This is a genomic window from Streptomyces sp. CA-210063 (assembly GCF_024612015.1).
Classification (GTDB): domain Bacteria; phylum Actinomycetota; class Actinomycetes; order Streptomycetales; family Streptomycetaceae; genus Streptomyces.
This window is the reverse complement of the sequence record NZ_CP102512.1, coordinates 2529521-2587028: the sequence shown is the minus strand read 5'-3', so window position 1 is coordinate 2587028 and position 57508 is coordinate 2529521. Positions and strand designations below refer to the sequence as shown.

At 70.4% G+C, this 57508-nt stretch carries 51 protein-coding genes, 1 pseudogene and 1 riboswitch (2 of these 53 cut by a window edge); of the genes and pseudogenes, 33 read left to right on the top strand and 19 right to left on the bottom strand.

Annotated features, from left to right (window positions below):
- A protein-coding gene (locus tag JIX56_RS11190; protein WP_257539761.1) for a S1 family peptidase crosses the window boundary here: on the top strand, positions 1-121 show its 3' portion. It extends 695 nt beyond the left edge of the window; 121 of the gene's 816 nt are visible here — the last part of the coding sequence; its start codon lies off the left edge, out of view; its stop codon occupies positions 119-121.
- A 133-nt stretch (positions 122-254) separates the two neighbouring features.
- On the opposite strand, the gene JIX56_RS11185 is transcribed toward JIX56_RS11190, so the two are convergent.
- Complete coding sequence (locus JIX56_RS11185; RefSeq protein ID WP_013000244.1) at positions 255-485, bottom strand: DUF7455 domain-containing protein; 231 nt, start codon at positions 483-485, stop codon at positions 255-257.
- Between the two features lie 479 nt (positions 486-964).
- Here JIX56_RS11185 and JIX56_RS11180 point away from each other — a divergent pair, with 479 nt between their 5' ends.
- The 3 genes from JIX56_RS11180 to JIX56_RS11170 all read left to right on the top strand — a co-directional run bounded on the left by JIX56_RS11180 (position 965) and on the right by JIX56_RS11170 (position 5408).
- A complete protein-coding gene (locus JIX56_RS11180) occupies positions 965-3085 on the top strand; it encodes a DNA gyrase/topoisomerase IV subunit B (protein ID WP_257539760.1) in 2121 nt (706 codons plus the stop codon).
- Between the two features lie 194 nt (positions 3086-3279).
- Positions 3280-3819, top strand: coding sequence for a DUF485 domain-containing protein (locus tag JIX56_RS11175; protein WP_257539758.1), 540 nt, complete (start codon positions 3280-3282; stop codon positions 3817-3819).
- The gene (locus JIX56_RS11170; RefSeq protein ID WP_257539756.1) at positions 3816-5408 is read left to right on the top strand and encodes a solute symporter family protein; all 1593 of its coding nucleotides are present in this window, start codon (positions 3816-3818) and stop codon (positions 5406-5408) included. The genes JIX56_RS11175 and JIX56_RS11170 overlap by 4 nt, the downstream gene beginning before the upstream one ends.
- Positions 5409-5473: 65 nt before the next feature.
- Here JIX56_RS11170 and JIX56_RS11165 read toward each other — a convergent pair whose 3' ends face one another.
- The 4 genes from JIX56_RS11165 to JIX56_RS11150 form a co-directional block, all read right to left on the bottom strand.
- The gene (locus JIX56_RS11165) at positions 5474-6154 is read right to left on the bottom strand and encodes a response regulator (RefSeq protein WP_257539754.1); all 681 of its coding nucleotides are present in this window, start codon (positions 6152-6154) and stop codon (positions 5474-5476) included.
- Complete coding sequence (locus JIX56_RS11160) at positions 6151-7920, bottom strand: ATP-binding protein (RefSeq protein WP_257539752.1); 1770 nt, start codon at positions 7918-7920, stop codon at positions 6151-6153. Before JIX56_RS11160 ends, JIX56_RS11165 begins: the two co-directional genes overlap by 4 nt.
- Before the next feature lie 134 nt (positions 7921-8054).
- The gene (locus JIX56_RS11155) at positions 8055-8993 is read right to left on the bottom strand and encodes a sucrase ferredoxin (protein ID WP_257539751.1); all 939 of its coding nucleotides are present in this window, start codon (positions 8991-8993) and stop codon (positions 8055-8057) included.
- Between the two features lie 130 nt (positions 8994-9123).
- Complete coding sequence (locus JIX56_RS11150; RefSeq protein WP_257539749.1) at positions 9124-10410, bottom strand: citrate synthase; 1287 nt, start codon at positions 10408-10410, stop codon at positions 9124-9126.
- 98 nt (positions 10411-10508) lie between these two features.
- Here JIX56_RS11150 and JIX56_RS11145 point away from each other — a divergent pair, with 98 nt between their 5' ends.
- Entirely contained in the window at positions 10509-11675 is a 1167-nt protein-coding gene (locus tag JIX56_RS11145) for a citrate synthase/methylcitrate synthase (RefSeq protein WP_257539747.1), read from the top strand.
- A gap of 104 nt (positions 11676-11779) precedes the next feature.
- On the opposite strand, the gene JIX56_RS11140 is transcribed toward JIX56_RS11145, so the two are convergent.
- Positions 11780-12016: a hypothetical protein gene (locus JIX56_RS11140; RefSeq protein ID WP_257550812.1), complete on the bottom strand. Its 237-nt coding sequence runs from the start codon at positions 12014-12016 to the stop codon at positions 11780-11782.
- 614 nt (positions 12017-12630) lie between these two features.
- Positions 12631-13134 carry a DUF6082 family protein gene (locus JIX56_RS11130; protein ID WP_306819842.1) on the bottom strand — a complete coding sequence of 168 codons (504 nt, stop codon included), beginning with the start codon at positions 13132-13134 and terminating at the stop codon, positions 12631-12633.
- Positions 13135-13557: 423 nt separating this feature from the next.
- Between JIX56_RS11130 and JIX56_RS11125 the strand changes: the two genes are divergently transcribed.
- Entirely contained in the window at positions 13558-14694 is a 1137-nt protein-coding gene (locus JIX56_RS11125) for a CobW family GTP-binding protein (RefSeq protein ID WP_257539743.1), read from the top strand.
- 10 nt (positions 14695-14704) lie between these two features.
- On the opposite strand, the gene JIX56_RS11120 is transcribed toward JIX56_RS11125, so the two are convergent.
- A complete protein-coding gene (locus JIX56_RS11120; RefSeq protein WP_257539741.1) occupies positions 14705-17161 on the bottom strand; it encodes a DNA gyrase/topoisomerase IV subunit A in 2457 nt (818 codons plus the stop codon).
- A gap of 292 nt (positions 17162-17453) precedes the next feature.
- Here JIX56_RS11120 and JIX56_RS11115 point away from each other — a divergent pair, with 292 nt between their 5' ends.
- The 4 genes from JIX56_RS11115 (at position 17454) to JIX56_RS11100 (ending at position 22302) form a co-directional block, all read left to right on the top strand.
- A complete protein-coding gene (locus JIX56_RS11115) occupies positions 17454-18836 on the top strand; it encodes a M16 family metallopeptidase (RefSeq protein ID WP_257539739.1) in 1383 nt (460 codons plus the stop codon).
- Entirely contained in the window at positions 18833-20221 is a 1389-nt protein-coding gene (locus tag JIX56_RS11110; protein WP_257539738.1) for a M16 family metallopeptidase, read from the top strand. Before JIX56_RS11115 ends, JIX56_RS11110 begins: the two co-directional genes overlap by 4 nt.
- 215 nt (positions 20222-20436) lie before the next feature.
- A riboswitch (cyclic di-AMP (ydaO/yuaA leader) is annotated at positions 20437-20610 on the top strand.
- A gap of 12 nt (positions 20611-20622) precedes the next feature.
- A complete protein-coding gene (locus JIX56_RS11105) occupies positions 20623-21411 on the top strand; it encodes a M23 family metallopeptidase (RefSeq protein ID WP_257539736.1) in 789 nt (262 codons plus the stop codon).
- A 186-nt stretch (positions 21412-21597) separates the two neighbouring features.
- Positions 21598-22302 (top strand): GntR family transcriptional regulator, encoded by a 705-nt coding sequence (locus JIX56_RS11100; RefSeq protein ID WP_257539734.1) that lies wholly within the window; start codon positions 21598-21600, stop codon positions 22300-22302.
- Positions 22303-22472: 170 nt separating this feature from the next.
- Here JIX56_RS11100 and JIX56_RS11095 read toward each other — a convergent pair whose 3' ends face one another.
- A complete protein-coding gene (locus JIX56_RS11095) occupies positions 22473-22754 on the bottom strand; it encodes an HPr family phosphocarrier protein (protein WP_257539733.1) in 282 nt (93 codons plus the stop codon).
- A gap of 200 nt (positions 22755-22954) precedes the next feature.
- On the opposite strand from JIX56_RS11095, the gene JIX56_RS11090 reads away from it, so the two are divergent.
- The 4 genes from JIX56_RS11090 (at position 22955) to JIX56_RS11075 (ending at position 28490) form a co-directional block, all read left to right on the top strand.
- On the top strand, positions 22955-25861 hold the full coding sequence (locus JIX56_RS11090; RefSeq protein ID WP_257539731.1) for a bifunctional acetate--CoA ligase family protein/GNAT family N-acetyltransferase: 2907 nt from the start codon (positions 22955-22957) through the stop codon (positions 25859-25861).
- Between the two features lie 141 nt (positions 25862-26002).
- Complete coding sequence (locus JIX56_RS11085; protein ID WP_257539729.1) at positions 26003-26590, top strand: DUF5998 family protein; 588 nt, start codon at positions 26003-26005, stop codon at positions 26588-26590.
- A complete protein-coding gene (locus JIX56_RS11080) occupies positions 26590-27777 on the top strand; it encodes an alkaline phosphatase family protein (RefSeq protein WP_257539727.1) in 1188 nt (395 codons plus the stop codon). Before JIX56_RS11085 ends, JIX56_RS11080 begins: the two co-directional genes overlap by 1 nt.
- 65 nt (positions 27778-27842) lie before the next feature.
- Positions 27843-28490 carry a thymidine kinase gene (locus tag JIX56_RS11075; protein ID WP_257539725.1) on the top strand — a complete coding sequence of 216 codons (648 nt, stop codon included), beginning with the start codon at positions 27843-27845 and terminating at the stop codon, positions 28488-28490.
- A gap of 49 nt (positions 28491-28539) precedes the next feature.
- On the opposite strand, the gene JIX56_RS11070 is transcribed toward JIX56_RS11075, so the two are convergent.
- Positions 28540-29334 (bottom strand): VOC family protein, encoded by a 795-nt coding sequence (locus tag JIX56_RS11070; protein WP_257539723.1) that lies wholly within the window; start codon positions 29332-29334, stop codon positions 28540-28542.
- Between the two features lie 330 nt (positions 29335-29664).
- Between JIX56_RS11070 and JIX56_RS11065 the strand changes: the two genes are divergently transcribed.
- Positions 29665-30492: a sulfurtransferase gene (locus JIX56_RS11065; protein ID WP_257539721.1), complete on the top strand. Its 828-nt coding sequence runs from the start codon at positions 29665-29667 to the stop codon at positions 30490-30492.
- 136 nt (positions 30493-30628) lie between these two features.
- On the opposite strand, the gene sepH is transcribed toward JIX56_RS11065, so the two are convergent.
- The 3 genes from sepH to JIX56_RS11050 all read right to left on the bottom strand — a co-directional run bounded on the left by sepH (position 30629) and on the right by JIX56_RS11050 (position 34576).
- Positions 30629-31654: a septation protein SepH gene (sepH, locus tag JIX56_RS11060; RefSeq protein WP_257539719.1), complete on the bottom strand. Its 1026-nt coding sequence runs from the start codon at positions 31652-31654 to the stop codon at positions 30629-30631.
- Positions 31655-32055: 401 nt separating this feature from the next.
- Complete coding sequence (locus JIX56_RS11055; RefSeq protein ID WP_257539717.1) at positions 32056-33375, bottom strand: D-arabinono-1,4-lactone oxidase; 1320 nt, start codon at positions 33373-33375, stop codon at positions 32056-32058.
- Positions 33335-34576, bottom strand: coding sequence for an MFS transporter (locus JIX56_RS11050; protein WP_257539715.1), 1242 nt, complete (start codon positions 34574-34576; stop codon positions 33335-33337). The genes JIX56_RS11055 and JIX56_RS11050 overlap by 41 nt, the downstream gene beginning before the upstream one ends.
- Positions 34577-34726: 150 nt before the next feature.
- Here JIX56_RS11050 and JIX56_RS11045 point away from each other — a divergent pair, with 150 nt between their 5' ends.
- Together JIX56_RS11045 and JIX56_RS11040 are read left to right on the top strand one after the other, a co-directional pair.
- Positions 34727-35854 carry a ferrochelatase gene (locus JIX56_RS11045; protein ID WP_257539713.1) on the top strand — a complete coding sequence of 376 codons (1128 nt, stop codon included), beginning with the start codon at positions 34727-34729 and terminating at the stop codon, positions 35852-35854.
- Positions 35855-35862: 8 nt separating this feature from the next.
- A complete protein-coding gene (locus tag JIX56_RS11040; protein WP_257539712.1) occupies positions 35863-36681 on the top strand; it encodes an inositol monophosphatase family protein in 819 nt (272 codons plus the stop codon).
- A gap of 86 nt (positions 36682-36767) precedes the next feature.
- On the opposite strand, the gene JIX56_RS11035 is transcribed toward JIX56_RS11040, so the two are convergent.
- Positions 36768-36941 (bottom strand): hypothetical protein, encoded by a 174-nt coding sequence (locus tag JIX56_RS11035; RefSeq protein WP_192829560.1) that lies wholly within the window; start codon positions 36939-36941, stop codon positions 36768-36770.
- Between the two features lie 415 nt (positions 36942-37356).
- Here JIX56_RS11035 and JIX56_RS11030 point away from each other — a divergent pair, with 415 nt between their 5' ends.
- From JIX56_RS11030 to JIX56_RS11015, 4 genes are all read left to right on the top strand, one after another.
- Positions 37357-38010 (top strand): response regulator transcription factor, encoded by a 654-nt coding sequence (locus JIX56_RS11030; protein WP_009340866.1) that lies wholly within the window; start codon positions 37357-37359, stop codon positions 38008-38010.
- 6 nt (positions 38011-38016) lie between these two features.
- On the top strand, positions 38017-39273 hold the full coding sequence (locus JIX56_RS11025; protein ID WP_257539710.1) for a sensor histidine kinase: 1257 nt from the start codon (positions 38017-38019) through the stop codon (positions 39271-39273).
- Positions 39274-39678: 405 nt separating this feature from the next.
- The gene (locus tag JIX56_RS11020; RefSeq protein ID WP_005481602.1) at positions 39679-39975 is read left to right on the top strand and encodes a DUF4193 domain-containing protein; all 297 of its coding nucleotides are present in this window, start codon (positions 39679-39681) and stop codon (positions 39973-39975) included.
- A 13-nt stretch (positions 39976-39988) separates the two neighbouring features.
- Positions 39989-40939, top strand: coding sequence for an EcsC family protein (locus JIX56_RS11015; RefSeq protein WP_257539708.1), 951 nt, complete (start codon positions 39989-39991; stop codon positions 40937-40939).
- Positions 40940-40982: 43 nt separating this feature from the next.
- Here JIX56_RS11015 and JIX56_RS11010 read toward each other — a convergent pair whose 3' ends face one another.
- On the bottom strand, positions 40983-41444 hold the full coding sequence (locus JIX56_RS11010) for a DUF3093 domain-containing protein (protein ID WP_257539706.1): 462 nt from the start codon (positions 41442-41444) through the stop codon (positions 40983-40985).
- Between the two features lie 113 nt (positions 41445-41557).
- On the opposite strand from JIX56_RS11010, the gene JIX56_RS11005 reads away from it, so the two are divergent.
- The 7 genes from JIX56_RS11005 (at position 41558) to JIX56_RS10975 (ending at position 48209) form a co-directional block, all read left to right on the top strand.
- Positions 41558-42142: a PaaI family thioesterase gene (locus tag JIX56_RS11005; protein ID WP_257539704.1), complete on the top strand. Its 585-nt coding sequence runs from the start codon at positions 41558-41560 to the stop codon at positions 42140-42142.
- Positions 42139-42669, top strand: a complete 531-nt coding sequence (gene dut / locus JIX56_RS11000) for a dUTP diphosphatase (protein WP_257539702.1) — start codon at positions 42139-42141, stop codon at positions 42667-42669. The genes JIX56_RS11005 and dut overlap by 4 nt, the downstream gene beginning before the upstream one ends.
- 1 nt (position 42670) lies before the next feature.
- Positions 42671-43450, top strand: a complete 780-nt coding sequence (locus tag JIX56_RS10995; protein WP_257539700.1) for a DUF3710 domain-containing protein — start codon at positions 42671-42673, stop codon at positions 43448-43450.
- A gap of 198 nt (positions 43451-43648) precedes the next feature.
- Positions 43649-46309: a sensor histidine kinase gene (locus JIX56_RS10990; RefSeq protein WP_257539698.1), complete on the top strand. Its 2661-nt coding sequence runs from the start codon at positions 43649-43651 to the stop codon at positions 46307-46309.
- Positions 46306-46989, top strand: coding sequence for a response regulator (locus JIX56_RS10985; protein ID WP_257539696.1), 684 nt, complete (start codon positions 46306-46308; stop codon positions 46987-46989). Before JIX56_RS10990 ends, JIX56_RS10985 begins: the two co-directional genes overlap by 4 nt.
- 59 nt (positions 46990-47048) lie before the next feature.
- Entirely contained in the window at positions 47049-47447 is a 399-nt protein-coding gene (locus JIX56_RS10980) for an OB-fold nucleic acid binding domain-containing protein (protein ID WP_005481623.1), read from the top strand.
- 3 nt (positions 47448-47450) lie between these two features.
- Positions 47451-48209 carry a DUF3159 domain-containing protein gene (locus JIX56_RS10975; RefSeq protein ID WP_257539695.1) on the top strand — a complete coding sequence of 253 codons (759 nt, stop codon included), beginning with the start codon at positions 47451-47453 and terminating at the stop codon, positions 48207-48209.
- Between the two features lie 280 nt (positions 48210-48489).
- Here the strand turns inward: JIX56_RS10975 and JIX56_RS10970 are convergent, their stop codons facing one another.
- Entirely contained in the window at positions 48490-49167 is a 678-nt protein-coding gene (locus JIX56_RS10970) for a potassium channel family protein (protein WP_037700769.1), read from the bottom strand.
- Entirely contained in the window at positions 49167-49838 is a 672-nt protein-coding gene (locus JIX56_RS10965; protein WP_257539693.1) for a potassium channel family protein, read from the bottom strand. Before JIX56_RS10965 ends, JIX56_RS10970 begins: the two co-directional genes overlap by 1 nt.
- Before the next feature lie 412 nt (positions 49839-50250).
- On the opposite strand from JIX56_RS10965, the gene JIX56_RS10960 reads away from it, so the two are divergent.
- The 5 genes and pseudogenes from JIX56_RS10960 to JIX56_RS10940 form a co-directional block, all read left to right on the top strand.
- A complete protein-coding gene (locus JIX56_RS10960) occupies positions 50251-52314 on the top strand; it encodes an APC family permease (protein ID WP_257539691.1) in 2064 nt (687 codons plus the stop codon).
- Positions 52315-52406: 92 nt separating this feature from the next.
- Positions 52407-53735, top strand: a complete 1329-nt coding sequence (locus JIX56_RS10955) for a class I SAM-dependent RNA methyltransferase (protein WP_257539689.1) — start codon at positions 52407-52409, stop codon at positions 53733-53735.
- Positions 53736-53959: 224 nt separating this feature from the next.
- On the top strand, positions 53960-54205 hold the full coding sequence (locus tag JIX56_RS10950; protein ID WP_257539687.1) for a hypothetical protein: 246 nt from the start codon (positions 53960-53962) through the stop codon (positions 54203-54205).
- Entirely contained in the window at positions 54202-55098 is an 897-nt protein-coding gene (locus JIX56_RS10945) for a KAP family NTPase (protein WP_257539686.1), read from the top strand. The genes JIX56_RS10950 and JIX56_RS10945 overlap by 4 nt, the downstream gene beginning before the upstream one ends.
- A 50-nt stretch (positions 55099-55148) precedes the next feature.
- Positions 55149-55997 (top strand): annotated as a pseudogene (locus tag JIX56_RS10940) (IS630 family transposase); the annotation flags it as partial.
- A gap of 35 nt (positions 55998-56032) precedes the next feature.
- Here the strand turns inward: JIX56_RS10940 and JIX56_RS10935 are convergent.
- Together JIX56_RS10935 and JIX56_RS10930 are read right to left on the bottom strand one after the other, a co-directional pair.
- Positions 56033-56884 (bottom strand): ABC transporter permease, encoded by an 852-nt coding sequence (locus JIX56_RS10935; protein ID WP_257539684.1) that lies wholly within the window; start codon positions 56882-56884, stop codon positions 56033-56035.
- On the bottom strand, positions 56884-57508 hold the 3' portion of the coding sequence (locus tag JIX56_RS10930) for an ABC transporter ATP-binding protein (protein ID WP_257539682.1). It continues 344 nt past the right edge of the window; the window shows 625 of its 969 coding nt (coding positions 345-969); the start codon falls outside the window, past its right edge; its stop codon occupies positions 56884-56886. Before JIX56_RS10930 ends, JIX56_RS10935 begins: the two co-directional genes overlap by 1 nt.

Below are 57508 nucleotides of genomic sequence, written 5' to 3'. Positions count from 1 at the left end.
GGTCGCCCAGGGGAAGCTGATCGGGCTCGTGTCATGGGGCAGCGGCTGCGGGCTCGCCGGCAGCCCCGGCGTCTATACCAAGGGCTCGTACGTGGCCGGGGTGCTGGCGGGGAGCCGCTGAGGCGACGTGCGCCCATGCGGCCGGGTGTCACGTCGGGTGCGGTACGAGAGCGGGCGGCCACTCCCTGTGTGCGGGGGTGGCCGCCCGATCACCGGCCTTGAGCCGGTGGCGGCTCGTCGTCAGGTGCGAAGCGTCAGCGCTCGTCCTCTTCTGCGGTCGCGGGGGCGGCCGTGAGCCGCTCCGTCTCGTCCTGTATCTCCGCGGCGATCTTCTTGAGCTCCGGCTCGAACTTGCGGCCGTGGTGGGCGCAGAACAGCAGCTCTCCACCGCTCAGCAGGACGACGCGCAGGTAGGCCTGGGCGCCGCAGCGGTCGCATCGGTCAGCGGCCGTCAGCGGGGTCGCGGGGGTCAGAACAGTAGTCACGTCGCCTCTTCTCTAGCTCGACGAGCTGTCGTACCAGGGTCAACATCCAACCAGGCCGAAAACGTTCCCGCTCGCGGCTTTAACTCGAAAAAATCTTTCCGGGCCGGCTGTCTGCTGCCGGTTGGCGGCGAATGAGCCGTAGTGCGTGTCTTCGTGTCGTACGGGTTCGCGCTGTCTGTCGGGTGGTCGCTCGGTGGTTCTGGTGGTTGGTCTTTCGGTTGTACGGTCCTCCCGGCTGGGTTGCCGGTTGTTCATGAGGACGTGCCCGGAGCCTAAATGGTTCATGCCTCGAAGGGAACGTGATATGTACTTCACCCCATCGAGGGATCGAACATGCATACGACCCTGGACTACTCTGAGTTTCCGGCGAGGGTAGCGGTACAACGGCTCTACCAGGCCTCGGTACCCTCGGACCGGCAACAGAGCCCGGCCCCTTACCCAAAAGGGCCTCACCTGAAATTCAGCGAGGAGCGAACCGCGTGACCGCCGATACGTCCGTGCCGTCCACAGCGCTGCTGACCGGAGCAGACCGGGACGGTTCCAACTACACCGCGCGGCACCTGCTCGTCCTCGAGGGGCTCGAGGCCGTGCGGAAGCGCCCTGGCATGTACATCGGCTCGACCGACAGTCGAGGCCTGATGCACTGCCTGTGGGAGATCATCGACAACTCCGTGGATGAGGCCCTCGGGGGCTACTGCGACCACATCGAGGTGATCCTCCACGACGACGCCTCCGTCGAGGTGCGGGACAACGGCCGCGGCATCCCGGTCGACGTCGAGCCCAAGACCGGCCTGTCCGGCGTCGAGGTCGTCATGACCAAGCTGCACGCCGGCGGCAAGTTCGGCGGCGGCTCGTATGCGGCCTCCGGCGGTCTGCACGGCGTGGGTGCCTCCGTGGTGAACGCGCTCTCCGCCCGCCTGGACGTCGAGGTCGACCGCAGCGGCAGCACCCACGCCATCAGCTTCCGGCGTGGCGTCCCCGGCGCCTTCGCGGGGGACGGCCCGGACGCCAAGTTCGAGACCGGCAGCCTGCGCAAGGGCAAGCGGGTCCCCAAGACGCGGACCGGCACGCGGGTGCGCTACTGGGCCGACCGCCAGATCTTCCTCAAGGACGCCAAGCTCTCGCTGGAGCATCTGCATCAGCGCGCCCGGCAGACCGCCTTCCTCGTGCCCGGCCTGACGATCGTCGTCCGTGACGAGTTCGGCCTCGGCGAGGGCGGCAGCAAGGGCGAGGAGTCGTTCCGCTTCGACGGCGGCATCAGCGAGTTCTGCGAGTACCTGGCTTCCGACAAGCCCGTCTGCGACGTCCTCCGCTTCTCCGGGCAGGGCACCTTCAAGGAGACCGTGCCCGTCCTGGACGAGCACGGCCAGATGACGCCCACCCAGGTCACCCGCGAGCTCGGTGTCGACGTCGCCATGCGCTGGGGCACCGGCTACGACACGACCCTCAAGTCGTTCGTGAACATCATCGCCACCCCCAAGGGCGGCACCCACGTCGCGGGCTTCGAGCAGGCCGTGGCGGGCACCATGAACGAGGTGCTGCGCGCCAAGAAGATGCTGCGCGTCGCCGAGGACGACATCGTCAAGGACGACGCCCTCGAAGGCCTCACCGCCGTCGTCACCGTGCGTCTGGCCGAGCCGCAGTTCGAGGGTCAGACCAAGGAGGTCCTCGGTACCTCCGCGGCGCGGCGCATCGTGGCGCAGGTGATCTCCAAGGAGCTCAAGGCGTTCCTGACGTCCACGAAGCGGGACGCCGCGGCTCAGGCGCGGGTCGTCATGGAGAAGGCCGTCGCGGCCGCCCGTACGCGTATCGCCGCACGTCAGCACAAGGACGCGCAGCGCCGCAAGACGGCCCTGGAGTCCTCGACCCTGCCCGCCAAGCTCGCCGACTGCCGCAGCGACGACGTCGAGCGCAGCGAGCTGTTCATCGTCGAGGGTGACTCCGCGCTCGGCACGGCGAAGCTCGCGCGGAACTCCGAGTTCCAGGCGCTGCTGCCGATCCGGGGCAAGATCCTCAACGTCCAGAAGTCGTCCGTGACGGACATGCTCAAGAACGCCGAGTGCGGCGCGATCATCCAGGTCATAGGGGCTGGATCCGGGCGTACGTTCGATATCGACGCGGCCCGGTACGGCAAGATCATCATGATGACCGACGCGGATGTGGACGGCTCCCACATCCGCTGTCTGCTGCTCACGCTCTTGCAGCGCTACATGCGGCCCATGGTCGAGGCGGGACGTGTTTTCGCCGCCGTGCCGCCGCTGCACCGGATCGAGCTGGTCCAGCCCAAGAAGGGGCAGGACAAGTACGTCTACACGTACTCGGACCGTGAGCTGCGCGACAAGCTGCTGGAGTTCCAGAGCAAGGGTGTCCGCTACAAGGACTCCATCCAGCGCTACAAGGGTCTCGGCGAGATGGACGCGGACCAGCTGGCGGAGACGACGATGGATCCGAGGCACCGCACGCTGCGGCGGATCAACCTCTCGGACCTGGAGGCGGCTGAGCAGGTGTTCGACCTCCTGATGGGGAACGACGTCGCGCCGCGCAAGGAGTTCATCTCCAGCTCGGCGGCCACGTTGGACCGGTCACGCATCGACGCGTAGCCGCTGCGCTGGGCTGGGCCGGGGCGCCTTCGGTTGTTGTGGGTCGGGGGCACGCCACGCCCCCTTCTCGCCGTACGCGGGTGCATCACCGTCGGGCCGCTCAGGTGCGGGAGGCCGGCCGGTTCTTCACCTGATGGGGTGAAGAATGGTGAAGAGGTGAGTCGGGGGTCTTTCCGTTCTGACCATGCTTGGGCATGCAGTCAAGCACCGGCCGTCCTCGCCGACGCGAGGGCGGTTCTGAGAGCCCGGTTGAGCGACACGAGGGGCCTGGCCCCGCCAGCGCGGACACGCGGTTCGACGATCCCTGGTACGACGCGCTGGCGTCCGGCTGGGGGGAGTCGGACGGGGCGGGCGGGCCGGTCCCGGTCGTGGCCGATGAGCGGGAGAACCGGGGCGGGGACGCGGCGGACGTCTATCTGGAGGTCCGGCGGAGCGCGGCCTTCCAGGAGGTGCGCAGGCGGTATCGCAGGTTCGTGATCCCCGGCGTCGCCCTCTTCTTCAGCTGGTATGTGGGATACGTCGTGACGGCGACCACCGCACCGGGGCTGATGGCACGGCCGGTGGCGGGCGCGGTGAACGTGGCGATGCTGGCGGGACTCGGGCAGTTCCTCACGACGTTCCTGTTCACCTGGGCGTACGCACGGCACGCGAGGCTGCGCCGGGACCGGGCCGCGCTCGATCTGCGCTGGGACACCCAGGAGTTGACGCGCGGCGCCAGAGGGTGCGAGCGGTGACCGGCGACCATCAGACGCCGGCGCTGCTGCTGTTCAGCGGGTTCGTGGCGGTCACGTTGGGGATCACGACGTGGGTGAGCCGCAACCGGCGTGGCTCGGCGGAGGAGTTCTACGCAGGCGGGCGGCTGTTCTCGCCCATGGAGAATGGTTTTGCCATCGCGGGCGACTACATGTCCGCGGCTTCCTTCCTCGGTATCTCCGGCCTCATCGCGCTCTTCGGGTACGACGGGCTGCTCTACTCGGTGGGTTTCCTGGTGGCCTGGCTCGTTGTGCTGTTCCTGGTGGCCGAACTGGTGCGCAACTGCGGGCGGTTCACGCTCGCCGACGTGGTCGCGGCGCGCATGAGCGAGCGGCCGGTGCGGATCGCGACGGGAACCTCCTCGGTGACCGTGTCCGTTCTGTATCTGGTGGCGCAGATGGTGGGAGCGGGCACCCTCGTCGCGCTGCTGCTGGGAGGCGACGGCGAGGCGGCGCAGGCCTGGACGGTCATCGGCGTCGGCGCGCTCATGGTCGTCTATGTGTCGTTGGGAGGGATGCGGGCCACCACCTGGATTCAGATCGTGAAGGCGGTCCTGCTGATGGGCGGGGCGATCGCGCTGACCGTGCTCGTACTGGTGCGGTTCCACGGCGACTTCGACCAGTTGCTGCGGGCGGCGGCCGATCGCAGTGGACACGGGGGCGCGTTCCTCGCGCCCGGACTGAAGTACGGCGGGGACTGGAGCGCGCGCTTCGACTTCATCAGCCTCGGACTCGCCCTGGTGCTGGGCACGGCCGGGCTGCCGCACATCCTGTCGCGCTTCTACACGGTGCCCACCGCGCTGGCCGCACGCCGCTCGGTGGTCTGGGCGATCGGCCTCATCGGCGGCTTCTACCTGATGACGATCGTGCTGGGCTTCGGCGCGGCCGCGATCGTCGGCCCCGAGGCCGTACGGGGCTCCAACGCGGCCGGGAACACCGCGGTGCCGCTGCTGGCCCTCGATCTGGGCGGTGGCGCGGACTCCACAGGAGGAACGGTTCTGTTCGCGATCGTCGCCGCCATCGCCTTCGCCACGATCCTCGCGGTCGTCGCCGGCATCACCCTCGCGTCGTCGGCTTCCGTCGCCCATGACCTGTACGCGTCGCTGCGGCGCAAGCGGTCGAAGCCGCGCTGCGAGGTGGCCGTCGCGCGGACCGCCGCGGTCGGGATCGGCATGGTCGCGATCGCGCTCGGGCTGCTCGCCCGGGACCTGAACGTGGCCTTCCTCGTGGGACTGGCCTTCGCGGTCGCCGCCTCCGCCAACCTGCCCGTGCTGCTGTACTCGCTGTTCTGGCGGAACTTCACCACCCGGGGCGCGGTGTGGTCCGTGTACGGCGGCCTGGTCCCCTCCGTGGTCCTCGTGCTGCTGTCGCCGGTGGTCTCGGGGAGCGCCGACTCGCTGTTTCCCGGCGTCGACTTCCAGTTCTTCCCCTTGCAGAACCCGGGCCTCGTCTCCATCCCCCTGGGCTTCCTCGCGGGCTGGCTCGGCTCGGTCACCTCGGCCGAGCCGCCGGACGAGGCGAAGTACGCGGAGACCGAGGTGCGGTCGCTGACGGGCGCCGGGGCGGTGTGACGGCCCGGGGCGCATTCAGGGGCGCACAGGATTCAAGAGGGCGTATCGGAGGCGCGTCCGGGCCTTCAGGGGCGGGTCGCCCACTCGTAGCGGTGCTCCGGGCGGCCCGCGTCGCCGTACTTGAGGGTCAGCCGGGCCCGTCCCGTGCGCTCCAGGAGCTTCAGATAGCGCTGGGCGGTCTGGCGGCTGAGGCCGGTCCGTTCGGCGATCTCCTGGGCGGACAGCGCGCCCTCGGCGGTCATCAGGGCACGGCGTACGAGCTCGGTGGTGGTGGGGGAGTGGCCCTTGGGCAGGTCCGGCTCGCCGCCCGCCGAGAGCGCGCCGAAGATCCGGTCCACCTCCGCCTGTTCGGCCTCGCCGCCGCCGTCCAGCGTGCGCCGCAGCTCCGCGTACGCCTCCAGCTTGGCCCGCAGCCCGGCGAACGCGAACGGCTTGACCAGGTACTGGAGCGCGCCCTGACGCATCGCGGCCTGCACGGTCGAGACGTCGCGGGCCGCCGTCACCATGATCACATCGGTCTGGTGGCCGCGGCGACGCATCTCCTGGACGACCACGAGGCCCGTGTCGTCCGGCAGGTAGTGGTCCAGGAGGACCAGGTCCACATGGGGCAGCGCCTCCAGTTGCTGAAGCGCCTCGGCCGCGTTGTGGGCCACGCCGGCGACGTGGAAACCGGCGACCTTCTCCACGTAGGCGGCGTTGACGCGGGCGACTCTGATGTCGTCGTCCACGATCAGGACCTCGATCATCGCGACTCCTTCTCGGCGGCTGTGATGGCGGCTTCGGGCGCCTGCTCGGGGCCCGGCCGCCCGTCACTGCCGGCCGTCGGCCCGTCGTGTCGAGCCGGCCCGTCGTCGGGTGCCGTAGAGGTAAGCGTCGGCAGGGGTGGTTGCGTCACCAGCCCCGGCTCCGCGAGTGCGTCGGGCAGTACGACGGTGAACTCCGCCCCGCCTCCCTCCGCCTCCGTGACCCGGGCGCTGCCGCCCTGCCGTTCGGCGAGGCGGCGTACCAGCGAGAGCCCGATGCCGCGCTCGCGGTGGGCCGGCGGCGTCTTGGTGGACCAGCCGTCCGTGAAGATCAACTCCCGCTTGTCGGGCGGGACTCCGGGGCCGGTGTCGCGCACCCGGAGGATCGCGGTACGTCCCTGGGCGCGCAGATCGACCTCCACGCGCGCGTGCGGTGTGCCCGCGACGGCGTCCAGGGCGTTGTCGACGAGGTTGCCGACGATGGTGACGAGTCCACGCGGGTCGATCAGCCGGTCCGGCAGCATCGTGCCGCGCGCGACCGAGAGGGCCACGCCGCGCTCGGCCGCGACGGTCGCCTTGCCGACCAGCACCGCGGCGAGCAGCGGGTCGTGGATCTTCTCGGTGACCTGCTCGGCGGTCGCCCGGTCGTCGCCGACCACCTCGCCGACGAAGTCCACGGCCTCGTCGTACATCTCCAGTTCGAGCAGACCCAGGAGCGTGTGCATCCGGTTGGCGTGCTCGTGGTCCTGGGCGCGCAGGGCGTCTATCAGGCCGCGCGTGGAGTCGAGTTCGCGGCCGAGCTGCTCCAGTTCGGTACGGTCGCGCAGGGTGGCGACGGCGCCCCCGTCGTCGGTGGGCATGCGGTTGGTGACCAGCACGCGCTGACCGCGTACGGTCAGCAGATCGGTGCCCGTGACCCGGCCGGCCAGCACATCGGTCGTGCGGCCGGGGCCGAGCGCGTCGTCGAGCGACCTGCCGACCACCTCGTCGCCTATCCCCAGCAGCCGCTGCGCCTCGTCGTTCAGGAGGCGTACGCGGCCGGCGCGGTCAAGCGCGACCACGCCCTCCCGGATGCCGTGCAGCATCGCCTCGCGCTCCGCCAGCAGCCCTGCGATGTCGGAGAAGGCCAGGTCACGGGTCTGACGGTGGACCCGCCGGGAGATCAGATACGCGGCCAGCGCCCCGACGGCCATGGCCCCGCCGGCGTACGCGAGGAGCCCGGGGATCGCGTGGATCAGCCGGGCGCGCACGCTGTCGTACTCGATACCGACCGAGACGGCCCCGACGATCTTCCCGTCGGCGGCGCGCAGCGGCACCTTGCCCCGGGCGGAGCGCCCCAGGGTGCCCGAGTCGATCTCCATGACCTCGTTCCCGGCCAGGGCGCGGCGCGGGTCCGTGGAAACCGTGCCGCCGATCTCCGCCGGGTCCGTGTGCGACCACCGCACCCCGTGCGTGTCCATCACCACGACGTACTCGGCCCCGCTCGCCTTCCGGATCCGCTCGGCCTCGATCTGCACGGGACCGTTCACGGACGGCTTCGACGACAGCAGGTCCTCGGCGATCTGCGGCTGTGCCGCCGTCGTCTGCGCTATCGCGAGAGCCCGGCGCATCGCCTGGTCGTCCAGCTGGTCGCTGAGCGGCGCGAGGAACAGCCCGGTCGCGAGGACGGCGACACCGGCGGCGATCGCCACCTGCATCAGCAGGACCTGCGAGAACACCCGCCGCGGCATACCGAGACGCAGGCGGCGTGCGGGGGGAGTGGGGCTCATACCCATGACGGTACGTGGGGGGAGCGGGCCGGTCGTAGTGGGGTGTGGCGTGGATCTCAGGTGCGAAGCGTTTGCGCGACGAAGCCTCGGATGGCCGGGGACCGGTGCCGCCGACGACGGTCGCCAGGCGGCGGCTAGCCCGCCAGAGCGGCCGGTGCGAGCTCTCGTACGGCCACGACGTCCATCCTGGCCGGGGACCCCAGCGCGGAGCCGCAGCTCTCCGGGCGGGGCGGCTGGGAGGCGCCCTGGGTGACGACGATGGTCCAGCGGCGGCCGTCGACGTGTGCGACGGTCACCTCCCAGCGGGGCGCGGTGCCGTCCGTGCGGACGACGGTGAGCGCGCCGGCCGCGTTCTCGCCCGTCTCCGTACGCACCGCCAGTTCTGCCGCCTGTCCGGGGCGCTCCCAGGCGGAGCCCCCACGACACCCCTCGGTGACCACACGCCCTTCCCGCACTCCCTGGAGGACCTCCTTGACGTGATGGGCCTCGGCGCGGCCGTACACGTAGCCGAACGGCAGGACGAGCAGGGTGGGCGAGAAGCGGTGACCACCCAGATGGGTGACCTCCCAGGTGCCCTCGACCCCGGAGGCGGCCAGCTCGGCGGCGAGCGGGCGGCCGAGGAGGGCGCAGCAGCGGTCCCGCTTGCCGTTGGTGCAGACGAGCGCGAGGGGAGCGCCGGTGTGGGTCCGGCCCCGCAGAACCGTCCCGAAGGTGTGAGGGTCGCCCTTGCCGAGGGCGGCGAAGTCGAGGCCGAGCAACTGCTCGGGGTCGGACGTCGTGGCGCTGTGCAGCCAGACGTTTCCGGGCACGGTGTGGGCCACGTACACGCGGCGCTCACGGACCTCGCGGCAGTCCGCGTGGCGGCCGGGGCGCCGGATGAGCGCCACGCGTACGCCGGTGCCCTCCGCCGCGGCTTCGAGGGCGCGGCCGAGCGCGGGGTCGAGGTGGCTCGATGTGAGCGCCTTGACGCCCCAGGGGCCCGGCTGTTCCAGCAGCAGCCATGTCCTCGCCGTGGCGGCGGTCCCCGCGAGAGGCTCGTCGAGGTGTCGGGACGCGGATGTGCACGTACTCACAGAGGTGAGCCTAACCTGAGTTGCGTGCGAGCGAATTCCGGCCGGGCCGAAGGGGTGCAAACAGGGTCCACAAGGGGCGCATTCAGGACCCGGCGCCTTGTGGGGAGCGGGCTGAGGGTGCGCCCGCGGCTCACTCCGGGAGCGGTTGGGGCGGCTGCGCTCCCACGTACTGGCCGCTCGGGCGCATCCGTAGCGGACGCTCCCCGTACTCCTCCAGGGCATGGGCGATCCAGCCCGCCGTGCGGGCCACGGCGAAGACGGTCTCGCCCGCGGTGGAGGACATGCCGAAGGAGACGGTGAGGACCGCGAGGGCCAGGTCGACATTGGCGTGCAGGGGCGTGTGGCGGGCGGACGTCGCCACGATGTCGCGGGCCGCCGCGAGGGCCGGCCCCGCCTGGGGGACGCCCTCCAGGAGTGCGAACAGGGCACGCGCGCGTGGATCGACGCCCGTGTAGAGGCGGTGGCCGAGCCCGGGGATGCCGCGGCCGGCGCGCAGTTCCTCCGCGATCACAGGGGCCGCGCTGCCGTGGTCCAGCACATCGAGGAGCAGCCGGTGGGCGAGTGCGCTGGCCGCGCCGTGCAGCGGGCCTTCGACGACGCCGAGACCGGCCGAGACGGCCGCGTACGCGTGGGCGCGGGCCGACGCGGCGACGCGGACCGCGAGTGTGGAGGCGGCCAGGTCGTGGTCTACGAGCAGCCCGAGGGCCGTGTCCAGGACGTGCAGGGACGCCCCGTCGGGGGTACGGCCGCTGATCCGGGCCCACAGTCGGTCGGCGAGCGGGCCGGAGTCGCGGTGGGAGCGCGAGACCGGCGGGAGCGCGGCGACGAGGGTGGGGATGAGGGTGCGCGCGGTGCCGAGGACGGCCCCCTCGGAGAGGTCGAAGCGCAGCGGGTCCGCCGCCGAGGCGGCGATCGCCGCCACCCGCAGCCGGTCGAGGGGGCCGCTGTGCTCCGGCAGCGCGTCGACCGCGCGGCGGGCGGCCGTGGCGGACGCCTTCGGGGCGGTGAAGGTGACGCCGGGCCGCAGTTCGCCCGTCCACAGCCACTCGGCGACCTCTTCGTAGGAGTGGCGCGCGGCGAGTTCGGTCGCGTCGACCCCGCGGAAGTAGTAGCGGTCCTGCTCGATGAGGGTGAGCCGGGTGCGGACGGCGAGCTCGCCCGCCGCGGCCGGACTCCCGCTGCTCTCCCGCCTGTTGCGCCGTGCAAGCGCCGCCACCTCCTCGGCGTCGAAGGTGCTGCCGCGCCCGCTGGGGTCCCGTCGGCTGGTGAGCTGGCCACGGCTCACGTACGCGTACACGGTCTCCGGCTTCACACCGAGCGCCTCGGCGGTCTCTCTGGTGCTGAGCCGTCGGCCGGCGCGGGCGGGGGCGTGTGCAGTCACCGGGCCCGTCGATTCTCGATCGCCTTGCTCCTTCATGGACGTCACCGTATCCATATAGACAAGACATTGATTCAATCAATATTGACAGAGATCCAGTCAAGCATGGACAGTCGAATCAAGTGCAAGGAGGAGACATGTCCATCAATCGGGCCGCGTCCACCCACGTCGACGTGCCGCGAGGACTCGCGGGCGTCGTCGTCACCGACACCTCATTGGGTGACGTCAGGGGGCAGGAGGGCTTCTACCACTACCGCCAGTACTCGGCCGTCGAACTCGCGCGGACCCGTGACTTCGAGGACGTCTGGCATCTGATGGTGCACGGCGAACTGCCGGACGCGTCGCAGCGGAGCGCGTTCGTCGACCGGGTCCGCCCCCTGCGCCGGCTGCCCGATGACGTACGGGTCGCACTGCCCGCGATCGCGACGGCGAGCGCCCACTCCGGCCCGCTGTCCGGCCTGCGCACCGCCCTGTCGCTGTTCGGCGCCTCCAAGGGCTTCCGGCCCGTGTACGACCTCGGCGCGGACGAGCGCCGCGCGGACGCGCTGGCCGCGTCGGCGGCCGTACCGACCCTGCTCACGGCGCTGTACCGACTGGGGCGGGGGCTGGACCCGATCGAGCCGCGGGACGACCTTCCCTATGCCGCCAACTACCTCTACATGTTGACCGGTTCGGAACCGGACCCCCTTCGGTCGCGGGCGATCGAGCAATACTTGATCTCAACCATTGATCACGGATTCAATGCATCAACCTTCACGGCGCGGGTCATCGCGTCGACGGGCGCGGACGTGGCGGCCTGCCTCGTGGGTGCCGTGGGCGCGCTCTCCGGTCCTCTCCACGGCGGTGCTCCGAGCCGCGCGCTGGACACCCTCGATGCCATCGGCACGCCCGACCGCATCGACCCCTGGATCCGTGAACGCGTCCTCGCCGGCGACCGCATCATGGGCTTCGGCCACCCCGTCTACCGCACCGAGGACCCTCGCTCCCGCATGCTCCGCGGCATCGCGGAACGGTTCGGCGGGCCTCGGGTCGCCTTCGCGGTGGAGGTGGAGCGCCAGGTCGAGTCGATCCTCGCCGAGCTGAAGCCCGGGCGCGCACTGCACACCAACGTCGAGTTCTACGCGGGCGTCGTCATGGAACTCTGCGGCCTGCCCCGCGAGATGTTCACCCCCACCTTCGCGGCCGCCCGCACCGTCGGCTGGAGCGCCAACATCGTCGAACAGGCGGAGGACTCGAAGATCATCCGTCCCGCGGCCCGGTATGTGGGGCCGGGGGCGCCGGTGGCGGTGCCCGCGGTGGCGTAGAGGCCGTCCACTGGGTGAAGGCGGCTCGCGTGCGGAACGAAAAGGGCTCGACACCATGCGTGGTGTCGAGCCCGGGTTCACATCGGAGCCTGAGCGCCGTCGAGTCAGGCGAGCGGGATGTCTGCCTTGGCTCGGATCAGTGTCTCGCGGCTGATGACCACGATGCGTTCGTAGTCCGCGCGGGCGGCGTCGGAGGGCAACTCGTTTTCGAGTGCGTCCGTGGCTTCAGTGCCGATGACGGCGAAACTGCCGTCGCTCAGTTCGAAGATGTCTGGGCAGGTTCCTCCGGTGAGGCTGCCTCGTTGCTGAGGCGGCACACCGATACGGCGTACGATTTTCACCTGTTGTTGACCTTCCCTGTTCACGGGTGTGGGCACAGGCCGGGACGTGGCTACCGCGGATAGGGCTGTGCCGAGCGGCGCGCCGGGCGTTTCGATGCCGGCTGAGGCCAGAGGAATATCGGCCTTGGCATGAATCAGAGTCTCACGCGTGACCACCACGATGCGTCCGCTCTCGCCGAGGGTTACGTCGGCGGGAAGCCGCGGTTCCAACGTACTCGTGACGTCTGTGCCGATGACTGCGAAGTCCCCGTCGGTCAATTCGAAGATATCCGGGCAATTCTGTCCGGATACGCTTCCGCGAAGGCTCGGTGGAGTCCCCAGCCGACGGATGATCTGACTCACTGTTCAAGTTCCCCTTGGTCTCAAGGCTTCAGTGCCTGCGCGCTGTGGCTGCGCGGCGCGATGCGGCCCTGTGGGGCTGCTACCTCGACGACCGGGCGGCATGGAGCGACTGTTCGGAGGGGGTGACCCTTACGCGATCGCGTGCAGTCAACCCTGTTGGCATCAGGGGAAACGGGCGAGTTTATGAGTTCGTTACCGCCCGGAGGCGTGATCCACTCGGGAAGGTGGAGCGAGTGGACGGGGCTTAACGATGTCGTCAGCCATGCATGGCTCTACTCCGTCGGAGGCTCACCGACGACCCACCACTCGTCGATGTCCGCCTCCTCCAGTTGGCGCAGCAGGTCGTCGACCATACGGCCGAGTTCCGCCTCTTCGGAGGCGTCGATCAGTGTTGCTCGATGAGGGCGGGTGGCGTACCAGTACTCGCGAAAGACGGCATTCTGCAGGATCCCTCGGACGAATCCGAAGAACTCCTCCCTGCTGATGTTGCCCATGCGGTGGTAGCAGAGCGCGTTGGTGTAAAGGGCGTTGGCGAAGAGGAACTGCCGCTGCTTCTTCACGGAGAAGGCCTCGTCATAGGTGTTCAGCACCTCGGCGAGTTCGGGGTCGTCCATGGCCTTGCTCAGCAGTTCCCAGTGCAGGCGCTGCTGATGGGCGAGATTGGCCTGGTGCTGGTTCTGCGCGTCCCGCTCCAGACGTTCGATGCGTGAACGAAGCGTGGTGACTTCCCGGCGACGCGTGGCCAGCGTGGTGAGGGCGCCTGTTACCAGCCCCATGCCCGCTGCTGCCCAGGCGCCCAGCCTTCGACTTCCGCTTCTCTGTGTGGCCATGTCAACCCCCGGTTCAGGCGGCCGTCCGCCGGTCGTCGGATGCGGGTCGACGGGATGGGGACCGGCGAGCGGTGGGCGGCGCTTGCCGCCTCCAGTGTCCGAGCGGCGCTGGTCGGCTGGGAGGCGGAGAGGAGGCGCACGGAGGGATGCGCGGGTCGCGCGAACCGGCGCCATGCCAGACGTGTGCCCCGCAGGCGCCGCTCACAATCGTTCACTCCACGGGGCGCTCGCCCCCACTCGTATCCTGGGGCGGCATTCAAAGGACGTACGAGAGCTGCGGCGTTCCGGTGAGAGCCGGTCCATGAGCCGTCCTCGTACGGTGGGCCGGCCGCGAGCCGGCGCACACAACGGTGTGAGAGAGGGCGTGTGTTGAGCCAGTCGTCGAATCCGAGCCCGAGTCCGCTGGGCTCGCGGCAGATCCCGGTCGTCGTCCTCGCCGGATTCCTCGGTTCCGGCAAGACGACCCTGCTCAATCACCTCCTCCACCGCAGCGGCGGCAGCCGTATCGGTGCTGTGGTCAATGACTTCGGGGCGATCGAGATCGACGCGATGGCCGTGGCCGGGGCGCTCGGCGATTCCACCGTGTCGCTGGGCAACGGGTGTCTGTGCTGTGCCGTCGACGCCAGTGAGCTGGATGTCTATCTGGAGCGGCTCGCCGAGCCGTCCGCCGGGATCGATGTCATCGTCATCGAGGCGAGCGGTCTCGCCGAGCCGCAGGAACTCATGCGGATGGTGCTCGCCAGCGAGAGTCCCCGGGTGCTGTACGGAGGGCTCGTGGAGGTCGTCGACGCGGCCGAGTTCCTGGAGACCAGGCAGCGACATCCCGGGATCGACCGGCATCTCGGCATCGCCGACCTCGTCGTCGTCAACAAGCTCGACCGCGCCGAGGACGGAGAGCGCGTCCTGGAGCTCGTCCGCTCGCTCAGTGACGGTGCGGCCGTCGTACCCGCCACCTACGGGCGTATCGATCCCGAGTTCCTCTTCGACTGCCGGCCCTCCGAGGAGCGCATCGGCCAGCTCTCCTTCGACGACCTTCATCGACACGATGAGGACGAGGACGAGGACGGGAACGGGGACGGGGGCGGGGAGGACGGTGACGATCACGTCGGGCATCTGCACACCGGCTACGACAGCGTCGCCTTCGTCTCCGACGTGCCGCTCAACCCCCGGCGGCTCATGGAGTTCCTCGACGGCAGGTCCGAAGGGCTCTACCGCATCAAGGGGTACGTCGACTTCGGGCCGTACGACCTCCGGAACCGTTACGCCGTGCATGCCGTGGGGCGGTTCCTGCGGTTCTTTCCCGAGCCCTGGGCGGACGGTGACGAGAACCGTCTCAGCCGGCTGGTGCTCATCGGGGCCGGTATCGACGCCCCGGCCCTGAGCAAGGAGTTGGAGGCGTGCAAGGACGACGCCCCACACGCCGACGAACACGGCATGTGGGGCGTCCTCCGCTACGTACAGGAGGCGGGGGCCGAGGAACCCGAGGCTTCCTACGACGGCGTCTGAAGGCTCAGGCTCACACCGGACCCGCCACCACCGACACCGTCTTGCTCAGGGACACGCCCGAGCCGTCGCGGCGCGGGTCCATCTCCGGGAGGTCGGCCGGCATGCCGTTCTTCTGTGCGGCGCGGGCCGGGACGGGGCCCGCCCAGGCGACGGACAGGCAGTCCTCGCCCTTGAGGAACCGCTGGCAGCGGACACCGCCCGTGGCGCGGCCCTTGCGGGGGTACTGGTCGAAGGGGGTGAGCTTGCCCGTGGTCTGGACGGAGTCGTCGAGGGTGCCGCGGGAGCCCGCCACCGTGAAGACGACCGCGTCCACGGCCGGGTCGACGGCGGTGAAGGAGATGACCTTCGCGCCCTCGGTGAGCTTGATGCCGGTCATGCCGCCGGCCGGGCGGCCCTGCGGACGGACCTGGGAGGCCTGGTAGCGCAGCAGCTGGGCATCGTCCGTGATGAAGACCAGGTCCTCCTCGCCGGTGCGCAGCTCGATGGCGCCGACGATCCGGTCGCCCTCCTTGAGCGTGATGACCTCCAGCTCCTCCTTGTTGGACGGATAGTCGGGGACCACACGCTTGACGACACCCTGCTCGGTGCCGATGGCCAGCCCGGGCGACGACTCGTCGAGCGTCGTCAGACAGATGATCGTCTCGCCGTCCTGGAGGGAGAGGAACTCCGTGAGCGGGGCGCCGCCCGACAGGTTGGGGGCCGCCGATGTGTCCGGCAGCTGCGGCAGGTCGACCACGTTCAGGCGCAGCAGGCGGCCGGTGGAGGTCACCGCGCCCACCTCGCCCCGGGCCGTCGCCGGGACCGCCGAGACGATGACGTCGTGCTTGGCCCGCTTGCCGTCCTCGTCGGCCGCGAAGGGCTCGCCGTTGGCCGTACGGGCCAGCAGACCCGTCGACGACAGCAGCACCCGGCACGGGTCGTCCGCCACCTGGAGCGGGACCGTGGCCACCTGGGTGCCCGAGGACTCCAGCAGCACCGTACGCCGCTCGGTGCCGAACTTCTTCGCCACCGCGGCCAGTTCACCGGAGACCAGCTTGCGCAGCTCCGCGTCCGAGTCCAGGATGCGCGTCAGCTCCGCGATCTCGGCGTTGAGCCTGTCCTTCTCGGACTCCAGCTCGATGCGGTCGAACCTGGTGAGGCGGCGCAGCGGGGTGTCGAGGATGTACTGCGTCTGGATGTCCGACAGGGAGAAGCGCTCGATCAGGCGCTCCTTGGCCTGTGCGGAGTTGTCGCTGGAGCGGATCAGACGGATGACCTCGTCGATGTCCACCAGCGCGGTGAGCAGGCCCTCGACCAGGTGCAGACGGTCGCGCCGCTTGCTGCGGCGGAACTCCGAGCGGCGTCGTACGACCTCGAAGCGGTGGTCGAGGTAGACCTCCAGGAGCTCCTTGAGGCCCAGGGTGAGGGGCTGGCCGTCGACCAGGGCCACGTTGTTGATGCCGAAGGACTCCTCCATCGGCGTCAGCTTGTAGAGCTGCTCCAGGACGGCCTCCGGTACGAAGCCGTTCTTGATCTCGATGACGAGGCGCAGGCCGTGCGCGCGGTCGGTGAGGTCCTTGACGTCGGCGATGCCCTGCAGCTTCTTGGAGCCGACCAGGTCCTTGATCTTGGCGATCACCTTCTCCGGGCCGACGGCGAACGGCAGTTCGGTGACGATCAGGCCCTTGCGGCGGGCCGTCACGTTGTCCACCGTCACCGTGGCGCGGATCTTGAAGGTGCCGCGGCCCGTCGCGTACGCGTCCCTGATCCCGGAGAGGCCGACGATCCGGCCGCCGGTGGGCAGGTCGGGGCCCGGGACGTGCTTCATCAGCGTGTCCAGGTCGGCGTTCGGGTACCTGATGAGGTGGCGGGCGGCCGCGATGACCTCGCCCAGGTTGTGCGGCGGCATATTGGTGGCCATGCCGACGGCGATGCCGGACGCGCCGTTGACCAGCAGGTTCGGGAAGGCGGCGGGCAGTGCCACCGGCTCCTGTTCCTGGCCGTCGTAGTTGGGCGCGAAGTCGACCGTGTTCTCCTCGATCGACTCCGTCATCAGGCTCGTCGCGTCGGCCATCCGGCACTCGGTGTACCGCATGGCGGCCGGCGGGTCGTCGTTGCCCAGTGAGCCGAAGTTGCCGTGGCCGTCGACCAGCGGGAGCCGCATGGAGAAGGGCTGGGCGAGGCGCACCAGGGCGTCGTAGATCGACGAGTCGCCGTGCGGGTGCAACTTACCCATGACCTCGCCGACGACGCGGGCGCACTTCACGTAGCCGCGGTCGGGGCGCAGGCCCATCTCGTTCATCTGGTAGACGATCCGCCGGTGCACCGGCTTCAGACCGTCACGGGCGTCCGGCAGGGCTCGGGAGTAGATGACCGAGTACGCGTACTCCAGGAAGGAGCCCTGCATCTCGTCGACGACGTCGATGTCGAGGATCTTCTCCTCGTACGCGTCGTCGGGCGGCGGGGTCTTCGTGCTGCGGCGGGCCATCGCTGCCGGCTCCTTGCTGAGACGTGAATGGACTCTGACGCGGACCATTGTGGACTGCCGCACCGACAACGCGGACACGGCCCGGCTCCGACCGCCGGGCCCGGCGCTCCGAGCCGCCGCGTCAACAGCGTGCGCCGACTGTAACCACTTCCCGCCGACTGCGACCCCGCTCTCGCCCTCGGCGTACGTCGTCCGGGAACTTATCCGAGGGCCCGCGCGCTTGCATACAGTGGCAGGAACGGCAGGACAACCGCGGTTTTCACCGACCGCTCTCGCCAGCGAAGGGATGTACATGCCCATGGGTCACACGGCCACAGCCGAGGCAGGCTCCGAAGGCCTGACAGTGAAGGAGCACCGCCTGGACAACGGCCTGCGCGTGGTGCTCTCCGAGGACCACCTGACCCCGGTCGCCGCGGTGTGCCTCTGGTACGACGTCGGCTCGCGCCACGAGGTCGAGGGCCGCACCGGCCTCGCCCACCTCTTCGAGCACCTGATGTTCCAGGGTTCGAAGCAGGTCCCGGGCAACGGTCACTTCGAGCTGGTCCAGGGCGCCGGCGGTTCGCTGAACGGCACGACGAGCTGGGAGCGCACCAACTACTTCGAGACCATGCCCACCCACCAGCTGGAGCTCGCGCTGTGGCTGGAGGCGGACCGCATGGGCAGCCTGCTGGTCGCGCTCGACCAGAAGAACCTGGACAACCAGCGGGACGTCGTCAAGAACGAGCGCCGGCAGCGGTACGACAACGTGCCGTACGGCACCGTCTTCGAGAAGATCTTCCGCCTGGCCTACCCGGAGGGCCACCCCTACCGTCACACCCCCATCGGCTCGATGGAGGACCTGTCGGCGGCCAGCCTGGAGGACGCTCGCCAGTTCTTCCGCACCTACTACGCGCCCAACAACGCCGTCCTCTCGGTCGTCGGCGACATCGACCCGGAGCAGACGCTCGCGTGGATCGAGAAGTACTTCGGCTCCATCCCGGCGTACGACGGCAAGCCCGAGCCCCGTGACGGCACACTCCCCGACATCATCGGCGAGCAGCTGCGCGAGGTCGTCGAGGAGAAGGTGCCCGCGCGCGCGTTGATGGCCGCCTACCGGCTGCCCGAGGACGGCACGCGCGCGTGCGACGCGGCCGACCTGGCGCTCACGATCCTCGGCGGCGGCGAGTCCTCCCGCCTGTACAACCGGCTCGTACGCCGTGACCGCACGGCCGTGACGGCCGGGTTCGGCCTGTTGCGGCTGGCCGGCGCGCCCTCCGTGGCGTGGCTGGACGTGAAGACCTCGGGCGATGTCGAGGTGCCCGTCATCGAGGCCGCCGTCGACGAGGAGCTGGCCCGGTTCGCCGCGGAGGGTCCCACGGCGGAGGAGATGGAGCGTGCCCAGGCCCAGCTGGAGCGCGAGTGGCTGGACCGGCTCGGCACGGTCGCGGGCCGCGCCGACGAACTGTGCCGGTTCGCGGTCCTGTTCGGCGACCCGAAGCTCGCCCTCACCGCCGTCGACCGCGTCCTCGAAGTGACGGCCGACGAGGTCCAGGAGATCGCCAAGGCCCGCCTGCGGCCCGACAACCGCGCGGTACTCGTCTACGAGCCCGTCGACGGCGAAGAGGGCGACGAAGAGGAAGCCGCCGTGGCGGAGGCCACCGCCACCACCGACGAGAACGAGGAGTCGGCGAAGTGACCGAGCTCGCGACCATGGACTTCCACCCGCAGCCCCAGGCCGGCGAGGCCAGGCCCTGGGCGTTCCCCGCGCCCGAGCGCGGCACCCTGGACAACGGCCTGACCGTGCTGCGCTGCCACCGCCCCGGCCAGCAGGTCGTCGCCGTCGAAGTCCTCCTCGACGCGCCCCTGGAGGCCGAGCCCGTCGGCCTGGACGGCGTCGCCACCATCATGACCAGGGCCTTCTCCGAGGGCACCGACAAGCACACCGCCGAGGAGTTCGCCGCCGAGCTGGAGCGCTGCGGCGCCACCCTCGACTCGCACGCCGACCACCCCGGCGTACGGCTGTCCCTCGAGGTGCCCGTGTCACGGCTGGCGAAGGCGCTCGGTCTGCTCGCCGACGCGCTGCGGGCACCCGCGTTCGAGGACAGCGAGATCGAGCGGCTGGTGGCCAACCGGCTCGACGAGATCCCGCATGAGACCGCCAACCCGGGCCGCCGGGCCGCGAAGGAGCTCTCCAGGCAGTTGTTCCCGGCCGACTCGCGGATGTCCCGCCCCCGCCAGGGCACCGAGGAGACCGTCGAGGGCATCGACTCCGCGGCCGTACGCGCCTTCTACGAGAGGCACGTACGCCCCTCCACGGCCACCGCCGTGGTCGTCGGCGACCTCACCGGCGTCGACCTCGACGCGGTGCTGGGCGACACCCTGGGCGCCTGGACAGGCTCCCCGGCCAAGCCGCGCCCCGTGCCGTCGGTCACCGCCGACGACACCGGACGGGTGATCATCGTGGACCGCCCCGGCTCCGTCCAGACCCAGCTGCTCATCGGCCGGGTGGGCGCCGACCGGCACGACCGCGTGTGGCCGGCCCAGGTGCTCGGCACCTACTGCCTCGGCGGCACCCTCACCTCCCGCCTGGACCGTGTCCTGCGCGAGGAGAAGGGCTACACCTACGGCGTGCGCGCGTTCGGCCAGGTGCTGCGCTCCGCGCCCGACGGCTCGGGCGCCGCGATGCTGGCCATCAGCGGCTCCGTCGACACCCCGAACACCGGCCCGGCGCTCGAGGACCTGTGGACGGTGCTGCGCACCCTCGCCGCCGAGGGCCTGACCGACGCCGAGCGGGACGTCGCCGTGCAGAACCTCGTCGGGGTCGCCCCCCTCAAGTTCGAGACGGCCGCGGCCGTGGCGAGCACGCTGGCCGACCAGGTCGAGCAGTACCTGCCGGACGACTACCAGTCGACGCTGTACCGCCAACTCGCCGCCACCGGCACGGTGGAGGCCACCGCGGCCGCCGTGAGCGCCTTCCCGGTGGACCGACTGGTGACCGTCCTCGTCGGCGACGCCGAGCAGATCGAGGAGCCGGTCAGGGCCCTCGGCATCGGCGAAGTCACCGTCGTACCGGCCGAGTAGAAGTCCGAGGAGAACCCGGACAAAGGGACGCGTGCCTCAGGGGCCCTGGTGACGGAAGAGTCACCAGGGCCCTCGTTTGTCCGTATTGATGGCGGAGGTTGCGTGTCTGACCTGTGGCGTAGGCAACAAATCCCGTGATCCGTTTGTTATTTCGAAGGCGGCCCACTTAGCGTCGGTCCGGCTGTTCGTCAGCAGTGCGCCGCAGCCGCGGCACCGGACAGTCATCGCCGAGTCCCCGTACGGCGCGAGCCAGGGGAGCCGGGGACCCATCGCAGTCCCTGGGGTGAATCGGGTGCCCTTCGCGAGCGACGCGAAACGAGGGGCAGCCGTAGGAGACCTTCCTGCTCCGAACCCGTCAGCTAACCCGGTAGGCGAGAGGGAAGGAAAGGACCAGCCACTTCATGGCGTTCACCCGCGCCCCCGGGAAGCACCGCCGCCCCGGCCGTGTGAAGCGCACGACCACGAGGAACGTGGGCGTCGCCGCACTCACCACCACCGGTGTCATCGGCACCCTGGCCGCTCCCGCGCTCGCCGCGGAGGAGCCCGCCGTCGAGCAGACCGGCCTGAACCAGATCATCGTCCTCGGCGACACGGTCGCCGACCAGGTGGACGCCCAGGCCGCCGCGCAGCAGCAGGCCGCCGAGGTGGCTGCCGTCAAGAAGAAGGCGCAGGAGGAGGCCAGGAAGGCCGCCGCCGAGAAGGCCGAGCAGGAACGGGCCGCCGCCGAGGAGCGCGAGGAGGTCGAGGCGCGTGCCGCCCGCGCCGCTGAGCGTGAGCGCCTCAACGCCTATGTCTCCCCGATCAGCGGCTCGTACATCTCCACCGGCTACAAGGCCGGCGGCGCCGTCTGGTCCTCCGGCAGCCACACCGGCGTCGACTTCCACGCCGCGTCCGGTACCGCCGTCCACGCGGTCGGCTCCGGCATCGTCCTCGAGGCGGGCTGGGGCGGCGCGTACGGCAACAACATCGTGATCAAGATGAACGACGGCACGTACACCCAGTACGGCCACCTGTCGTCCATCGGCGTCTCCGTCGGCCAGACGGTCACCCCCGGCCAGCAGATAGGCCTCTCCGGGGCGACCGGCAACGTCACCGGCGCGCACCTGCACTTCGAGGCACGCACGACGGCCGAGTACGGCTCGGACATCGACCCCGTCGCGTATCTGCGCTCGCACGGCGTGAACGTCTGACGCTCCGGCGCTCACCCCGAGGCCCCGGCTCACCGAGCCGGGGCTTTCCGCGTTGTGACGTACCTCCTGTCCAAAAAATATCCCTGGATTCCGGTCCGGCATCGGAAATTCCGGCTCACTGCAATAGAGTCGCTGGAACACACGTCAATCATCGACGTTTCACGGGGATTAAGGCGGAGGTCGGTCATGCGTATTCCGGCGCACTCGGTATGCACGGCGATCCGTGATGACATCGTCGCGGGTGTCTACGAGCGCGGCAGCCGCCTCACCGAGGAACTGCTCGCCCGCCGGTACGGCGTCAGCCGCGTCCCCGTGCGCGAGGCGCTGCGCACGCTGGAGGCCGAGGGCTTCGTCGTGACCCGTCGGCACGCGGGCGCGTGTGTCGCCGAGCCGACCGAGCAGGAGGCCGCCGACCTGCTGGAGATGCGCATGCTGCTGGAGCCGCTGGGCGCCGCCCGCGCCGCGCAGCGCCGCACGGAGGCGCACCTCAAGGTGCTGCGCGGCCTGGTCAGACTGGGCCAGGAGCGCGCCAGGCGGGGCAACAGCGAGGATCTGCGCTCCCTGGGCGGCTGGTTCCACGAGACGCTCGCACAGGCGTCCGGCAGTCCCGCGCTGACCTCGACACTCGCCCAACTGCGGCACAAGATCGCCTGGATGTACGCGGTCGAGGCGCCGGCCAACCCCGTGGAGTCCTGGGCGGAGCACGGCGGCATCGTGGACGCCGTCGCGCGCGGCGACGGCGAGCGGGCCCGGACCATCACGTCCCTGCACACCGAGCGCGCCACCGCCGCACACCGGCTCCGATTTCCCGCCGGGCCCGGCGGGGCGGAGCGCCCGGAGCGTGTGAGGACTTCGCAACACCCCGTAAACATGCCGAGCCTCCGGCATTAACACGGGAGCCGTATACAAAGAGGGAAGAAATTCGAAGGGCATTATTTCTGCTGCCCGCAGAGAGATTTTCTCCCCACGTGTGACAGGGAAATGCGAAGGGCTCGCCCGATAAATCGGACGAGCCCTTCGATGGTGCCTGCGGGTGCCTTTTCAGGCCTTTATCGCGTTACTCAGACCGTCTCGGGGAGCTCCTCGAGCCCCTCGGCCACGAGCTTCGCCAGGCGGTCGAGCGCGATGTCCGCGCCCTCGGCCTCGGAGGCGAGCACGATCTCCTCGCCGCCCTGGGCGCCCAGGCCCAGGACCGCCAGCATGGAGGCCGCGTTGACGGGGTTCCCGTCGGCCTTGGCGATCGTCACGGGGATACCGGAGGCCGTGGTGGCCCGGACGAAGATGGATGCGGGGCGGGCGTGGAGGCCCTCGGCCCAGCCGACGTTGACGCGGCGCTCAGCCATGTGATGCTGCCCTTCAGGTGTCTCGGGTACTTCAGAGAGGTCTAGACCGGTTGTCTAGACCAGTTTCCCATATCGTGCAGCGCGCCGGACCGGGCCCACGGCCTGACCGCGAACCGGCTGCTGTCCTTGTGTTGTTCTTCTGTCGTGCTTCCCCAGACTGCCCCGCGCCGTTGTCGTACGCGAGCCGTACTCTGGGGCCCATGCAGACCTCGTCGGACCGGCACGAGTACCCCGCCCACTGGGAGGCCGACGTGGTGCTGCGTGACGGCGGCACCGCACGCATCAGGCCCATCACCGTTGATGACGCCGAGCGTCTCGTCAGCTTCTACGAGCAGGTCTCGGACGAGTCGAAGTACTACCGCTTCTTCGCGCCGTACCCTCGCCTGTCCGCCAAGGACGTCCACCGCTTCACGCACCACGACTTCGTGGACCGGGTGGGGCTCGCCGCCACCGTCGGCGGCGAGTTCATCGCCACCGTACGCTACGACCGCATCGGCGCCGATGGAATGCCCGCGTCGGCCCCCGCCGACGAGGCCGAGGTCGCCTTCCTCGTCCAGGACGCCCACCAGGGCCGCGGTGTCGCCTCCGCCCTCCTCGAACACATCGCCGCCGTCGCCCGCGAGCGCGACATCAGACGCTTCGCCGCCGAGGTGCTGCCCGCAAACAGCAAGATGATCAAGGTGTTCACCGACGCCGGGTACCAGCAGAAGCGCAGCTTCGAGGACGGCGTCGTACGCCTGGAGTTCGACCTGGAGCCCACCGACCGCTCCCTCGCCGTACAGCGCGCACGGGAGCAGCGCGCCGAGGCCCGGTCCGTCCAGCGGCTCCTGGCCCCCGGCTCGGTCGCCGTCATCGGCGCCGGGCGCACGCCGGGCGGAGTGGGCCGCAGTGTGCTCGCCAACCTCCGGGACGCGGGGTTCACAGGGCAGTTGTACGCGGTGAACAAGGCCGTGCAGGACAAGGAGCTCGACGGGGTCGCGGCCTACCGGTCCATCGGGGACATCGAGGGCCCCGTCGACCTCGCGGTCGTCGCCGTACCGGCCGCCCACGTCCCCGAGATCGTCGCCGAGTGCGGTGAACACGGCGTGCAGGGGCTCGTGGTCGTCTCCGCCGGATACGCCGAGAGCGGCCCCGAAGGACGCGAGCGCCAGCGCGAACTGGTGCGCCAGGCGCGCACGTACGGCATGCGCATCATCGGGCCGAACGCCTTCGGGATCATCAACACCGCCCCCGACGTACGGCTCAACGCCTCGCTCGCCCCCGAGATGCCGCGCTCCGGGCGCATCGGCCTCTTCGCCCAGTCCGGCGCCATCGGGATCGCCCTGCTGTCCCGGCTGCACCGGCGCGGGGGAGGCGTCACCGGGGTCACCGGCGTCTCGACCTTCGTGTCGTCCGGCAACCGCGCGGACGTGTCCGGGAACGACGTCATCCAGTACTGGTACGAGGACGCGGACACCGATGTCGTCCTGATGTACCTGGAGTCCATCGGCAACCCGCGCAAGTTCACCCGCCTCGCCCGGCGCACGGCGGCGGTCAAGCCGCTCGTGGTGGTGCAGGGGGCGCGCCACGGTTCCGCTCCGCAGGGCCATGCCGTACGCGCCACGCGGTTGCCCCACACCACCGTGTCCGCGCTGCTGCGGCAGGCCGGGGTGATCCGGGTCGACACGATCACGGAACTGGTGGACGCGGGGCTGCTCCTGGCCCGGCAGCCGCTGCCGGCGGGGCCGCGGGTGGCGATCGTGGGGAACTCGGAGTCGTTGGGGATGCTCACCTATGACGCGTGCCTCGCGGAGGGGCTCCGCCCGTCGCCCCCCGTGGATCTGACGACCGGGGCTTCAGCGGAGGACTTCCGGCGGGCCCTGTCGGGGGCGCTGGCGGACGAGTCGTGCGATGCGGTCGTGGTGACGGCGATACCGGCGTTGGGGGAGACATCGCCCGGTGACGCGGCTCTGGCCGAGGCGCTGCGGTCCGCGGCAGCCGCGAATCCGTGCAAGCCGGTGCTTGTCGTGCACGTCGAGCTGGGCGGGCTCGCCGAGGCGTTGTCGGCCGCGGCCAGTACCGCGCCTCAGGCCGGAGACAAGGCGCCCGGCGCTGCGGGCGGTGCCCACCCTTCCCCACTCTCGGCTTCGCTCGACCGGGGGGACCCCCATCGTCCTGCGGAACGACTGCCCACCGTGGGAACGGAGGGGATCGGGACGGCTCCGCAGGCAGGGCGGGCCGACGCGGCGGCGCCCCCCTCCGAAGCGCACCTCATCCCCGCCTACCCCGCCGCCGAGCGTGCCGTCCGCGCTCTCTCCGAAGCCGTGAACTACGCGCAGTGGCGGCGGGAGGCGGCCGAGCCGGGGCGGGTGCCCGAGTACGAGGACATCGATGAGAAGGGGGCGGCCGAGCAGATCGACGCGTTGCTGGCCAGGGGCGAGGGGCTGACGCTCGGGGCGCGGGAGACGGTCGCGCTGCTCGCGCGGTACGGCATCCGCGTGCGGGAGGCCCGGCCCGCGCCCACGCCCGACGAGGCCGCGGCGGCCGCCCGGGCCATCGGCTACCCGGTGGCGCTCAAGACGACCGCCCCGCACCTGCGGCACCGGGCCGACCTGGGCGGCGTACGGCTCGAGCTGGCGGACGAGGAGCAACTGCGACGGGCGTACGCGGAGTTGACGGAGTTGTTCGGTGGGCCGGCGGAGCTGCGCCCGGTCGTGCAGGGCATGGCCCCGCGCGGAGTCGACACGATCGTGCGAACGGTGATCGACCCGGCGGCCGGAGCGGTGCTCTCCTTCGGGCTCGCCGGGCCCGCGTCGCAGCTGCTCGGCGACATGGCGCACCGCCTGATTCCGGCCACCGAGCGGGACGCGGCCTCGCTGGTCCGGTCGATCCGGACGGCTCCGCTCCTCTTCGGCTGGCGCGGCTCCGCCCCCGTGGACACGGAGGCGCTGGAGGAGCTGCTGCTGCGGGTCTCCCGCCTGGTCGACGACCACCCCGAGGTGGTGGCGGTCTCCCTGGAGCCCGTCGTCGTCGCCCCGCGCGGGCTGAGCGTGCTCGGCGCCACCGTACGGCTCGCGCGCCCGCCCGCCCGCGACGACCTCGGCCCGCGGACGCTTCCGGTGTACTGAGGACGACGCTCCCGGCACACCGAAGACGGCGCGCGGACCCCGCAGGGACGGCGCACGGCCCCGCGCATTGATCGGTCCACGACAGAACAGAGACGGCAGAGCGGTCCCTCGCAGTCAGTGCGCCACCGTAGGATGGACGTCATGGCCAAGACCAGTACGACGACCCAGGGGCTGCGTGCGGCGATCGAGCGCAGCGGCTACTACCCGGCCCTCGTGGCCGAGGCGGTGGAGGCCGCTGTCGGCGGCGAGGCCATCAAGTCGTACCTGGTGCATCAGGAGACGACGTTCGACGCGAACGAGGTGCGGCGGCACGTCACCGTGCTCGTCCTGACCGCCAACCGCTTCATCGTGAGCCACACCGACGAGCAGGCCGCGGACAGCACCTCGCCGACGCCGTACGCCACGACGTCGACGGAGTCGGTGAAGATCGGCCGGATCTCGTCGGTCGTGGTCAGCCGGGTCGTCGCCAACCCCGAGTCCTACACACCGGGCACCCCGCCCCGCGAGGTCGTCCTGACCATCGGCTGGGGCGCCGTCTCCCGCATCGACCTGGAGCCCGCCGCCTGCGGCGACCCCAACTGCGAGGCGGACCACGGGTACACGGGCAGCTCGACGGCGGACGACCTCAGCCTGCGCGTGAGCGAGGCCGGGGACGGCCCGGAGACCGTGCGCCAGGCCCTCACCTTCGCGCAGTCCCTCTCCGAGGCGACCGCGGACCCCGCCCGCTGATGGCGCTGTCCACCTGGGACCACCCGGAACCCCTCGCCGTCGGCTCCGCCCCCGTCCCCGAGTACGGCACCGGCTCGCTCGCCGACCTCCTGCCCACCCTCGCGGCGGGCATGGAAGTCCCCGGTACGACGGCCTCGATACCGGAGCTGACGGCGGCCGACCGGAACTGCGTGTTCCTGATCGACGGTCTCGGCTGGGAGCAGCTGAGAGCGCACCCGGACGAGGCGCCCTTCATGACCGCGCTGCTGGCGTCCTCGCGCGGTGGCACCGGCCGCCCCCTCACCGCGGGCTACCCCGCCACCACCGCCACCTCCCTCGCCTCCGTGGGTACCGGCCTGCCGCCGGGCGCGCACGGGCTGCCCGGCTACACGGTCCGCAACCCGGAGACCGAGGAGCTGATGAACCAGCTCCGCTGGCAGCCGTGGACGTCGCCGCGCGTGTGGCAGCCGTACCCCACGATCTTCCAGCTGGCCGACGAGGCGGGTGTGCACACCGCCCAGGTCACCTCCCCGGCCTTCCAGACCACCCCCCTCACCCAGATCGCGCTGAGCGGCGGCACCTTCCACGGCCGCCTCTCCGGCGACGACCGCATGGACGTGGCCGCTGAGCAACTGGCTGCCGGGGACCGCGCGTTGATCTACACGTACTACTCCGAGCTGGACGGCGCGGGGCACCGCTTCGGTGTCGACTCGGACGCCTGGCGCGGCCAGCTCATGTACGTCGACCGGCTGGTCCAGCGCCTGGCGGAGCAACTCCCGCCGCGCACGGCCCTGTACGTGACGGCCGACCACGGCATGATCGACATCCCGTTCGACGAGCAGCACCGCATCGACTTCGACGAGGACTGGGAACTGCGCGCCGGGGTCGCCCTTCTGGGCGGTGAGGGCCGCGCCCGCCACGTCTACGCGGTGCCGGGTGCCGAGAGGGACGTCCTGACCTGCTGGCGCGAGGTGCTCGGTGAGCAGTTCTGGATCGCCTCGCGCGACGAGGCGATCGCGGCGGGCTGGTTCGGACCGCATGTCGACGACCGCGTGTACGCCCGCATCGGTGACGTCGTCGCGGCCGCACGCGACGACGTCCTGATCACCGCCTCCGAGCGGGAACCCAAGGAGTCGGCGATGGTCGGCAACCACGGCTCGATGACGCCGGTGGAACAGCTCGTCCCGCTCCTCGAAGTACGCTCCTGAAGCCCTGCCCGTCCTGTCATCCGCCCAGCCTCCTCGCCTCCTCGCCGAAAGGTGCTCAACTCACCATGCCCGAGCTGGTGTTCTTCTCCGGAACCATGGACTGCGGGAAGTCGACGCTGGCCCTCCAGATAGAGCACAACCGCTCGGCGCGCGGCCTCCAGGGCATGATCTTCACGCGTGACGACCGCGCGGGCGAGGGCAAGTTGTCGTCACGGCTGGGCCTGGTCACCGACGCCGTGGAGGTCGAGGACGGCCAGGACCTCTACGGGTACCTCGTCGACCATCTCTCCCAGGGCCGCCGCGCGGACTATGTGATCGCCGACGAGGCGCAGTTCCTCGCCCCCGAGCAGATCGACCAACTCGCCCGCGTCGTGGACGACCTGGGCCTCGACGTCTACGCCTTCGGCATCACGACCGACTTCCGGTCCAAGCTCTTCCCCGGCTCCCAGCGGCTGGTCGAGCTGGCCGACCGCGTCGAGGTCCTCCAGGTCGAGGCCCTCTGCTGGTGCGGCGCCCGCGCCACCCACAACGCCCGCACCATAGGTGGCCACATGGTCGTCGAGGGCGCCCAGGTCGTCGTCGGCGACGTCAACCAACCCGACGACATCGGCTACGAAGTCCTCTGCCGCCGCCACCACCGCCGCCGCATGACAGCGGCCACGGCCCACGCGAGCGTCCTCTCCCCGGACGTCCTGCCGGTCGAGACGGTCTGACGAGACCGCCTGGGGATCACCTGATCGTTCGACCGATCGCGCCGACGGCTCAGCGTTCGGTGTGGACCACCGCGAACTTGGCGCCCTCCGGGTCGGCGAGGGTGGCCACAGAGCCGCGGGGAGTGCCGTGGGTGGGTTCGAGGACGTGGCCGCCCAGTTCGATGACGCGGTTGGCGGCCTCGTCGGGGTCGGTGACCTCGAAGTAGGTCAGCCAGTGGGGGCCTCGGTCGCGGGGGAGGGCGTTGCCGACGCCATGGATGCCGGCGACGGGGCGGCCCTCGATGTGGAGGGTGACGTAGTCGAGGTCGGCGGAGACGGTCGGCTCCTCGTCGTAGCCGAAGGCGGTCTCGTAGAACTTGGCGACGAGCGAGCTGTCGACGGTGAGGAGTTCGTCCCAGGCTTGGGTGCCGGGGGCGCCCTTGATGTCCGCGCCGACGTGCTCCTCCGCCTGCCAGATGCCGAAGACGGCGCCCGCGGGATCGGAGGCGATCGCCAGTCGGCCCGCATCCCCGGCGTCCAGCGGGCCGACCCCGACGGTGCCGCCGCAGCTCCGCACTGTCTCCGCAGTCAGATCCACGTCGTCCGAGGCGAAGTACGGAGTCCAGGCGATGGGAAGATGGCGGTCGGGCGGCAACTGGCCGATGCCCGCCACCTGACGCCCGTCGAGCAGTGCCCGCACGTACGGGCCGAGCTGCTGGGGACCGGGCTGGAACTCCCAGCCGAACAGCGCCCCGTAGAAGTCCTGGGTCGTGGCCGTCCCGTGCACCATCAGACTCACCCAGCAAGGTGTGCCCGGTGGATACGCCGTACCGTTCAGGCCGGTCGACCCCCCTGCCTCGGTCATCGTCACTCTCTCCTCGACCCCTTGCGGCGGCCGTGTCCGTCCGCCCTCCGTACGCGTGTACCGCGTCCACATGCGATCACGCGCCGTGCCGATGCTCGCACCACCCGTAGTGCCATGGGCCCGCGCCGCACCGCCGCACCGCCGCGCGACGCGTCCGAACGCGAGGATGCCCGGCTCGCCGGCACCGGTCGCTTTCCGCTTCGCCGCCGTGCGGTGACCATCGGTTGTACGGCATGTGCCCGGTCCCGTACGCCCGGTGATCGGGAACGCCCGGCGGGCAGAGTAGCCGGACCTGGACGACGCGGCCACCCCGTACGCGAGGATGGGGCCATGAACGCCATCATCTCCGCCGCCGACCTCGCGAGCGAGCTGGCGGGAGCGCGCCCACCGGTCCTCCTGGACGTCCGCTGGCAGTTGGGCGGCCCGAACCTGCGCCCCGAGTACGAGCGGGCGCACATCCCCGGGGCCGTCTTCGTCGATCTGGATTCCGAACTCGCCGGCCCCGCAGGCTCCGGCGGCCGCCATCCGCTGCCCGACCTCGATGCCTTCGGTACGGCGATGCGGGCGGCCGGGGTCTCCGCCGACCGCCCCGTGGTCGTCTACGACGGCGGGCTCAACTGGGCCGCCGCGCGCGCGTGGTGGCTGCTCCGCTGGGCGGGTCACCCGTCGGTGCGGGTCCTGGACGGCGGTCTGGCAGCCTGGGAGGGCCCGTTGACGGCCGAGATCCCGGAGCCTGCGCCCGGCACCTTCGAGCCCGTTCCCGGCGCGCTGCCGCTGCTCGACGCGGACGGCACCGCCACGCTGGCCCGCACCGGGCTGCTCCTGGACGCGCGCGCCGCCGAGCGCTACCGCGGCGACGTGGAACCCATCGACCCGGTCGGCGGCCACATCCCGGGCGCGGTGTCGGCCCCGACCACGGAGAACGTGGCCGAATCCGGCCGCTTCCGGTCCGCCGCCGAACTCGCCGACCGCTTCAAGGGACTCGGCGCGACCGCCGAGTCCGAGGTCGGCGTCTACTGCGGCTCGGGCGTCTCCGGCGCCCACCAGGTGCTGGCACTGGCCGTCGCGGGCATCCCGGCCGCCCTCTATGTCGGCTCGTGGTCGGAGTGGTCCCGGGACGGCAGCCGCCCGGTCGCCACCGGACCCGACCCGCAGTGAGCCGGCGCTGACGGCATGCCGTGGGGCCCGTGTCTGAACGACACGGGCCCCACAGACGTATGAATGACCGATCCTGCACAGAAGAGAAACGGATCTGCTTGAACGATCAGTCTCGCCGCACACCGCTGTAGTCCCGCTACTCCTGTTTTTTGCGTCGCGTACCGAACACGATCTCGTCCCAGCTCGGCACGGCCGCGCGACGACCCGGCCGGACGCCGTCGGCCTCGGCCTGGCGGTCGGTGGCGCCGATGAGCCGGTCGCGGTGGCCGTTGACCGACCGCGGCATGAGGACGTCCGCGTAGGCGGAACCGGCCGAGGCCGCGGGGGCCGCGGACTCCTCCTCCGCCACTTCCTCGACCGGCTCCTCCTGCGGTTCGGCGGAGGGCAGTTCGGGCACCACCAGGTCGCCCCGGTAGCTGGGGACGGCCTCCAGGATGCTCGTGAGCGAGTCGCGCTCGCTCACGATCTCCTCGTCGGGCTCGGGGGGAGCGGGCAGGACGGGACGTTCCGCCTGGCGGTCCAGGGGGCGGTCCCGGGGCAGCCGCGCGATCCTCGGCACGAACGGGAAGCTCGGCTCGGGCGCCCCGAGGTCGTCGGACTCGCCGATCAGCGAACGCGCCTCGTCGTCGACGGCCTGGACGAGCCGCCGGGGCGGGTCGTACGTCCAGCTCGCCGAGTGCGGTTCGCCCGCGACGCAGTACACCAACAGGACTTCCCAGGTGCCGTCGTCGCGGCGCCACGAGTCCCACTGCACGGTGTCCTTCTCGGCGCCGCGCAGCAGCAGTCGCTCCTGTACGGCCTCGCCGAGCTGGGGGCCGGCGTTCTCGCCGGGGCGGCGGACCGGGGTCTTGCGGGCCCGCTCGGCCATGAAGGCACGCTCGGCCAGCACGGGACCCTCGAACCGGCGTACCCGGTCGACGGGGATACCGGCGAGCTGCGCGACTTCCTCGGCCGTGGCACCCGCGCGTATACGCGCCTGGATGTCACGGGGGCGGAGATGGCTCTCCACCTCGATCTCGATCTGGCCGAGGCGAGGACGGTCGCCGCGCACGGCGGCACGCAGCCGTTCGTCGATCGGAAGCGTGTACTCCGTGGAATCGGCAGCCTTCAGCACCAGCCGTGTGCCGTCATTGGAGACGGCCACGACACGCAGTTCGGGCATGGGGACCTCCCGGGTGGTGCCTGCCGACGTCACGTGCGTCGCTGCTTCCGCTAGTCGAGTGTGGCCTGCCCGGGTGCAGCCTGCCACAACCTTGCCGAGTTGCCCGGCGTGTCGGGCGTGAACCCGAGGCCGCCGTTATGGCACGGTTACCTATTCGCAACGCTAAGTGACGAACCTCATCACCCTGTGCAACGATCCCCCTCCCGGCGGTCCTCAAGGGCCCCGGCCACCCTGGCGAGGGTCCGGACCCAGGGCTCGCAACAGTACTCCATTCGGGCCACTTGCGTGGATCGGCACGCCGCTCAACTTCTCATGAGAGACGCCAATCGGCCGCCGGAACAGACCTTTTCGTGACCTCCGGAGGGACCTGCTTCACGCGATCACCAGAACCACCCGACCGGCTAGGCCCCGAGCACCCGGCGCAAGTAGTCGTTCTGGAAACGCCGTTCGGGGTCGAGCCGGTCACGCAGGGCGGTGAACTCGCCGAAGCGGGGATAGACCTTGGAGAAGTAGTCCGTGTCCCGCGTGTGCACCTTGCCCCAGTGCGGCCGCCCCTCGTGCGCGGTGAAGATCCGCTCGGCGGCGGTGAAGTACGCCTGATAGGGCGTGCCCCTGAACATGTGCACGGCGATGTACGCGCTCTCGCGTCCGGAGGCGGTGGAGAGTGTGATGTCGTCGGCCGGGGCGGTGCGGACCTCGACGGGGAAGCTGACGCGCAGGTTCGAACGGTCGACCATCGCCTTGAGTTCACGCAGCGTGTCCACCAGGGCCTCGCGCGGAACGGCGAACTCCATCTCCACGAAGCGCACTCGGCGCGGAGACGTGAAGACCTTGTAGGGGATGTCGGTGTACGTCCGCGCGGACAGGGCCCGGCTGGAGATCCGCGCGATCGTCGGGATGGTGGCGGGGGCCGCCTGGCCGACCAAGTTGGCCACATGGAATACCCCGTTGGAGAGGAACTCGTCCTCGAACCAGCTGTTCAGCTGCGGCACGGGCCTCTCGGGTCCCGCGCTGCGGTTGTTGCGCTTGGTGTTGGTGTTGCCCGTGTGCGGGAACCAGTAGAACTCGAAGTGCTCGTTCTCGGCGTGGAGTTCGTCGAACTCGGCCAGCACCCTCTCGAACGGCATCGGTTCCTCGCGTGCCGTGAGGAGGAAGATCGGCTCCACCGCGAAGGTGATCGCCGTGACGATGCCGAGGGCGCCGATGCCGACGCGGGCGGCCGCGAAGACGTCCGGGTTCTCCGTCGCGGAACAGGTCAGGACGGAGCCGTCGGCGGTGACCAGTTCGAGTCCCCGGATCTGGGCGGCGATCGAGGCCGAGTCGCGGCCGGTGCCGTGGGTGCCGGTGCTGGTCGCGCCGGAGACCGTCTGCTCCATGATGTCGCCCATGTTCGTGAGCGACAGTCCCTCGCGCGCGAGCGCCATGTTGAGTCTCTTGAGCGGAGTGCCGGCGGCCACCGTGACGGTCATGGCCTCCCGATCAATCTTGCGTATGCCCGTCAACAGTTGAGGGCGGATCAATACGCCGTCGGTCGCGGCGGCGGCCGTGAAGGAGTGGCCCGTACCGACGGCCTTCACCCTGAGGTCGTCCTCGGCGGCCTTCCGCACGGCCGCGGCGAGTTCCTCGACGGTGACAGGGGTGACCTCCCGTACGGGCCGGGCGGTGACGTTCCCCGCCCAGTTACGCCACGTGCCGCTCTTCCCGATCACTGTGGTGCTCATGGGGCCCTCCCCGCCTTGGAGCCGGCCTGCGCAGCCGGCGGTACCCGAGGAAACCGACCGCGACCGCGGCGGCCCCGGACGCCGCCGGAACCACGTACCCCGCCTCGGCCCCGGCCGCGTCGATCACCCAGCCGGACACCGAGGAGCCGAGCGCGACACCGACCGCGAGCCCGGTGCCCACCCAGGTCATGCCCTCGGTCAGTTGCGCGCGTGGTACGTGCTCCTCGATCAGGGCCATCGTCGTGATCATCGTGGGTGCGATGGACAGGCCGGCGACGAAGAGCGCCACGGCCAGAAACGGCAAGTTTCCGACCAGTAGGAGGGGGATCATACTCACGGCCATGGCACACACGCCCAGCAGCCAGCGAAGCTCGGCGGCCCCTGTGAAGCGCAGCAGTCCGAAGACGATGCCCGCGGCGCAGGAACCGGCCGCGTAGACGGCCAGGACGACGCTCGCGGCGGCCTTGTGACCCTGCTCCTCGGCGAAGGCCACGGTGACCACGTCGACGGCCCCGAAGATCGCCCCGGTCGCCACGAAGGTGGCCACCAGGACCCGCAGTCCGGGCGAGCGCAGCGCCGAGCGGCCCTGGTCGTGGTGCTCGCGCGGATGCGGCGCCGGTTCGGTGGCGCGCTGGGCGGTCAGCCAGAAGACGCCGACCGCGAGGAAGCAGGCGGCGAGCAGCGGCCCGGCCTCCGGGAACCACGCCGTGGACAGCCCGATGGAGATGATCGGCCCGAAGATGAAGCAGACCTCGTCGACGACCGACTCGAAGGAGTACGCGGTGTGCAGGTGCGGGGTGCCCCGGTACAGGGCCGCCCAGCGCGCCCGGGTCATCGCGCCGAGGCTCGGCACGCAGCCGATGCCCGCCGAGCAGACGTACAGGACCCAGTCCGGCCAGCGGTGGTGCGCGGCGAACAGCAGCCCCGCGGACGCGGCGAGCGCGAAGAGGGTCGCCGGGCGCAGCACCCGCCGCTGCCCGTACTGGTCCACCAGGCGGGAGATCTGCGGGCCGAGCACGGCGGCGGACAGCGCGATGGTCGCCGAGAGCGCGCCGGCCAGACCGTACCGCCCGGTGAGCTGGGAGATCATCGTGACCACGCCGATGCCCATCATGGACAGCGGCATCCGACCCAGGAGACCCGCGGCGGTGAAGCCCTTGGTGCCGGGTGCGGCGAAGAGGGCGGTGTAAGGGCTGGGCACGGGGGCTCCGGTCGGTCCGGTAAGGGGAGGAACTGGTTCCTCGTAAGGCGTGAATTCCGTCGATACAGCTTACGGGTGAGGTAACCCTAAGTCATCCTCGGGCATGGGCCGGGACCCTGGCTGTCGGCGCCGGATGGCAGGATCGGAGACATGCCACACGCGCACGACGCCACCCCCTACGACGCCCTGCTCCTGCTCTCGTTCGGCGGCCCGGAGGGCCCGGACGACGTGGTCCCGTTCCTGGAGAACGTGACGCGGGGGCGCGGCATCCCCAAGGAACGCCTCAAGGAAGTCGGGCAGCACTACTTCCTGTTCGGCGGGGTCAGCCCCATCAACGACCAGAACCGGGCCCTGCTGGACGCCCTCCGCAAGGACTTCGCCGAGCACGGTCTGGACCTGCCGATCTACTGGGGCAACCGCAACTGGGCGCCCTACCTGACCGACACCCTGCGCGAGATGGTCACCGACGGCCGCCGCCGCGTCCTGGTCCTCGCCACCAGCGCGTACGCCTCGTACTCGGGCTGCCGCCAGTACCGCGAGAACCTCGCCGACTCGCTCGCCGCCCTGGAGGCCGAGGGCCTGGAGCTGCCGAGGATCGACAAGATCCGGCACTACTTCAACCACCCGGGCTTCCTGGAGCCGATGATCGACGGCGTCGTGGAAGCGCTCGCCGACCTCCCCGAGGACGTCCGCGACGGCGCGCACATCGCCTTCTGCACGCACTCCATCCCGAACGCCTCCGCGGACACCTCCGGCCCGGTCGAGGGCCACGGGGACGGCGGCGCGTACGTCGCGGAGCACCTGGACGTCTCCCAGCTCATCGCCGACGCCGTGCGCGAGCGGACCGGCGTCGAGCACCCCTGGCAGCTCGTCTACCAGTCCCGCTCCGGCGCCCCGCACATCCCCTGGCTGGAGCCGGACATCTGCGACCACCTGGAGGAGCTGCACGGCTCCGGTGTCCCGGCCGTCGTGATGGCGCCCATCGGGTTCGTCTCGGACCACATGGAGGTTCTGTACGACCTCGACACCGAGGCCATGGCCAAGGGCGAGGAGCTGGGCCTGCCGGTCCGCCGCTCGGCCACCGTGGGCGCCGACCCGCGGTTCGCCGCCGCGATCCGCGACCTGGTCCTGGAGCGCGCCGATACCGAGCGGGGCCAGGACGTGACCCCCTGTGCCCTCGGCGCGCTCGGCGCCGGCCACAACCTGTGCCCGGTCGGCTGCTGCCCGGCCCGCACCCCGCGGCCCGCCGCCGCGGGCGCCGACAGCCCGTACGCATGAGGAGCACCATGACCGACCAGCCCGAGCGTCCGGACGGCCTGAAGGCCGAACTTCTGGAGATCGCCCTGGACGCCGCCCACCGCGCGGGAGCCTTCCTGCGCGACGGCCGGCCCGACGATCTCGGCGTGGCCGCCACCAAGTCCAGCGCGGTCGATGTCGTCACCGAGATGGACATCGCCTCCGAGAAGCTGATCACCGGCCTGCTGGCCGAGCGCAGGCCGCACGACGGCGTGCTCGGCGAGGAGGGCGCCAGCGTCGAGGGCACCAGCGGCGTCCAGTGGGTGATCGACCCCATCGACGGCACCGTCAACTACCTGTACGGACTGCCGAGTTGGGCCGTGTCCATCGCGGCCCGGGTGGACGGCGAGACCGTCGTCGGCGTGGTCCACGCCCCGGTGCGCGGCGAGACCTTCCGGGCCGTCCTCGGCGAGGGCGCGTACCTGAACGACCGCCCCGCGCGCGTGCGGCCCGCGCCCTCCCTGGAGCTGGCCCTCCTCGGCACCGGCTTCGGCTACCTCGCCGAGCGCCGGGCGAGGCAGGCCGACGTACTGCGTGAGCTGATCCCCCAGGTCCGGGACATCCGGCGCGGCGGCTCGGCCGCGATCGACCTGTGCGACGTGGCCGTGGGCCGCCTGGACGCGTACTACGAGCGCGGTCTGAACGCCTGGGACTACGCGGCGGGCGACCTCATCGCCCGGGAAGCGGGCGCCCTGACCGGTGGCCGCCCCTCAGAGCCCCTCTCACCCGACCTGACCATCGCGGGCCCACCCGGCCTCTTCGAGGTCCTCCAGGCCCGTCTGGAGGACCTGGGAGCCTGGCACGACTGACGGACCCGCCGAAGGCGGCCGAAAACGAAGCGGGACCCCCGGCCTGGATCCGCCGGAGGTCCCGCTGTCGTGCGTCGCGCTGTCGATCAGACGCTGTACGCGCCGACCTCCACACCGTGATCGGCGGCGAGGCGGCGCAGGTCGTCGAGTTCGCCCTGCTCCACCTCGACGAGGAAGTCGTCGCCCTCGTCGCGAGCCCTGGTCAGGTCGGACTCGGTCGCCCTTATGCGCTGCAGAAGTCCTGCGGTGAATGCGTCCATGCTGCGCCCCCTCGTCCTGGGTCGTGGGTCGATGGCACGGGGGTGTGCCGTTCGGAAGGGGCGATCACGTCTCTTGTGGATGCCCAGCGCTGCCCTGGCCGGGCGGCGACGGTGCCGGACACCCACGCCCGCTCTGCGGAGAAGCGGATCGCCGCGTACCGCATGGTGGTGCGGCACAAGCAGAGCGTGATCGCGGGGTGTAAAGCCGTCCTCCCCCCGGTCTCTCTGACGGAAACCTCAACCGGACGAAAAAGTCCCGCATTCCCGGCCGCGCCCCCGCACCCGGCCGAAGCGGGGTCGCCTTACAGCCGACTTACGGCCGAAAAAGGCAGGATGGAGGTCACACACCCACGAACACCCTGCCCGTGTGCGCTTGTGACGCGCTACGCGGGTGGACACAGGAAGGACAAGCGACGTGCGCGTACTCGTCGTCGAGGACGAGCAACTGCTCGCCGATGCGGTGGCCACCGGACTGCGCCGGGAGGCCATGGCCGTCGACGTCGTGTACGACGGTGCGGCCGCCCTGGAACGCATCGGCGTCAACGACTACGACGTGGTCGTCCTCGACCGCGACCTCCCCCTCGTCCACGGTGACGACGTCTGCCGCAAGCTCGTCGAGCTCGGGCTGCCCACGCGCGTGCTGATGCTCACCGCGTCCGGCGACGTCAGCGACCGGGTCGAGGGCCTGGAGATCGGCGCCGACGACTATCTGCCCAAGCCGTTCGCGTTCAGCGAGCTGATCGCGCGCGTGCGGGCCCTCGGCCGGCGTACGAGCGTGCCGCTGCCCCCCGTCCTGGAGCGCGCCGGCATCAAGCTCGACCCCAACCGCCGCGAGGTCTTCCGCGACGGCAAGGAGGTCCAGCTCGCGCCCAAGGAGTTCGCGGTCCTGGAGGTGCTGATGCGCAGCGAGGGCGCCGTCGTCTCGGCGGAGCAACTGCTGGAGAAGGCCTGGGACGAGAACACCGACCCGTTCACCAACGTCGTGCGCGTGACGGTCATGACGCTGCGCCGCAAGCTCGGCGAACCACCGGTCATCGTCACCGTGCCCGGCTCCGGCTACCGGATCTGATCCGCCGTGGCCACGACCCCCGCGCCCCCGCTGGCGCCCCCGAAGCCCACCTGGGACCCCAGGAGGCCGCAGAACCCGCTCCCGTGGCTGCGCCCGACCATCCGGATACGGCTCACGCTGCTCTACGGCGGCATGTTCCTGATCGCCGGGATCCTGCTGCTGTCGATCATCTATCTGCTGGCCGCCCAGGCGATCACCACGGGCAACCAGCCGCTGTTCAAGATCGTCGGCGGCACCGACATCAGCGTCTCCAGCGAGAAGTGCCCCGCCGTCGACGCCGACTCGAACAATGTGCCGCTCACCGACTTCAACGCGGCGATCGCGGCCTGTATCGACCACCAGCGCAAGGTCGCCCTGGACAGCCTGCTCAGCCGCTCCCTGCTGGCCCTGCTGGGGCTCGCCGTGATCGCGTTCGCCTTCGGCTACGCGATGGCGGGCCGGGTACTCGCGCCGCTCGGCCGGATCACCCGGACCGCGCGCGCGGTGGCCGGTTCGGACCTGTCCCGCCGTATCGAGCTGGATGGCCCGGACGACGAGCTGAAGGAGCTGGCGGACACCTTCGACGACATGCTGGAGCGGCTCCAGCGGGCCTTCACGGCCCAGCAGCGGTTCGTCGGCAACGCCTCGCACGAGCTGAGAACACCGCTCGCGATCAACCGCACGCTGCTGGAGGTGCATCTGTCCGATCCGAACGCGCCGGCCGAACTGCAGCAGTTGGGCAAGACGTTGCTGGCCACCAACGAGCGCAGCGAGCAGCTCGTCGAGGGTCTGCTGCTGCTCGCCCGCAGCGACAACCAGATCGTCGAGCGCAAGCCCGTGGATCTCGCCGAGGTCGCCTCCCAGGCCATCGACCAGGTGCGCTCCGAGGCGGACGCCAAGAAGGTGGAGATCCGCGGCGAGCGGGCCCCCGCGGTCGTCCAGGGCAACGGCGTGCTGCTGGAGCGGATCGCCCTGAACCTCGTCCAGAACGCCGTCCGGTACAACGTGCAGGGCCCGGGAGGCTGGGTGGAAGTCACGACCGAGCTCCAGCACGGACAGGCGGTGCTCGTGGTCACGAACACCGGTCCCGTGGTCCCGGCGTACGAGATCGACAACCTTTTCGAGCCGTTCCGGCGGCTGCGTACGGAGCGCACGGGCAGCGACAAGGGCGTGGGCCTCGGCCTGTCGATCGTCCGGTCCGTGGCCCGCGCGCACGGCGGCCACATCGCCGCCCAACCACGTGAGGGAGGCGGGCTCGTGATGCGGGTGACCCTTCCCATCTGAGAAAATGACCCCGGTTCCGGGACGTGTTCGCTTTGCGCGGAATTTTCCGGACGACTGATCGAAACGGTCGCGCGCGACCAATGTGTGATCGATCACATGGGCGATTTTCCAGCCATCTACTGAGCGTGATCATGTTGCCGTCGGAAAGCCGGGAAAATCCGGGTTTTCGGGGGTTGAGATCACGGGAAGTAGATGCTGAAGCGCCTTTGATATGCAGCCTCAGGACCGTGTACGGTCCCGTTCGCCATCCAAGCCGATCACTCTTGAGGAGTCCGGTTGGGTGTCGATTGAGTAACAGACCTTGATGTGAGGCAAAATCTCCGCCTCAGGTCGGGCACAAGTCCGGCCTCTCACGCGTTACGTGCGCTGGAGACACCGCAGACACCCAGAGGGGGAGAGCGCGACATGGCAACGGATTACGACACCCCACGCAAGACCGACGACGACGTCGACTCGGACAGCTTGGAAGAACTCAAGGCTCGCCGGAACGACAAGTCGACCTCCGCCGTGGACGTCGACGAGTTCGAGGCCGCAGAAGGCCTGGAACTGCCCGGGGCCGACCTCTCGAACGAGGAGCTGGCCGTCCGGGTCCTGCCCAAGCAGCAGGACGAGTTCACCTGCATGAGCTGCTTCCTGGTGCACCACCGCAGCCAGCTGGCCCGCGAGAAGAACGGTCAGCCGATCTGCCGCGACTGCGACTGAGGCAGGGTCGGCCGTGACTGGCTCGACCCCTCCTTGGAAGCGCCGCTCCCGCAAGGGGGCGGACCAAGGGCCGTACGACGGCCCTGACGGCGTGCGTGACGACGAGCGGGGCTCCTCCGACCAGGGAGCGGCCTCGCTCGAGCGTGCGTCCGGCACGGCGTCGGGGGGCGCCACGGATGAGCAGGGACGCCTGCCCGTACCGGTGGACACTCCGGCGCCGGTCGCCGGACGGCGCGCTGCCGTCGTCCGTGACGGACTCAAACAGGGCCTCAAGGTCGGGGCCCGGAAAAGCGGTGAAGGGGCCAGAGCGGGCCTCGCGTACCTCACCGACCGCGTCATCGAGATCGCTCCACGGATCCCCGTACGCGACCTCGCGACCCTGCGCGCCCAGTTCCCGGGCCTGGGGCCCGAGCAGATCGCCGACAGGCTCGTCGCGGGGGCGGCGAACGCGTCCGCCACGGTGGGCGCGGGCGTCGGCGCCGCCGCGATGCTGCCGGCGCCGCCGGCCATGCCCGCGGAGCTGGCCGCCGAGATCACCGGGGTCGCCGCGATCGAGCTGAAACTCATTGCCGAACTGCACGAGGTCTACGGGGCCCGGCCGCCCGGGAATCTGCGGCAGCGCAGCACCGCCTATCTGGACTCCTGGTCCGGTGAGCGTGGTATCGACGTCACCAAGCCGTCGACGGTCAACTCGGCGCTCGGCGGGCAGATGAAACGGCAGTTGCGGCAGCAGATCATGAAGCGCATGGTGCGGAATCTGCCGAATCTGATGCCGTTCCTGGTCGGGGCCGCGGTCGGGGCGGTGATGAACCGCCGGGACACCAAGCACCTCGCGGAGCGGATTCGGAAGGATCTGCGGCGGATTCAGGTGCCGTGGGAGGCATTGCCGGAACTGCCGCCGCTGGAGAAACCGGTCGATCCCCTGCGGGTGGGGGAGCTGCCGAAGGAACTCGGCGGAGGCTGACCGGAGTTTTGCCTGTCGGCGGTAAGAGTTTGGGCGAGAAAAACTACGCCACCGTCTTCGCCGCCTCCAGCGCCGCCACCAAGCGCTCCGGCTCCCTGGTCGACAGGTACACGTACGGTGTCGGGTCGGCCGGGTCGGTGATCGGGATGCGGAGGGCGGTGGGGACGTAGGCACGCAGGAGCATGAAGGCGTGCGGGTTGGCCTTGTGCGTGCGCCAGGCGCGGGCTTCCTCCGGGTCCAGGATCTCGGGCTCGCCGAGGGCGGTCACCGGGATCTTCGCCTCGCCCGCGATCAGGGAGCCGCCGACGACGCGGATGCGGACCGAGCCGTAGGAACTGGTGACGACCGCCGCGGCCGCGGTGCCGCCGGCGAGCCCGCCCAGCAGGGGGAGCGTGCCGAACGGGAGCAGGATCAAGGCCATCGATACGCCGGTCAGGAAGCAGACGAGCCACCAGGTGCGGGGAGCGGTGAGGCGTTCTTCGTACGGCGAGGCGGAGAGCTGCATGGCGTCAAGCTTGGCACGCTGCCCGTCCGCCCCCGGACGTAGGGGCGCCCGAGGGGAAACCCTGCCCGTAGGGACGATGGCCGGACGCTGACGGACGGGTAAGGTCTGCGGCTGTGAGAGGTACTTCCGCGGCCCTGCAGCCCCCGGCGGACGCCACGGCGCCCGTTCGGCATCCCGAGGCACCCGCCCCGGGTGAGTTGCTCGGTGCGCACTACGGGCAGTGTTTCGGATGCGGCGGGGAACAGCCCCACGGGCTGCACCTCGAGGCCCGGGCCGGTGAGGGCGTGTCCCTCACCGCCGAGTTCACGGTGAAACCCGCGCACCAGGGGGCGCCCGGGCTGGCGCACGGCGGGATCCTGGCCAGTGCCCTCGACGAGACCCTCGGCTCCCTCACCTGGCTGCTGCGCACCATCGCGGTGACCGGGCGGCTGGAGACCGACTTCATGCGGCCCGTGCCCGTCGGGACCGTGCTGCATCTGAGGGCCGAGGTGACGGCGGTGGCCGGGCGGAAGATCTACGCGACCGCCCAGGGACGCATCGGCGGCCCCGACGGTCCGCCGGCCGTCCGCGCCGACGCGCTCTTCGTCGAGGTCAAGGTCGACCACTTCGTCGACCACGGCCGCGAGGAGGAGATCCGGGCGGCCATGAACGATCCGGACCAGGTCCGGCGGACCCGGGCCTTCGAGGTGAACCCGTGAACGGCGGCCGTACCCCTGTGGACGTGCTGATCCGGCGCGTCGACCCCGAGGTTCCGCTGCCGGAGTACGCGCAGCCCGGTGACGCGGGCGCCGATCTGCGCACCACGGAGAGCCGGGAACTGAAGCCGGGCGAACGGGCCGTACTTCCCACCGGAGTGTCCATCGCGCTCCCGGAGGGGTACGCGGCCTTCGTGCACCCACGATCCGGTCTCGCCGCCCGCTGCGGCGTCGCCCTGGTGAATGCCCCGGGGACGGTTGATGCCGGGTACCGTGGGGAGATCAAGGTGATCGTGGTGAATCTCGACCCGCATCAACCCGTGCGGTTCGAGCGCTTCGACCGGATTGCCCAACTGGTCGTCCAGCAGGTCGAGAAGGTGCGCTTCCAGGAGGTGGCGGAGCTTCCCGACTCGGCGCGGGCCGAGGGGGGCTTCGGGTCCACCGGCGGTCATGCCGCCGTGGGCGGACCATGGCTGGCAACGGGTGGGAATCGATACGCTTCGGTCGTATCCGACCGGGAAGGACAGTGACGTGTTCGGACGTCGCAAGAAGAAGGGTTCCGCTGAGGACGCGGCGGACGCGGCGAGCGAGGCCGAGCAGGTCGACGGCGTCGCTGGGGACGTCGACACCGAGGCGGACGAGGGCGAGCGGGAGCGCGTACGGCTCGAACCCGAGCCTCGGCCCGACGGGCCGTGGGACAGCACCGAGGTGCGCGAGCCCGGCGAGGGCCGGGTGGACCTCGGTGGCATCTTCGTGCCCGGAGTCGACGGCATGGAGCTGCGGGTCGAGGTCGCGGGTGACGCGATCGTCGCTGCGACCGTGGTGCTGCGCGACAGCGCGGTCCAGTTGCAGGCCTTCGCCGCTCCCAAGCGCGAGGGCATCTGGGGCGAGGTCCGCGAGGAGATCGCCAGCGGCATCACCCAGCAGGGCGGTGTCATCGACGAGGTCGAGGGTCCGCTGGGCTGGGAGCTCCGTGCTCAGGTTCCGGTGCAGCTGCCGGACGGCACGGGCGGCTTCCAGGTCGTCCGGTTCGTCGGTGTGGACGGGCCGCGCTGGTTCCTGCGCGGTGTGATCTCCGGCCGGGGCGCGGTGGAGCCGGGGACCGCCGGGCTGCTGGAGCAGATCTTCCGGGACACGGTCGTCGTCCGCGGCGAAGGCCCCATGGCTCCGCGCGACCCGATCGTCCTGAAGCTGCCGAACGACGCCCAGATGGTCCCCGAGGGCGTCCAGCAGGAGGAGCAGGCCGGTTCCCGCTTCTCCGGTGGCATGGGACAGCTGCAGCGCGGACCGGAGACCACCGAGGTCCGCTAGACGCTTCGCCGGGTAGGGCCGTCGGGGAACTGCGAGTCCGTTGGGGCTGGTCGCGCAGTTCCCCGCGTCCCTTTCGGGGCGTCGGCGTCAGGGTTGCGTCAAAGAGGTGGCGCCGGGTCGCCTCTGTCCCCTTTGCCGTGATTATTGGCCGTAAGGTCGACGCTGCGTAGGCGGCGGTCACGGGAAGACAATGGGGCCATGGGACGCGGGAAGCTTCGGATCTACCTCGGTGCGGCACCGGGCGTCGGCAAGACGTACGCGATGCTGTCCGAAGCGCACCGCCGGTTCGAACGGGGCACCGACTGTGTGGTGGCCTTCGTGGAGCACCACGGCCGGCCGCGCACCGAGGTGATGCTGCACGGTCTGGAGCAGATCCCGCGCCGGGAGCTGGAGTACCGGGACGCGCTCTTCACCGAGATGGACGTGGACGCCGTCCTCGCCCGGCGGCCCCAGGTGGCCCTGGTCGACGAGCTGGCCCACACCAACGTCCCCGGCTCCCGCAACGACAAGCGCTGGCAGGACGTCGAGAACCTGCTCGCGGCCGGGATCGACGTCATATCGACCGTCAACATCCAGCACCTGGAGTCGCTCGGCGATGTCGTCGAGTCGATAACCGGCGTACGGCAGCGGGAGACCGTGCCCGACGAGGTCGTACGGCGGGCCGACCAGATAGAGCTGGTCGACATGTCGCCACAGGCGCTGCGGCGGCGGATGGCACACGGCAACATCTACAAACCGGACAAGATCGACGCGGCCCTGTCGAACTACTTCCGGCCCGGCAACCTGACCGCACTGCGCGAGCTGGCGCTGCTGTGGGTGGCCGACCGGGTCGACGAGTACCTCAACGCCTACCGCAGCGAGCACCAGGTGTCGAAGATCTGGGGCTCGCGGGAGCGGATCGTCGTCGGACTGACCGGAGGCCCCGAGGGGCGGACCCTGATCCGCCGGGCCGCCCGGCTCGCGGAGAAGGGTGCGGGCGGCGAGGTCATGGCCGTGTACATCGCCCGCAGCGACGGCCTGACCTCGGCTTCCCCGAAGGAGCTGGCCGTCCAGCGCACCCTCGTCGAGGACCTCGGCGGCACCTTTCACCACGTCGTCGGCGACGACATCCCGGTGGCCCTGCTGGCCTTCGCGCGCGGAGTGAACGCCACGCAGATCGTGCTCGGCGTCTCACGCCGCAAGAGCTGGCAGTACGTGTTCGGGCCGGGCGTCGGCGCCACCGTCGCCCGCGACTCGGGCCCCGACCTCGACGTCCACCTGATCACCCACGACGAGGCCGGCAAGGGGCGCGGGCTGCCCGTCGCCCGGGGCGCGCGGCTCGGCCGGGCCCGGATGATCTGGGGCTGGCTGGCCGGGACGACCGGACCCGTGCTGCTGGCGCTGCTGTTGGCCAACTTCGAGACCGACCTGGGCCTCGCCAACGACATGCTGCTGTTCCTGTCCGTGACCGTCGCCGCGGCCCTGCTGGGCGGTCTGCTGCCCGCCCTGGCCGCCGCCGTGCTGGGCTCGCTGCTGCTCAACTGGTTCTTCACCCCGCCGGTGCACACCCTGACGGTCGAGGACCCGAAGAACATCGTCGCCATCGCGGTCTTCATAGGGGTCGCGGTGTCCGTGGCGTCCGTGGTGGACCTCGCGGCCCGGCGCACGCAGCAGGCGGCCCGGCTGCGCGCCGAGTCGGAGATCCTGTCCTTCCTCGCGGGCAGCGTGCTGCGCGGGGAGACGAGCCTGGAAGCCCTCTTGGAACGGGTCCGGGAGACCTTCGGGATGGAGTCGGTGGCCCTGCTGGAGCGCGAGAGCGACGTGGACCCGTGGACGTGCGCGGGCAGCGTGGGCCCCCGGCAGGTCGTGGACCGCCCCGAGGCCGCCGACGTGGACATGCCGGTCGGCGACCACATGGCGCTCGCCCTCTCCGGGCGGGTCCTGCCCGCCGAGGACCGTCGGGTGCTGGCCGCGTTCGCCGCCCAGGCCGCCGTCGTGCTGGACCGCCAGCGCCTCCAGCACGAGGCCGACCAGGCCAAGGAACTCGCCGAGGGCAACCGCATCCGCACCGCGCTGCTCGCCGCCGTCAGCCACGACCTGCGCACCCCGCTGGCGGGTATCAAGGCCGCCGTGTCGTCCCTGCGCTCCGACGACGTGGCCTGGTCGGAGGAGGACCAGGCCGAACTCCTCGAAGGCATCGAGGACGGCGCCGACCGGCTCGACCACCTCGTGGGCAACCTGCTCGACATGTCCCGCCTGCAGACCGGCACGGTCACCACGCTGATCCGCGAGATCGACCTCGACGAGGTGGTGCCGATGGCCCTCGGCGGCGTCCCCGAGGGCAGCGTCGGACTGGAGATCCCCGAGAGCCTGCCCATGGTCGCCGTCGACCCCGGGCTGTTGGAGCGCTCGGTCGCCAACATCGTCGAGAACGCCGTCAAGTACAGTCCGCGCGGCGCGCCCGTCCTGGTCTCCGCCAGTGCCCTCGGCGGTCGCGTCGAGGTCCGGGTCACCGACCGCGGCCCCGGCGTCCCCGACGAGGCCAAGGACCGCATCTTCGAGCCCTTCCAGCGCTACGGCGACGCCCCGCGCGGGGCCGGCGTGGGACTGGGGCTCGCGGTCGCCCGCGGCTTCGCCGAGGCCATGGGCGGCACCCTCAACGCCGAGGACACACCCGGCGGAGGCCTCACCATGGTGCTCACCGTGCGGGCCGCGGCGAACGGCTCAGGGCCCGCCACGGCCACGCCGGCAGGCACGGCGACGTCAGCAGGCAAGGCGACGCCGGCAGGCCCGGTCACGTCAGCAGGTAAGGCCACGTCAGCAGGCACGGCCCCACCGCCGGTCGGCACGGCCACATCGGCAGAGAGGCGAACCACATGACCCGGGTGCTCGTGGTCGACGACGAGCCGCAGATCGTACGCGCGCTCGTGATCAACCTGAAGGCCCGCAAGTACGAGGTCGACGCGGCCCACGACGGCACGACCGCCCTCGAACTCGCCGCCGCCCGTCACCCCGACGTCGTCGTCCTCGACCTGGGACTGCCCGACATGGACGGCGTCGAGGTGATCAGGGGGCTGCGCGGCTGGACCCGGGTGCCGATCATCGTGCTCTCCGCCCGCCACACCTCCGACGAGAAGGTCGAGGCCCTGGACGCGGGCGCCGACGACTACGTCACCAAGCCCTTCGGCATGGACGAGTTGCTCGCCCGGCTGCGCGCCGCCGTCCGTCGCGCCGAGCCCGTCGGGGGCGAGGAGGGTGATGTGATCGTGGAGACCGACGACTTCACCGTGGACCTGGCCGCGAAGAAGGTGAACCGGGACGGCAGGGACGTCCGGCTGACCCCCACCGAGTGGCACCTCCTGGAGGTGCTGGTCCGCAACACCGGTCGCCTGGTCAGCCAGAAGCAGCTGCTCCAGGAGGTCTGGGGGCCGTCGTACGGGACGGAGACCAACTACCTCCGGGTCTACATGGCGCAGCTCCGGCGCAAGCTGGAAGGCGATCCGTCGCGGCCGAGGCACTTCATCACCGAGGCGGGGATGGGGTACCGGTTCGAGAAGTGAGCGCAGGCCGACGTACGGGGGGTGCAGGACTGTCGGCGGGCCCCGGTACGCTTTTTGTCATGAGTGCTGTTCCTCGTTCCGAGAAGCCGGCGGGCCGGTTCCGGCGCATGCTCGACCGGCTCTCCTCGTCCCAGACGGACCTGGAGTCGGAGGAGCTGCGCGAGGACGCCGACACCGCGGGCTGTACGCGCATCTGTGACTGCCACGACCGACAGATAGTGACGGTTACTGGTACCTTGCGCACGGTCACGCTGCGCCCCCGGGCCGGTGTCCCGGCCCTGGAGGCCGAGCTGTTCGACGGTTCGGCCGCCCTGGACGTCGTGTGGCTCGGCAGACGCTCCATCGTCGGGATAGAGCCGGGCCGCAAGCTGATCGCATCCGGCCGGGTCTCGATGAGCCGGGGCCGTAGGGTGCTGTTCAATCCGAAGTACGAACTCAGACCGCTCGGACGGGAGTAGCCGGTGACGTCGCTCGACAAGCCGACGGAAGACGCCCAGCGCGGCGTCCAGGACGCCCAGGGCGGACCGGACGGCTCGCACGACTCCAGGGCGGTGACCGAGGCCGCGTTGTTCGAGGCGTTCGGCGGCGTGCGCGGCATGGTCGAGACCGTGCTCCCGGGCCTTCTCTTCGTCTCCATCTTCACGATCAACAAGGATCTGCACTCCTCGGCCCTCGCGGCCCTCGGTGTGTCCGTCCTGCTGGTCGTCGTGCGCCTCGTCATGAAGGACACCGTCAAGCACGCCTTCAGCGGTGTCTTCGGGGTCGCCTTCGGTGTGGTCTTCGCGATGATGACCGGCAACGCCAAGGACTTCTATCTGCCGGGCATGCTCTACACGCTGGGCCTCGGGCTGGCGTACATCATCACCACCGTGGCGGGTGTGCCGCTGATCGGTCTGATGCTCGGCCCGGTCTTCAAGGAGAACCTGTCCTGGCGGACCCGGAACCCCGGCCGCAAGAAGGCGTACGCGAAGGCGAGTTACGCCTGGGGCGCGATCCTGCTCGGCAAGTGCGCGATCCTCTTTCCGCTGTACTGGTGGGCCGACACCACGCAGCTGGGCTGGGTGCTCATCGCGCTGAAGATCCCGCCGTTCCTGCTCGCGGTGTGGCTGACCTGGGTCTTCCTCGCGAAGGCGCCGGCTCCGATCGACGTGTTCGCGGAGATGGAGGCGGAGGAGCGCGCGGCGGAGGAGCGGAAGGCTGCGGCGCGGTCGGCCGACTAGGCACCCGGAGCTGGTGTCGCCCTCTGGGGGCTGCCGCCCCCAGGCCCCCGCTTTCGGCCTGAACGGCCTCGTCCTCAAACGCCGGACGGGCTGGTGGTGCCTGGACCGGGCTGAAAGGTGACGAAGACACCGGGGCCTGAAAAGTGATGAAGACACCGGAGCCTAAAAGGTGATGAAGACACCGGGGCCCAAGCGGTGACGAAGACACCGGCGGCTGAAGGTCACGAAGATTTGGGGCGCCCGGGGATTTCCGGGCGCCCCAAGCTCGTATCGGTCCCCGCTAGCTCGTCGCGTCCTCGCGGCGGACCGACAGCAGGTCCTCCAACTGTTCCTCGCGGGCCTGGGCGGCCACGAAGAGGAGTTCGTCGCCCGCCTCCAGGGAGTCGTCCGGGGTCGGGGTGAGGACCCGGGTGCCGCGGATGATCGTGACCAGGGACGTGTCCTCCGGCCACTCGACCTCGCCCACCTGCGTGCCGGCCAGGGCCGACTCGGGCGGCAGGGTCAGCTCGACCAGGTTCGCGTCGCCGTGGCTGAAGCGGAGGAGCCGGACCAGGTCGCCGACGCTGACAGCCTCCTCGACCAGGGCCGACATCAGCCGGGGGGTCGACACGGCCACGTCCACGCCCCAGGACTCGTTGAACAGCCACTCGTTCTTGGGGTTGTTGACGCGGGCGACGACGCGCGGGACGCCGTACTCCGTCTTCGCCAGCAGGGAGACGACCAGGTTGACCTTGTCGTCGCCGGTCGCGGCGATGACGACGTTGCAGCGCTGGAGCGCCGCCTCGTCCAGGGACGTGATCTCGCAGGCGTCGGCCAGCAGCCACTCCGCCTGGGGGACGCGCTCGACCGAGATGGCGGTCGGCGCCTTGTCGACGAGAAGGACCTCGTGGCCGTTCTCCAGCAGTTCGCCCGCGATCGAGCGGCCGACCGCGCCGGCTCCGGCAATGGCGACCCTCATCAGTGACCGCCCTCCTCGTCGGGGCCCTCGGCGAAGGACGCCTCGACCTTCTCGACGTCGTCGGTACGCATCATCACGTGCACGAGGTCGCCCTCCTGCAGCACTGTCTGTGAGGAGGGCAGCATCGCCTCCCCCAGACGCGTGAGGAAGGCGACGCGGACGCCGGTCTCCTCCTGCATCTTGCTGATCTTGTGGCCCACCCAGGCCGACGAGGCGTGCACCTCGGCGAGCTGGACGCCGCCGGTGGGGTCGCGCCACAGCGGCTCCGACCCGGCGGGCAGCAGCCGGCGGAGCATCTGGTCGGCGGTCCAGCGGACCGTGGCGACCGTCGGAATGCCCAGCCGCTGGTAGACCTCGGCGCGGCGGGGGTCGTAGATCCGTGCCGCCACGTTCTCGATGCCGAACATCTCGCGGGCGACGCGGGCGGCGATGATGTTCGAGTTGTCGCCGCTGGAGACCGCGGCGAACGCGCCCGCCTCCTCGATGCCCGCCTCGCGCAGCGTGTCGCGGTCGAAACCGATGCCGGTGACGCGACGGCCGCCGAACCCCGAGCCCAGACGACGGAAGGCCGTGGGGTCCTGGTCGATCACGGCGACCGTGTGCCCCTGTTGCTCCAGGGTCTGGGCGAGGGTGGAGCCCACTCGCCCGCAGCCCATGATGACGATGTGCACGACCGTCCTTCCGGTGTCAATAGCTACTGTTCAGCCGAAACGTCAAAAACAGGGTCTCAGACCGTCGCCCAAGCTACACACGCGCGGTCCACCGGGGGCACCCCCGTGCAGTCTCCGGTCACATCGTGGGACGTCGTCGGCTGATCCGGCGGACGCTGATCATCGTCAGGATGCCGAGTCCGACGAGGGAGGCGAGCGCGCCGATCAGTTCCGCGGTCGCGGCCTGCATGATGCCTCCAGAGGGTGAGGTGTTCGGGATTCGTCATATAGACGTAAGGACGCTGTCCATAAGAGACGAGGATGCGTGACGTGACGCACTTCGCAGTCACGGCCGGAAGGATTTCACCCCGGGGCCCGCCGGGATTTCACCCGGATGTGCCCAGAACCAGTCGGGGCGCTTACGATCCTCTGCGTGTCCAAACTGACCGACGTGCCCAAAAGGATTCTGATCGGGCGCGCTCTGCGCAGCGACCGGCTGGGCGAGACGCTCCTGCCGAAGCGCATCGCACTCCCCGTCTTCGCCTCCGACCCGCTGTCGTCCGTGGCGTACGCACCCGGCGAGGTGCTGCTGGTCCTCTCCATCGCGGGCGTGTCGGCCTACCACTTCAGCCCCTGGATCGCCGTCGCGGTCGTCGTGCTGATGTTCACCGTGGTGGCGTCGTACCGGCAGAACGTGCACGCGTACCCGAGCGGCGGCGGCGACTACGAGGTGGCGAACACCAACCTCGGCCCCCGGGCCGGCCTCACCGTCGCCAGCGCGCTCCTCGTCGACTACGTCCTCACCGTCGCCGTGTCGATCTCCTCCGGTGTGGAGAACCTGGGCTCCGCCATTCCCTTCTTCGTCGAGCACAAGGTGCTGTGCGCGGTCGGCATCATCGTGCTGCTCACCCTGATGAACCTGCGCGGAGTGAAGGAGTCCGGGAAACTCTTCGCGATCCCGACGTACGTCTTCGTCGTCGGCGTCTTCGCGATGATCGCCTGGGGCGCGTTCCGGAGCCTGGTCCTCGACGAGACGATGCGGGCGCCCACCGCCGGCCTGGAGATCAAGGCCGAGCACCAGGGCCTCGCCGGCTTCGCGCTGGTCTTCCTGATGCTGCGCGCCTTCTCCTCCGGCTGTGCCGCGCTCACCGGTGTCGAGGCCATCTCCAACGGCGTGCCCGCCTTCCGCAAGCCCAAGTCGAAGAACGCGGCCACCACGCTCACCGCGATGGGCCTGCTCGCCGTCACCATGTTCTGCGGCATCATCGGCCTCGCCATGGCCACCGACGTACGGATGGCCGAGAACCCGGCGGTCGACCTGCTGCGCGACGGCTCCCCGGTCGGTGACTCCTACGTCCAGAACCCGGTGATCTCGCAGGTCGCCGCAGCCGTCTTCGGCGACGGCACGTTCTTCTTCATCCTGCTGGCCTCCGCCACCGCGCTCGTGCTGTTCCTGGCCGCCAACACCGCGTACAACGGCTTCCCGCTGCTCGGCTCGATCCTCGCCCAGGACCGCTACCTCCCGCGCCAGCTGCACACCCGCGGCGACCGCCTCGCCTTCTCCAACGGCATCGTGCTCCTCGCGGGCGCCGCCGGACTCCTGGTGTGGGTCTACGGCGCCGACTCCACGCGCCTGATCCAGCTGTACATCGTCGGTGTGTTCGTCTCCTTCACGCTCAGCCAGACGGGCATGGTCCGGCACTGGAACCGCTATCTGCGCACCGAGAAGGACCCGGCCAAGCGGCGCCACATGATCCGCTCCCGCGCGATCAACACCTTCGGCGCCTTCTTCACCGGACTGGTCCTGATCGTCGTCCTCGTCACCAAGTTCACGCACGGCGCCTGGGTCGCCCTGCTCGGCATGGTGATCTTCTACGCGACGATGACGGCCATCCGCAGGCACTACGACCGGGTCGCCGCGGAGATCGCCGCGCCGGACGGCCCGAGCGACGACGTCGTACGGCCGTCCCGGGTCCACTCCGTGGTGCTGATCTCGAAGATCCACCGCCCCACCCTGCGCGCCCTCGCCTACGCCAAGCTGATGCGCTCCCACACCCTGGAGGCGCTCAGCGTCAACGTCGACCCGGCCGAGACCAAGGCGCTCCAGGAGGAGTGGACCCGGCGCGGCATCGACGTACCGCTGAAGGTCCTGGACTCGCCGTACCGCGAGGTCACCCGGCCGGTCATCGAGTACGTCAAGAGCCTGCGCAAGGAGTCGCCGCGCGACGCGGTGTCGGTCATCATCCCCGAGTACGTGGTCGGCCACTGGTACGAGCAGCTGCTGCACAACCAGAGCGCACTCCGGCTCAAGGGCCGACTGCTCTTCACACCGGGTGTCATGGTGACCTCCGTGCCCTACCAACTGGAGTCCTCCGAGGTCGCCAAGCGACGGGAGCGCAAGCGCCAGGAGTGGAACGCGCCGGGTTCGGTACGGCGTGGCCCGGCGAACGAGCGGCCGAAGGAGTCTTCGAAGGAGTCCTCGGCCAACAGGAGCTGACGATCGTGGTCAACGGCCGGACGGCACCCACGTAGACTGGTGGGCTGTTGTCCGGCCGTTGTCGCTTTTCCCTCATCTGGAGTCACCCCACCATGCAGGCAGAACCCAAGAAATCGCTGGTGGGGGAGGAGTACGAGGTCGAGGTCGGCCCCGTCGCCCACGGCGGCCACTGCATCGCGCGTACGTCCGAGGGCCAGGTCCTCTTCGTACGGCACGCGCTGCCCGGCGAGCGTGTCGTGGCGCGGGTGACGGACGGCGAGGAGGGCGCGCGCTTCCTGCGGGCGGACGCGGTCTCGGTCCTGTCGGCCTCCAAGGACCGCGTCGAGGCCCCCTGCCCCTACGCCGGGCCCGGCCGCTGCGGCGGCTGCGACTGGCAGCACGCCAAGCCGGGCGCGCAGCGCCGTTTCAAGGGCGAGGTCATCGCCGAGCAGCTGGAGCGTCTCGCGGGCCTCACGCCCGAGGAGGCCGGCTGGGACGGCACGGTGATGCCGGCCGAGGGCGACAAGCTGCCGCCGGGCGAGGTACCGGCGTGGCGTACGCGGGTGCAGTACGCGGTGGACGACCAGGGCCGGGCCGGGCTGCGCAAGCACCGCTCGCACGAGGTGGAGCCGATCGACCACTGCATGATCGCGGCGCCCGGCGTGAGCGAACTGGGCATCGAGAAGCGCGACTGGACGGGCATGGCGTCGATCGACGCGATCGCTGCGACGGGGTCGCAGGACCGTCAGGTGATCCTGGAGCCCCGACCGGGTGCGCGGCTGCCGATCGTGGAGCTGGACAAGCCGGTGTCGGTGATGCGGGTCGAGGAGAAGGACGGGGGCGTGCACCGCGTCCACGGGCGCCCCTTCGTCCGCGAGCGCGCGGACGACCGTACGTACCGCGTGGGCAGCGGCGGCTTCTGGCAGGTCCACCCGAAGGCCGCGGACACCCTCGTCAAGGCGGTCATGCAGGGCCTGCTCCCGCGCAAGGGCGACATGGCGCTGGACCTGTACTGCGGGGTGGGACTGTTCGCGGGCGCCCTCGCCGACCGCGTCGGCGACAAGGGTGCCGTCCTCGGCATCGAGTCCGGCAAGCGCGCGGTCGAGGACGCCCGGCACAACCTCGCCGACTTCGACCGCGTCCGCATCGAACAGGGCAAGGTCGACGCGGTGCTTCCGCGCACCGGCATCACCGAGGTCGACCTGATCGTCCTCGACCCACCGCGCGCCGGCGCCGGCCGGAAGACCGTCCAGCACATGTCGTCCCTGGGGGCACGCCGCATCGCCTACGTGGCCTGCGACCCGGCCGCGCTGGCCCGTGACCTGGGGTACTTCCGGGAGGGCGGGTATCGGGTGCGGATGCTGCGGGCGTTCGATCTGTTTCCGATGACGCATCATGTGGAGTGCGTTGCCATCCTTGAACCGGCGGCGAAGGGCTCCTGACCAGCGGTTTTACGCGTGCGCATTATGTGCGGTGTGGGCGTTACGGGCGATATCTTGACGCTGAAATGACGCTCGTGACGCTCATTTGACGCTCGTTCTGATGAAGTGTCAGGCGTGTTGCTGGGCTGGTCAAGCCGCGTGAATCGGCGTGGGCGCAGAGGCCCGGCCGGGGAAAAAGTTCCGTTGGGCGGTCGGGAGATAGCCGCGGCGGCATCATGGCGGGGGTGGATTACAACCTCAGCGGGCTGAGCACCCGGGAGTTCGAGCACGTGTCGCAGGCCCTGGCCCAGGAGATCCTGGGGTCGGGCGTCTCCGCCTTCGGGGACGGCAAGGATGGCGGGCGTGAGGCAACGTTCGAGGGGCGGGTGCCCTATCCGAGCGAGCTTGAGGCATGGGACGGCTACGGGGGGAAGCCGAGAGTTGGTTGCGGGAAGGGCATCGCGAGGCAGCGGGTGACCCTGATGTGGTGATCCCTGTATGGGTGGATGCGGGCAAGGCCGTACCGGATCTGCTGGATGCCGTCACGCGCGCGGGCGGCGAGCCGGCGAGTGGACTCGGACGTATCGTGATCGACGATCTCGATAGGCTCTCGCCTGAGCAGGTTGCACAGCTCCTGTACGAGGCCAGGCTCCTGCTGGCCGCCCACCCGACCGCCCGGATTCTCGCCACGTGCAGACCTGGAATCGAGCTGGGCAGGGCTGTGGTGCACGAGGTTGAGGCGATGATGGAGCATGTGCGGACATCCGTGCGGTACACCCATCAAGTTGCGGGCTACACCTACGACTCGGCGGACATCCGGTGGTTGCACTCCCAGTTGGCCGGTGTTATCGACGAGGTGCTGCGCAGACCGTACGGCGAACCGGATCAGGAAATCCCGCGGCGTGGACGGATGTGGCAAGGGTATTCCCCGTTGCTGACGCTGAGGATCACCAGGCAGATTCTGAGGGACGCCCTCATCGGCTACCGACAGCTGGTCGAACTGAACTTCCCGTCCCTCGCCCCTGCGCTGGGCCTGTACAGCGCCCTGCCCGTGAGCGCCGAGGGCATGGTGGTCATGCCGGAGGACGACACGGACGGGTCGCACAGCGGCTTGATCCATACCCTCCGTCCCAAGGCCGCAGGGCGCCGCAATGACCCACCTGAGGTGGACCTGGACCTGTGGACCGAGCCGGGGTTCGGCCCCACCTCCCCGTTCCCCGGTGGGCCGGTAGATTCCCAGACGAACTTCCATCGGCCGTACTACGTAGATCGCGAACTGTCCACGGGTTCATCCCGCCCGGCGACTGAGCTTGCCTATGAGTGGCTCGTCCGTGACTTGAAGGCGGTTGGTTGGCTGGGGGCGAACGTCCAGCTCTCTGTATGAAGGTGTCGTTAAGGCGTCAGAGACGGCGATCGGCCAGGCACGGCACTCGCGACGAGGACTTCGTCATCCAGACAGCCACCACCCGCCCCACCAAGCTCGGCCAGCCCTTCACCCGCTGGTCGATCCGCAAACTCGCCGCCTACCTGCGCCGCGTGCACGGACGCGTCATCCGCATCGGCCGGGAATCCTTACGGCGCCTGCTGCTTCGCAATGGGATAACGTTCCAACGCACCAAGACATGGAAAGAGTCACCCGACCCCGAGCGCGATGCCAAGCTCGACCGCATCGAGCATGTGCTGGAACGCTTTCCGGACCGGGTCTTTGGCTTCGACGAGTTCGGGCCCCTCGGGATCCGGCCCACCGCCGGCTCCTGCTGGGCGAGGCAGGGCAAGCCCGACCGGCTTCTGGCGACCTTCCGCCGCACCCACGGCGTGACCTACTTCCACGGTTGCTACTCCCTCGGCGACGACACCCTGGGGGGTGTCAACCGCCGTCGCAAGGGCACTGCCAACACTCTGGCTGCGTTGAAGTCGATCCGTGCCGCCCGACCCGACGGCGCCCCGGTCTACATCATTCTGGACACCCTCTCCGCCTACACCGGAGCGGACATCCGCCGCTGGGCGAAGAAGAACAAGGTCGAGCTGTCCTTCACCCCGGCCTACGCCTCCTGGGCCAACCCGATCGAGGCCCATTTCGGCCCGCTGCGGCAGTTCACCCTGGCCAACTCCAACCATCCGAACCACACGGTGCAGACCCGGGTCTTGCACCACTACCTGCGCTGGCGCAACGCGAACGCCCGCCACCCCGAGGTGCTCGCCGCCCAGCGCAAGGAACGCGCCCGCATCCGCAGCGAGAAGGGCATCCGCTGGGGCGGACGCCCTCTGCCCAAGGCGGCCTGACCAGGAGCCGGGCCGACATCCCCGGCGGCACATCACTAACCGACCCGCTGCATCGCCTTCCGGTGCCGTTCCGCCATCGCGGCCCCGGACTCGCGGCGGGCCATCCTGCGCAGGACGGATGGTGCGAGGAGCAGCCCGGCGACCGTCCAGGCACCCAGCACGCCCGCTGTCTCCAGGTGCCGCCAGGAATCGCCGATCTCGGCGGCGACCGCATCGGCCGGCAGCAGCGCTGAGCGGAGACCAAGGCCGAGCCAGTACACGGGGAAGATCTGCCCGACAGTCTGCAGCCACTCGGGCAGCTTCGACAGGGGAAAGTAGATCCCGGAGATCACGACGAGTCCCATCACCGGAAGCATCAGCAACCCGACGGTGCGCGGACTGCCGACGAGTGAGCCGATGACAGCGCCCATCGGCAGGGTGGCCAGGAGACCCAGCGGCACCACCCACACCAGCGTCAGCAACGCTTCGCCGCCCTGCCGGGCAACCCCGTCCACCAGGAACACGCCAACGGCAAAGGGGAGTGCCATGGAGGCGAGAGCCGTACCCGACACCATGATGATCTTGCCGACCAGGTGGCCGACCATGCCGTGGGGCACGGCCTTGGCCCGCAGCAGGGTGCCGTCCTCGCGCTCGGTCGCGAGCAGCTGCGCCGTGGTCATCATCCCCGTGAACGCGAGCGTCATCCCCAGCATGCTCGGCAGCATGAACGCGCCGGCCGAGATGCCGGCGCCCTTCAGCGGATCGTCCCTGACCAAGAACAGCGGCACGATGAGCAGAACCGTCCAGAGCACGTAACCGAACACGTCCTGGCCGGTGGTGAAAGTCTGCCGAAGTTCCGTCCAGCCGCGCCGCACCCCAACTACCGCCGCGTACCACACCGGACTCATCACGATCCCTCCCCGAAAGCCTGCACCGCCCGCTCATCGGGAAGGCTCCCCGCCTCAAACTCCCGCACCATCGTCAGGTAGGTGTCCTCCAAGCTCACCCGGCGCACCTCCAGCCCCCCGATCGCCTCGCCGTGCTCCTCAAACAGCCGACGAACGAACCGGGTGGGCTCGGCCGTCGCCTCCTCGAAGGGCCGCCCGTCCCGCGTCCAGCGCACAGTGGCCTCGGCCGATGCCTGCCGCGACAGCTCCTCGGCCGAGCCATCGGCCACGATCCGGCCACCGGCCAGAATGAGGATCCGGTCGGCGAGCCTCTCCGCCTCCGCAAGGTCGTGCGTGGTCAGCAGAACAGTGGTGTTCTCGTCCGCCAGCCCGCGTACCAGGCCGTGGAACTCGTTCCTCGCCTCCGGGTCCAGACCCGCCGTCGGCTCGTCCAAAAACAGCACCTCGGGTCTGCCTACGATGCCGACGGCCACGTCGAAACGCCTGCGCTGCCCGCCGGACAGAGTTCCGACCCGCTTGTCCGCGTGCTCGGTCAGCCCCACTGCGGCGAGGAGTTCGTCAACGTCCCACGGCCGCCGCACGAGGGCGGTGGAGTACGGCGCGTAGTACGAGCCAAGATGGGCC

Bases quoted from the DNA above. Each gene is read 5' to 3' on its own strand.
- JIX56_RS11085 (WP_257539729.1), top strand. From the start codon at position 26,003: ATGGCCAAGACCAGTACGACGACCCAGGGGCTGCGTGCGGCGATCGAG.
- JIX56_RS11100 (WP_257539734.1), top strand. From the start codon at position 21,598: ATGCGTATTCCGGCGCACTCGGTATGCACGGCGATCCGTGATGACATC.
- JIX56_RS11145 (WP_257539747.1), top strand. From the start codon at position 10,509: ATGTCCATCAATCGGGCCGCGTCCACCCACGTCGACGTGCCGCGAGGA.
- JIX56_RS11075 (WP_257539725.1), top strand. From the start codon at position 27,843: ATGCCCGAGCTGGTGTTCTTCTCCGGAACCATGGACTGCGGGAAGTCG.
- JIX56_RS11120 (WP_257539741.1), bottom strand. From the start codon at position 17,161: ATGGCCCGCCGCAGCACGAAGACCCCGCCGCCCGACGACGCGTACGAG.
- JIX56_RS10990 (WP_257539698.1), top strand. From the start codon at position 43,649: ATGGGACGCGGGAAGCTTCGGATCTACCTCGGTGCGGCACCGGGCGTC.
- JIX56_RS11055 (WP_257539717.1), bottom strand. From the start codon at position 33,375: ATGAGCACCACAGTGATCGGGAAGAGCGGCACGTGGCGTAACTGGGCG.
- JIX56_RS11080 (WP_257539727.1), top strand. From the start codon at position 26,590: ATGGCGCTGTCCACCTGGGACCACCCGGAACCCCTCGCCGTCGGCTCC.
- JIX56_RS11040 (WP_257539712.1), top strand. From the start codon at position 35,863: ATGACCGACCAGCCCGAGCGTCCGGACGGCCTGAAGGCCGAACTTCTG.
- JIX56_RS11105 (WP_257539736.1), top strand. From the start codon at position 20,623: ATGGCGTTCACCCGCGCCCCCGGGAAGCACCGCCGCCCCGGCCGTGTG.
- JIX56_RS11065 (WP_257539721.1), top strand. From the start codon at position 29,665: ATGAACGCCATCATCTCCGCCGCCGACCTCGCGAGCGAGCTGGCGGGA.
- JIX56_RS11070 (WP_257539723.1), bottom strand. From the start codon at position 29,334: ATGACCGAGGCAGGGGGGTCGACCGGCCTGAACGGTACGGCGTATCCA.
- JIX56_RS11175 (WP_257539758.1), top strand. From the start codon at position 3,280: ATGCAGTCAAGCACCGGCCGTCCTCGCCGACGCGAGGGCGGTTCTGAG.
- JIX56_RS11165 (WP_257539754.1), bottom strand. From the start codon at position 6,154: ATGATCGAGGTCCTGATCGTGGACGACGACATCAGAGTCGCCCGCGTC.
- JIX56_RS11150 (WP_257539749.1), bottom strand. From the start codon at position 10,410: ATGAAGGAGCAAGGCGATCGAGAATCGACGGGCCCGGTGACTGCACAC.
- JIX56_RS11130 (WP_306819842.1), bottom strand. From the start codon at position 13,134: ATGGGGCTGGTAACAGGCGCCCTCACCACGCTGGCCACGCGTCGCCGG.
- JIX56_RS10955 (WP_257539689.1), top strand. From the start codon at position 52,407: ATGCAGGCAGAACCCAAGAAATCGCTGGTGGGGGAGGAGTACGAGGTC.
- JIX56_RS11095 (WP_257539733.1), bottom strand. From the start codon at position 22,754: ATGGCTGAGCGCCGCGTCAACGTCGGCTGGGCCGAGGGCCTCCACGCC.
- JIX56_RS10935 (WP_257539684.1), bottom strand. From the start codon at position 56,884: ATGAGTCCGGTGTGGTACGCGGCGGTAGTTGGGGTGCGGCGCGGCTGG.
- JIX56_RS11115 (WP_257539739.1), top strand. From the start codon at position 17,454: ATGCCCATGGGTCACACGGCCACAGCCGAGGCAGGCTCCGAAGGCCTG.
- JIX56_RS10985 (WP_257539696.1), top strand. From the start codon at position 46,306: ATGACCCGGGTGCTCGTGGTCGACGACGAGCCGCAGATCGTACGCGCG.
- JIX56_RS10970 (WP_037700769.1), bottom strand. From the start codon at position 49,167: ATGAGGGTCGCCATTGCCGGAGCCGGCGCGGTCGGCCGCTCGATCGCG.
- JIX56_RS11035 (WP_192829560.1), bottom strand. From the start codon at position 36,941: ATGGACGCATTCACCGCAGGACTTCTGCAGCGCATAAGGGCGACCGAG.
- JIX56_RS10980 (WP_005481623.1), top strand. From the start codon at position 47,049: ATGAGTGCTGTTCCTCGTTCCGAGAAGCCGGCGGGCCGGTTCCGGCGC.
- JIX56_RS11020 (WP_005481602.1), top strand. From the start codon at position 39,679: ATGGCAACGGATTACGACACCCCACGCAAGACCGACGACGACGTCGAC.
- JIX56_RS11090 (WP_257539731.1), top strand. From the start codon at position 22,955: ATGCAGACCTCGTCGGACCGGCACGAGTACCCCGCCCACTGGGAGGCC.
- JIX56_RS11010 (WP_257539706.1), bottom strand. From the start codon at position 41,444: ATGCAGCTCTCCGCCTCGCCGTACGAAGAACGCCTCACCGCTCCCCGC.
- JIX56_RS11045 (WP_257539713.1), top strand. From the start codon at position 34,727: ATGCCACACGCGCACGACGCCACCCCCTACGACGCCCTGCTCCTGCTC.
- sepH (WP_257539719.1), bottom strand. From the start codon at position 31,654: ATGCCCGAACTGCGTGTCGTGGCCGTCTCCAATGACGGCACACGGCTG.
- JIX56_RS11160 (WP_257539752.1), bottom strand. From the start codon at position 7,920: ATGAGCCCCACTCCCCCCGCACGCCGCCTGCGTCTCGGTATGCCGCGG.